Raw genomic sequence first — 57,671 nt, forward strand, 5'->3', positions numbered from 1 at the left:
GCAGGTTGATGAGTACCGGGTGCTGGAACTCGAGGCCCTGGGCGACATGGGCGGCCAGATCGGAGAGGAAATCCACGATCTTGGGGTCGTTGTTCTGTTTGCGGATGATCCGGGTGACCAGCCGCTCGGCGTCGAGGTGGTGGCTCATCAGCTTGAGCAGCTCGCCGACCATTTCGCAGAACTCGAAACCCGAGCCCGGTTGCAGGCGCAGCCAGATGGGCTTGAAAGGGTTGTTGAGATTCTCGGTATAACAGAGATCGAACAGGTCGCCATCCTTGCCATTCGAAGAGGCGATCAGGGTCTGGCAGACATTCTCGTAATCTGCACCGGGGAAACCGTTGAGGATCATGACCGGGCAGTCACCATCAAAACTGGCCAGCCGTTTGATACCCGAAATCGCTCTGGGTTGCAGGGCGGCAAACGGAATGGGGTCGAGTTCGCCCAGTGTGGGGAACTGCTCAATCGAGAAAGCGGGTTTTAATTGTTCTGATGTTAATTCAGCCACTTAAGACATCCGGTCGGGGATAGGATCAATTGCCACCATTATACACAGTTCGGTTGAGGGTGACAGAATACCAAGATACTTAATTTAACATAATATACATTATGCGCAGTGTCGTGTTTTATGAGTCCCAGGGCATGGTCAATCAAGGATTGCCTTTAGGTCCAACATCTTGGTTATGAGTGCAGCTTTATTGTTCACCACTGGTTATCAATCATATTCGGTTCTGGTCGAGCAAGTGGTCCAGCGGCTTGCGGCTGGCACTCTCGTGACGTTCCCGGTTGCCGGTGTGTAGGTACTTGGAGGTGGTGTCGATGCTGTCATGTCCCGCATCGGCTTGTACGTGGGATAAAGGCCTGCCGTGCAGATTGATGTCATGGGTGATACCGGTATGGCGAATGGAGTGCGGCGTCAGGGTTCGCATTTCAGCGGCATCCTGATCAAAACCGTCTTGTTCGGCGAGGCTTGCGGCCTGTTCAAATACCGCCATTACCAAGTCTCGTAGCTGGCGGATACCCAGATTGGCATTGAGTTCGCCTTGTTCGCGGCCATGGGCCGCCGCCTTGTGGCGTACGAACAGCGGGGTCTGCTCCCCGGGGGCCGGCAGTGGCGAAAGTCCAAGAAAGGTACGATAGCGAGCCAGGGCTTCGAGCAGAGCCTGAGAAACGGCCACGGTGCGACGTTTACCGCCTTTGCTGCGGGGAATGTCATAACCCCAGACGCCCGTTTTGGCGTCACGTCGAAACTGGCCCATGACGGGGCTGAAACCCGGCCTGGCCGCCACCTCGGAAATCCGCAGATAACAGGCATACATCAGACAGATGAGAAAGCGGCTGCGCTCATGTTGTGCCGGGCATTCGGCAGCGAGCTGTTTGGCGGCTTGCATCACATAGGACCATTGCAGTTCGGTGAAGGATTGCGCGTCTTCACCAGCCTCCTGGGGTCCCGCACGTTTAACCCGCTGCAGCAGGAGAGCCGGATTGCGATCCATGTACTCCTCCTGGATGAGAAACTGGAAGAAGGCGGACAAAATGGCGAGCTTTGTCTTCATCGCCTGCTCACTCAGTCGATACGGCAGCTCCCGGCCCAGTTCCCGCTTGCCAAGAAACGGACGCCACAGGGGGTTTGGCAACCGTTCCCCCCACTCCTTGTCGAGCACGAACTGGGCGACGTTGCGATAGGCAATCAGTCCGGACGGTGGCGCCTGGCAATAGTCGAGATAGCGCATCATGATGCGCCTGGTGAGATCCCTGGGGCTGATGGCCACCTCGCAAAAACACCAGTGCAAAAAAGTGGTCAGCTCACTGCGATAGGTCTTGTAGTTGTTTTCGCTGTGGCGCTGCTCCAGCAGCCAGTCGACGGCCAGCTCATACACGATCCCCGCGTCGGGGACCTTGCCAAGACTCAGGGTGGCGAGGTACTGGTTGACCTGGGGATTGCCCGCCTCAAGGTGGTCCACGCTATCGAACAGTGGCATGGCGGGTGGAAGTGCTGGATGAGTCATGATGGTGTGTGATGTCGGTTGAATGTTTTGAACGGGGCCGCACCCCCCTGATGCCGATAAATGGGGTTATCGGCATCAGGGGTTGCAGTGCGCCTTGGGGGCAACGACCTGAGGCATCTTGCTGTGATACCCCATGATGACGAGCAATCGGCATATTCAATAAATATGCGGTGTGGTTGGAAAATTCTCGGGGAAAAGAGTCGTGACAATGACTTAAGTTGCACTTTTCATGAATGAGAGAGCGGCTTCTGCCTCACATCCCCTTCCCCGCCCTTTTGTCTCAAGCCACGCTCTTCAGGGGCTTTCCCTTTGGCAGTTCAGTATCCTGCTTGTCTTCTTTGGGGGAATTCCCCTGCCCTTTTCCACCGCGCAATACCTGCTGCAACTGATCCCGCTGCTCGGCCAGATAAAAGGCCAGACTCTCCTGCTGTTCCGGTGCAAGCGCGACCGGCGCGCCCGCCAGCAGTGTCATCAGCTCATCGGCGGTGTCCAGCAGTTTGTCATAGGCATCCGCCTCTTTCTTGCTGGCAAAGGTCATCTTCTCCACTCCCCCACGTACCACAACATACTTGATCTCAACGGCCATCGCGGCGCCCTCCTGATGATTGTGATTGCAAGTATATGTACGTATATACAGTATTGCAAATACCCTCAGCATGTCGGCTGCATCGCCAGCCCCTGCTTGGCTGGCGGCGGCCAGTTCACAGCGGAAAACACGTCTTTTCAAAGGGGGCTGTGCAGCGCGGCAAGACAGGGCTGGCGTTTTAAGGTAAATTTCATCAATTCCTTCAACAGGTTGAATCGTATGTCGGATCCGCACTCGGTGATTGTCTGTCCGGCCTGTGACTTGCTGATCGAACGCAAGTTGCTGCCACTGCGCCGTCACGCCCATTGCCCCCGCTGTCATCAGCATCTGTATGGGCGCTATGCCTTTCGCCCTTCCCAGTTGATGGCGCTGACCATCACCGGATTCCTGTTGCTGCCTTCCGCGTTTTTTGAGCCTTTGATCTATCTTCGTCTGGCGGGCGTGAACTCGGACGCCAACCTGATCAAGGGAATTATGATGCTGTATGCCGAGAGCGAGCTCTGGGTGGCAACACTGGTGCTCTGGTGCGCCGTGCTGGCGCCGACGGGGCTGCTGCTCGGGATCTTTGCCCTCGCCTCCGGCCTGGCCAAGCGCTGGCATCTGCTGGCGTGGACCCTCAAAGCGGTCGAGGTATTTCGCCACTGGGCCATGCTGGAGGTGTACATCGTCAGCCTGCTGGTCGCCCTGTTCAAGCTTATCGACATCGCCGACGTGCGCCTGGGAGGCGGTCTGCTGAGCCTGGGTTGTCTGATGCTGCTCAACATGACGCTGCTGATCCTCTTTGATCCTGCCCCTTACTGGGAGCGGATTCCGCTGCAACATGCCTCCCGGGAGCCGGACCATGTCCCCGATCAGCGCCCGTGAACTGGGGCTTTGCCGCTGCCATACCTGCGGGTTGCTGGTGCGCCATCAACACGGCATGAGCTGCCCTCGTTGTCACACCCCCTTGCAGATGCGCATCCCCCATTCCCTCGCCTGGTCATGGGGCCTGTTGGCGCTGGCCACCTTCATGTTGTTGCCTGCGAATCTGCTGCCCATCACCCACTTCTACAACAAGGGATTATTGCAGTCCGATACCATTTTCAGCGGTATCATGGCGCTCTATCGCAGCAAGATGTCCGGCATCGCCACCATAGTACTGACGGCTAGCATCATCGTGCCCATCGGCAAGATCCTGGGCCTTGGCTGGATCTGCTGGCAGTTGCAGCGCAGCAAGCCCGTGCGCCGCAAACGCCAGCTCGTCATGTACCGCATCATCGATTTCATCGGACGCTGGTCCATGCTGGACCTGTTCGTCATCTCGCTGATGGTGGCCCTGGTGGATCGCGGCGTGCTGCTCAACGTGCGTGCCGGCCCCGGGGCGACGGCGTTCGCCGGCGTAGTGGTGCTCACCATGATGTCGGCCAGGATGCTCGATACCCGCCTGTTGTGGGACAAGGCGGCCCGTTAATGTTTTTTGTGTCGAACGTGCTGTGCATCACAGCCAATGTAAGGAGTCGGTATGGTCGGGGCTGAGCCCGTCATTGAGAAGCACCGCTGGTTATCCCCGGTCTGGTTGCTGCCCTTCATCGCCCTCTTGCTGGCGGGAGGCTTTCTCTACCAGCAGTGGACGAGCAGTGGTCAACTCATTCGCATCAACTTTGCCCAGGGCAACGGTATCTTGCCGGGCAAGACCCAGTTGCGCTATCAGGGGGTCGCCATCGGCGTGGTCCAGGAGCTGGAACTGGCACAGGATGGTCGCAAGATTGCGGTGCTGGCCAAGGTGGACAGCCGTGCCCGCTCCCTCATACGCAAGGGCTCCGACTTTTGGCTGGTGAGTCCCAAGGCGTCACTGACCGAGATCTCCGGCCTGGACACCCTGGTGTCCGGCAACTACATCAACCTGCAACCCGGACGGGAGAACAACCCGCTGGAGGATGAGTTCGATGCCCTGGATGGCCCTCCCCCCGGTTATCAGGCCCAGGGGCGAACCCTGCACTTGACAGCCGATTCTCTGGGGTCGGTGGGCATCGGCGCCAAGATCTATTTCCGCGGGCTGGAGGTGGGCAGTGTCATCAACACCCGTCTTGGGGAAGAGAACCAGAACGTGATCCTGGATCTGGTCATCGAGCCGCGCTTCGAGCACCTCGTCAAGGCGGATACCCGCTTCTGGAACATCAGCGGCATCAAGGGCTCCTTCAGCCTGGCTGGCGTCAGCGTGGAGGCGGGCAGTCTCACCTCCATCCTGAGCGGCGGCATTGCGTTTGACTCCCCCAAGGATTCTCCCGTGGCGCAAAAGGGGGTCAACTTCATCCTCTACAAGGGGCTGGCCGAGGCCGCCCGGGGTGAGCGCATCACCATCCAGGCGGGGACTCTGCCCATCAAGGAAGGGATGCCCATCCTCTATGAGGGCATCGAGATTGGACGAGTCGACCCTATTCGCCTCACCGAGCAAGGGCGGAGCGTGACGGCCCTCATCAACCCCGAACAGGCGTTCCGGGTGACCGGCAAGAGTCGCCTGGTGTGGGAGACGGTCTCTCTCTCCCCTGCCGGGATCAAGCATGCGGATCGCCTGCTGGCCGGGCCCGCCATTCGTCTGGACTATGAACCCGGTAAACGGGTCAACACCATGACCCTGGAGAGCCAGGCACAGCGCGGCGGCATCAAGCTGACCCTGCAGGCAGAGGATCTCGCCGGTTTGAGCGAAGGGGCTCCGCTCTGGTTCAAGGGGTTGCAGATAGGTCAGCTCGGGGCACTGACCCTGGATGTCGGCGGCAATGCCAGTGTCGAGTTGCTGGTGAACGAGCGTTATCGCCATCTGCTGCAACGGGCTCGCTTCTATCGCGCCGCCCCCTTGCAGGTGGAGGCGGACCTCAGCGGTATCAAGGTGGAGACCAGCCCGGCCAGTGCCTGGTTGGCGGGGGGCATCAAGCTGGTACAGGCTGCGAAGGGTGACAGGATTGACCGCCTCTACCCCAGCCAGGAGCTGGCCCTGCTTGGGAGCCGCCATGCCAAAGCGGTCAGCTGGACGCTGCGTGCCGCTCAGGCTGATGGTATCGGTGTGGGCTCCCCCGTCCTCTACCTAGGACTGGAAGCGGGCAAGGTCAAGGCGCTGGATGCCGATGATCGCGGGGTGGCCATCACCCTGGAGATCGATGCCATCTATGCTCCTTTGCTCAAGCAGCAACCCCAGTTCTGGAAGAAGGCCGCCATCGACGGCAAGATCCGGCTCGACGGCGTGCAGGTCAAGATGGGGAACCTCGCCACCCTGCTGCGTGGTGCCATCGAATTCGACAAGCTGGGGACAGGTCGCAGCAGTCATCAGCTCTTTGACAGCAAGGAGCAGGCAAGCTCCCAGGTGCGCACCCTCACGCTCACGGCGGATCACAACCCGGGTCTCGGGGTTGGCAGCCCCATCCGCTATCGCGGAGTGGACATCGGCAAGGTAGAGCAGGTGGAACTGGACCCGACCCTGGGCCAGGTGAGCTTCAAGGCCGAGCTGAATGAGCAATATGCCGCGCGTTTCCTGCAATCCGGGGCACGCTATGCCCTGGTGCAGGCCAAGGTCGGGCTGGGGGGGGTTGCCCACCTCGATACCCTGATCAAGGGGGCCTTTGTGGAGGCGACGCCGGGCCGGGGGGCTGGCAAGGAGACCTTCCCCTTGAGTCAGAGTGGCCCCGCCGGTCTTGCCCTGACCCTCAAGAGCCCCTCCGTCGATGGCATCAGCGTGGGCAGCCCCCTGCTGTTTCGCAAGATGGTGGTGGGCAGCGTCACCGGCGTGACCCTGGCCCGGGATGGCAGCGAGGTACTGATCGATGTGAATGTGGATGGACAGTACGCCCATCTGATACGCGCCAATAGCCGCTTCTGGAATGTCTCCGGGGTCAAGGCCGATATCGGGCTGACCGGTGGCACCATCGAGGTCGAAACGGTGCAAAGCCTGCTGGCAGGCGGGATTGCCTTCAATACGCCGGAGCGGGAAATGGGCGCGACCGTCAAGGCGGGCCATCGTTATCCGCTTCATGCCAAGGCAGAGAAAGAGTGGCTGGAGTGGAGCCCCCGCATCTTGCCCTGAGTTATTCCCCTGTTCGTCAAAAACCGGCCTTGTGCCGGTTTTTTTATGGCCTCATGGACTCCCCCATCAAGAAGGGCCGCGCACTGTGGTAAGATGTCGCCCCTTATTTTGGGTCAGCGAGATTGCGCCGTGCACGACAACACCTACCTCCCCGATCACTTCCTGCGTCACATTGCGGAGTTCATGCCATCCCATCTCTCCATGGAGGCATTCGTGGCGAGTTGCCGGCAGCCGCTGCGGCGCAGCATCAGGGTCAACACCCTCAAGATCACGGTATCCGAGTTTGTCGCCCGTATGGCGCCGCTTGGTTGGCAGCTGGATCCCGTGCCCTGGTGTGCAGCCGGCTTCTGGCTCACCCGCAGCGATGAGAGCGTTCCCCTTGGCAACACGGCCGAGCATTTGTGCGGCCTCTTCTATATCCAGGAAGCGAGCTCCATGTTGCCGGTGATGGCGCTCTTTGCCAGTGAGCAAACCCGAGGGGATGGCATGTTGCTGGACGCGGCCGCCGCCCCTGGCTCCAAGACTACCCAGATCGCGGCGCTGATGGAAAACCGCGGCATGCTGATCGCCAACGAGTTTTCCAGCAGCAGGTTGAAAGTGCTGAGCGCCAATATCCAGCGCTGCGGTGTGACCAACGTCGGCATGACCCATTTCGATGCCAAGGTCTTTGGCCAATGGCTGCCTGAAACCTTCGACGCCATCCTGCTCGACGCCCCCTGCTCCGGCGAGGGGACGGTGCGAAAAGATGAAGACGCGCTGCGCAACTGGAGTCTCGAGAGCATCGACGAGATTGCCGCGGTGCAGCGTGGCCTGCTGGAGAGCGCTTTTCACGCCCTCAAACCCGGCGGCGTACTGGTCTACTCCACCTGCACCCTGAGCCTGCAAGAGAATCAGGCCGTCTGTCAGTCGTTGCAGGAGAAGTTCGGTGATGCCTTCAGCTTTGACTCGTTGGCCGATCTCTTTCCGGGAGCGGAGAAAGCCTGTACACCGGAGGGATACTTGCACGTTTGGCCCCAGATCTTCGACAGTGAAGGATTTTTCGTCGCCCGGTTGCGCAAGCATCACTCCGTGCCCAACACCATGTTCAAACCGGGCAAGCTCGGCAAGTTCCCCTTCTCGCCGCTGCCAGAGAAAGAGGCTGGCCCCATGCTGCGGGAGATTGAAGGGAATTTTGGCATCGTGCCCCATGGCCAACTGTTTGGCCGCAATGACGAGATCTGGCTCTTCCCTCACGCCTTCGAGCAGGTACAGGGGAAGCTGCGCTTCGATCGCATCGGCATCAAGCTGGCTGAGACCTTCAAGAAGGGATATCGATTGACCCATGAATGGGCTCTGGCTTACGGCCATGAGGCGAGTAAGGGATGCGTCGAGCTGGATGCCTCCAATGCCCGTGAATTCATGATGGGACGAGATGTCTGGCCAGAGCAGGATGCCGGGACTGGGGAAGTGATCGTTCGTTACCAGGGGCACCCGCTCGGCATGGGGAAATGGGTGGGGAGTCGCATCAAGAATGCCCTGCCCCGGGAGCTGGTACGGGATAACAACCTGTTCAATGCGTGAGAGTGGGGTCGCTCGAGCAAAAATAGCGCCTGTTCGAGTCTGAAAAACCCCCACTCTGGTTGAACTTTTATCCGGTTCTTGAAATGCCTAGAGCCTTGTCTAAGCTTAAGGCTATCTGCATACCAGTTAGCGCACGGCTCTGCAAGGAGCCAATTCCCCTATGCCAGGTACAAGGAATTCGTACCTGGCTTTTTTTGTCTTCCTTTTTCAATCACGCCGGTTCGATACCATCGTCTATTCGAGTATGTCTGCCGACTCGGGGATATCGCTCTGCTGCGCGTTGGTCGTTTGTTGCAGTTCGTGCTGATAGAGCAGATCGATTGCCTGCTCGATGATGGAGGCCTGACTGTCTTCCAGTTGTTGCCCCAGCATGGCCAACCTCTCTGCATGACGATTGCTTATCCAGCATTGCAACCGGCTGTGGGTTTCCTGCTTGCGCTTCACGTGCTGGCGCTGCCGTTCGGCATTCTCTTGCGCAGCGCTTTTCTTCAATTCCTGGCTATCGTGACCTTCCGACATGTCTACATCGTGAATGTTATCTCTCATTTTTCATTGGCATCTTCTACGAAAGTAAATCGGATTACGACTCTCCCACCGTTATGATGTCTGTGGAGGACGACATGAATATATCACCAGATCAACAGGATATCATTTAACATAAAAAATGGAGAGGCGCGGTTCTCTATAACAACCCATCCAGGGCGTGATCGGAGAACTTGTGGGCATCGTCGAAATATTCCTGCAAGGTGCGCATGTCCTTGTGTCGGGTCACCTCGATGATCTTGTTCATCGGCTTGCCCGCCGTCACCGCCGAGGTGATGAACCCCCGCCGCAAACTGTGGCCACTGACGTGGAGATCGTCGATGGCCTGGCCGGTTCGCCGCTTGATCATCAAGTTGATACCTTGCGGCCCCAGGGGATCTGCCATCAGCTGGCCCCAGCGATTCATCCGGCGAAACAGGGGGCCCTCAGCAATTCGGCTTTTTTTCAGCCATTGTTGCAGTGCAGAGACCGGGCAATACCGGGTACCTGGAATGAGTGCTATCTCCGATTCATGGAGCTGATGTTTGCTTGGTTTGAGACGAAGGCGTATCCCCTGCCCCACAAACTGCACGTCATTCACCTCGATCCTGGCCGCTTCCGACCGACGCAAGGCACCACTAAACATCAGGAGCAACAGGGTGTAATCCCGAAGTCCCGCCAGGTTGCTGGTATCTATCTCGTCCAGCACGCAGGCCAATGGTTTCAGGGTCAGCGCCCCCGTTTTGCGTTTGCGGTTATCACCGAGCCGTACTATGCCCCGCATCATCTCCTTTATCTCCGCATGCTCGGTCGGCATGGGGTGGATCCCCTTCTGCTTGAAGGCATAGCGAATGCCGGCAAGCCGTCTTACCAGGGTGGCCGGTTTGCGAGGTTCCCCGTTGCGAAGCTCCCCCTTCCCTTCTTCTTTGTCCAGCCAGACCCAGTTGGCCAGGATGCCGTCGGCCTGATCCGCCAGAAAATTCATGATGTCGTGGTGTGTCGTCTGCAAGGGATCCAGCCCGTGGAGCTGGCACCAGGAGACAAAGATACGGGTATCTGCCTGATAGGCATTGAGGGTGGAGTCGGCTTTGGCGCTACGCAGAAAGCGTCTTGCCCGGCTGTTCAGCTGAGGATCGAAGACGCTTTGCAAGGATTGCTGAACTGGGTTTTGAAGGCGTGGGTAGTTCACTTAACTCTATGATTTAAAGCGGAGTTTCGATGGATCTTACAGGATCTTCCAGATCTATCAAGTATCGATAATGAATATTATCGATACTTGTGAAGAGTGCTTTTAACCCATTTCAGCCCCCTCATCTATTCCTCAAGCATTCTGTCATCCCTGCTCCGTTTTATCAGGTGCTGGCAATTTGAACTCGTCAGCATCCACCACACAAAGTGAGAGATAACAACTTGGCATGATTGTTTTGGGATGGATCGTGATAGTGCAGATTGTCACAGACAACGCCCCGCTATGCGGGGCGTTGTCTGTTATCGCTTTGCCAACTTGAACAATTCGAAGAAATTATGGCTGGTGGCCTCTGCCAATTCAGCGAGCGGTATCTGGCGAAGATCCGCGATAAATTGGGCGACGTCGCGAACAAAGGCCGGCTCATTCTCCCTCCCCCGGTGGGGAACCGGTGCCAGATAGGGAGAGTCGGTTTCAACCAGCAGTCGCTCCAGGGGCAACGCCTTGACCACGGCCTGCAGGGCTGAGGCGTTCTTGAAGGTGGCTATCCCCGAGATGGAAATATAGAACCCCATGGCCATCGCGGCCTCGGCCATCTCGAGGGACTCGGTGAAGCAGTGCAGCACTCCGCCCACCTGTTCGGCCCCCTCCTCTCGCATGATCCTCAAGGTGTCTTCCTGGGCATCCCGGGTGTGGATGATGAGCGGTTTGTTCAGTGCCCGGGCTACACGAATATGTTCGCGGAAAGAGGCTTGCTGTACATCCTTGTTTTCCGGTGAATAGAAGTAGTCGAGCCCGGTTTCGCCGACGGCCACCACTCTCTCATCGGCCGCCTGAGTCATCAGCAAGTCAGCATCCACCCCGGGATCCTGATTGAGCGGGTGGACACCACAGGAGGCAAACACCTGGGGATAGGGAGCGATGGCCTCCATCATGGTCGGGAACTGGGCCTGGGTCACACTCACGCAGAGAAAATATCCCACGCTCTGCTGCGCCGCCTTGGCCAGGACATCGGCCATGTCGGTCTGCTTGGAGCCATAACTCAAGCGATCGAGATGGCAATGGGAATCAACGAGTAACATAGACAACCTTGTTTATAACCAGCGATTGAGCCAGTTCATCAAATGGATGGTGGGATTGGAAAGCTGTCCAGGCTGACAAGCCTCTTTCAGCACAACCAGCTGCTGTTCAGCTTCCAGGAGCCGTTCGCTGGAATGTCTCTCAGCCAGTTGCTGGCTGAGTGATGCAAGATCCGGCATCGCCAGTTGATGATGACCGCAGCCAGCCTGAAGCTTGAGGGCATCGCACAGGAAGAGCTGCAACCAGTGCAGCCGGACCTGATTATCCTCGGCCAACTGGGCGCAGACATTCGCCGCACGGGTGGGGGCCGATGTCAGCGAGACAAATCCGTCGAGCAATGCCCGTCTGGCATCATCTTGCTGTGCTTCGATATAGCTCAGCACCCGCAGCGGCGCACCCTGGCAGATCCGCACCTGGGCCTGGGTAGCCTGATGGCCCTGCTCGGTGAGCCAGGCAAGGGTCTCACCTTCAGAGGGGAGCTGGCAGACATGTTTGTGACAACGGCTCAAGATGGTGGGGAGCAGGCGAGATACCCGGGATGCGATGAGCAGCAACAGACTGTCGCCAGCCGGCTCTTCCAGCGTCTTCAGCAAAGCATTGGCGGCAGACTCCGTCATGCGCTCCGCCTCCTGAATGATCACCACCTTGCCGCGACCGAGCTGGGACGTGCTCTGGAGGCGGCTGCAAATCTCCCGGATGGCTTCGACACCTATGGTCTTGCCCTCGGGCCCCAGGGTGCCAAGATCCGGGTGATGCCCCTTCTCAAACAGTTGGCAGGAGTGGCACTGACCGCAGGGCTCACCTCGTTGTGGATACTGACACAGGTGCAGTCGCGCCAGTCGCTCTGCAAGCTGCTCCTTGCCAAGGCCGGGATCGCCTAGCAGCAACCAGGCGTGGCCGAGCCGTCCGGCCCGGGCCGTCTCGCTCAAGGCATGCCAATCCGGGATCAGCCAGGGATACATAGCCCCTCGCTTGCCAGATAATGCTCAAGGGCTGCCTCGATGGCGGCTTTGACTTGCGCCGGGGGCAACCCGGCATCGATGACCTGGATGGAATCATCGGCGGCCGCCAACTCGAGGTAACGCAGGCGGGTACGTTCAAAGAAGCCGATCTGCTCCAGCTCAATCCTGTCCAGCTCGCCGCGATGGCGGGCCCGCTGCAGGCCGATGGCAGGATCAATGTCGAGATAAAGGGTCAGATCCGGCTTGAAATCCCCGAGGACCGCCCGTTTGATGGCGCCGATGAGGTTCGCATCGATGCCGCGGCCACCCCCCTGATAGGCCTGGGAGGAGAGATCGTGGCGATCGCCCACTACCCAGATGCCGTCTGCCAGGGCAGGCTTGATCCGGGTCTCCACCAGTTGTACCCGGGAGGCGTACATCAACAGCAGCTCGGCCTCGACGGTCAGGCGCTCGTCGTGTACTTCCTTGACGATGGCCCGCATGCGTTCCGCCAGCGGCGTGCCGCCCGGCTCCCGGGTGCACTCGATCCGCGCAACTCCGTGGGCTTGCAGATAGTCGGTCACATAGCGCACCGCAGAGCTCTTCCCTGCCCCTTCCAATCCTTCAATCACGATAAATTTAGACATTAGGGTTTCTTCAATATGTATTCACGCACCGCCCGATTGTGTTCATCGAGGGTCTTGGAGAAGTAGTGGGCACCGCCCCCCTTGGCAACGAAGTAGAGATAGTCGGTCGATTTGGGGTTGAGCGCCGCTTCGATGGAGGCCTTGCCCGGCATGGCGATAGGCGTCGGAGGCAGACCGTCGATCACATAGGTGTTGTAGGGGTTCACGTCGGTCAGATCGCTGCGGCGAATGTTGCCATCGTACCTCTCCTTCACCCCGTAGATGACGGTAGGGTCGGTCTGCAACTTCATGCCAAGGCGTAGACGGTTGACGAACACAGAGGCAATCTGGGCCCGTTCATCCGGTTGGCCCGTCTCTTTTTCGATGATGGAGGCCATGATGAGCGCCTCATAGGGTGTCTTGTAGGGCAGATTGGCCTGACGCTTCTCCCAGGAAGCCTCCAAGAACGTTTTCATGTCCTGATAGGCGCGGCGCAGGATGGAAAGATCGCTGGCATGAGTGGTATAGGCGTAGGTTTCCGGCAGGAACCACCCCTCCAGCTTGCCATTTTCGATGCCGAGTTCCTGAGCCAGTTCGGTTTCGCTCTGCTCCAGAGTCAGGCGCTCCAGATAGGGAGCGCTGGAAAGTTGCTTCAGCCAATCCTCAAAACGGGACCCTTCGACAAAGGTCAGGCTGAAGTGAAACTCCTTGCCGGAAGCAAAGAGAGAGAGAGTCTCCTTGAGCGGCGCCCCTTCCTTGATTTCATAGGTGCCGGACTTGATGGCCACCAGTTCGGGATGACCGCGCAACCAGAGACGCACCGCCCAGGGGCTGGTTTCCCCCTCCCCCAGTTCGGCAATCAGGCGCGCCGCATGGGCGCCTTTTTCGACGGTAAAGAGGCGGGTTGGCCCCTTGTTGGTGAGCGTCTCCACCTGTTGCCACTTGTGATACACGTACCCTCCGGCAACGGCGACAGAGAGTGCCGCCCCCGCGAGCAGGGTGTAAAGCCGATTAAACTTCAATGACCAAGCGCTCCTGTAAACGGCGAATCAATACCGGACTGGGATAGTGCATATCCCCGATGCGGGTGACCGGGACAATCCCCATCAGGGTATTGGTCAGCCAGACCTCTTCCGCCTGCCAGAGTGACTCCAATGGAGCCTCTACGACACGCAGTTCAATGCCCATCTGTTTAAGCATCGTCATCACGCGCTTGCGCATGATGCCATCGATCCCGGCGCGGGTGAGATCCGGTGTGAACACCGTCCTGCCACGACGCCAAAACAGATTCGCGCTGACCCCTTCTACCAGAAATCCCCGGCTGTTCAAGACTATACCTTCGACCCCGCCACGCGCAGCAAGTTCGCGCTTCAGCATCACTTGTTCGAGGCGCCCCAGCGTCTTGAGACCGGCGAGCATGGGACTGTCCCCAAGCTGCTGCTGGCATACCAGGGCATTGATGCCGGTTTGCTGCCAATCATGATAATGCTCAGGATAAGGTGCCAAAGAGACGATGCGAGTGGGCGTGTCACAGCCTGCGCCGTCATATCCCCGCCCACCGGCGCCCCGAGTCAGCATTATCTTGACGACAGCCTGTGTCTGCCCAGAAGCCAGCTGCGCCGCCTCGTCGGCAAGCAGGTCCCAGGAGTGCTCGCCAAAACCAAGCCGGGCGTTGGCATGTTGCAGCCGGGCCTGATGGTCCTGCCACCAGAGTACCTTCCCTTCCCTCACCAGCATGGTGGTGAAATGACCATCACCGTATGCCAGTCCACGATCCCTGGCTGACAGTGTTTCTGTGGGTATTCCATTAATCAGCAAGGGGATCCCTCCGATAAAAAAGGCCCGATACTGCCGTATCGGGCCTTATCATTCGCCCAGAGCGAATTATACGCGTTTGAAGATCAGGGAGCCATTGGTGCCGCCAAAACCGAAGGAATTGGAGAGGGCATATTCGAAGCTGCCGGCCTTGGCAACATGCGGCACCAGATCCAGGTCGCACTCATCATCCGGCTTGTCCAGGTTGATGGTGGGAGGCACCATCTGGTCACGCAGAGAGAGCACGGTGATGATCGCCTCGATGGCGCCAGCCGCACCCAACAGGTGGCCTGTCATGGACTTGGTGGAGCTGACCATCAGGGCGCTGGCATGGTCACCAAACACCTTCTTCATGCCGCGCAGCTCTGCCACATCCCCAAGGGGGGTGGAGGTACCGTGGGCATTGATGTAACCGATCTGCTCGGGTGCGATGCCAGCATCCTTGATGGCGTTCTTCATGGCGCGTGCGCCACCATCGCCGTCCGAGGGAGGGGCCGTCATGTGATAGGCATCCCCGCTCATGCCAAAGCCGACCAACTCGGCATAGATCTTGGCGCCGCGGGCCTTGGCATGTTCGTACTCTTCCAGCACCAATACGCCGGCACCGTCGCCCAGCACGAAACCGTCGCGATCCTTGTCCCAGGGGCGGCTCGCCTTCTGCGGTTCGTCATTACGGGTGGAGAGCGCCTTGGCAGCGGCAAAGCCGCCCATGCCCATGGGGGTGGAGGCTTTCTCGGCACCACCGGCAACCATCACGTCCGCATCGCCATAGGCGATCATCCGGCCAGCCATGCCGATGGCATGGGTACCCGTGGTACAGGCGGTAGTCACGGCGATGTTCGGGCCCTGCATGCCTTTCATGATGGAAAGATGACCGGACACCATATTGATGATGGTGGACGGAACGAAGAAAGGGCTCAGCTTGCGGGGGCCGCCATTGATGAGGCTGCTGTGGTTCTGCTCAATCAGACCCAGACCGCCGATACCGGAGCCGATGGCAACGCCTACCCGCTCCGCGTTCTCTTCGTTGATGATCAGGCCGGAATCTTCCAGGGCCTGAACACCCGCCGCCACGCCATACTGGATGAAGAGATCCATCTTGCGGGCTTCTTTGCGGTTGATGCCGAACTCTTCGGGGTCGAAATCCTTGACCAAGCCTGCGAAACGGGTTGCGAACTCGCTTGCATCAAAGTGGTCGATGAGGGAAATGCCGCTCTGCCCGTTGAGCAGGGCTTGCCAGCTGGATTCGGCAGTGTTGCCTACCGGGGAAAGCATCCCCAAGCCGGTCACCACGACTCTGCGTTTTGACACTGAGGTAGTCTCCGAGAGGTGTTTTGAAAGGGGTAAACATAAAAGAAGCGGCCCTTGGGCCGCTTCTTTCAGAACAGGAACTTATTCCTGATTAGCGGTGATGTAGTCGATAGCCGCTTGAACAGTGGTGATCTTCTCGGCTTCTTCATCAGGAATTTCGGTATCGAATTCTTCTTCCAGCGCCATTACCAGTTCAACGGTATCCAAAGAGTCAGCGCCCAGGTCGTCGACGAAGGAGGCAGCGTTCTTCACGTCTTCTTCTTTAACACCCAGTTGTTCGATGATGATTTTCTTTACGCGTTCTTCGATGTTGCTCATGACCTGAATTTTCCTTTAAAAATACGCTATTGCGTCTGGTTGGGGTAGTGTATTCAATTGACGTGAGTTTGCAAGTGACTTGCCGCTGGTCAAACCACGAAATTCGCCAAACTTCGGCGTATTATCGCAAATTTGAACAGAACTCACGACAAATTGATTACACCATGTACATCCCGCCATTAACATGCAGGGTTTCGCCGGTAATATAGGCGGCATCATCCGATGCCAAGAATACCACAGCGGCAGCAATTTCTTTCGGATCGCCCAAACGGGCGGCAGGCACCTGATTCATGATGCCGGCGCGCTGCTCTTCATTGAGCGCCTTGGTCATGTCGGTCTCGATGAAACCGGGAGCAACCGCATTCACCGTGATGCCACGGGATGCCACTTCACGGGCCAGCGACTTGGTAAAGCCAACCAGACCAGCCTTGGCAGCAGCATAGTTGACCTGACCGGCGTTGCCCATGGTGCCGACCACGGAACCGATGCTGATGATGCGACCGTTACGCTTCTTCATCATGGCACGCAATACCGGCTTGCTCAGACGGTACAGGGAGGTGAGATTGGTGTCGATGATCTCGTTCCACTCGTCATCCTTCATCCGCATCAGCAGGTTGTCGCGGGTGATGCCGGCGTTGTTGATCAGGATGTCGATGTCGCCAAAACGCGCCTTGATGGCGGCGAAGACGGTTTCGATAGATTCCTGACTGGTCACGTTCAGTGCCATGCCGCAGCCTTGTTCACCCAGGTAAGCACTGATCGCCTCGGCACCGCTCTCGCTGGTCGCGGTCCCCACGACTTTGGCGCCACGAGCAGCAAACATCTCCGCAATCGCACGACCAATGCCACGGCTGGCGCCAGTGACCAACACAACCTTATCGGTAAAACTCATGACTTGCTCCTGTTTACTTGATCTGGGCCAGCGCCTGCTCGAACGAGGCGGCGTCGTTGGCGTGAATACCTTCCACTCGCGCATCGATACGCTTGGCCAGGCCGGTCAATACCTTGCCCGGGCCCATCTCGATCTCGAGGGTAACACCGTCGTTTGCCATGCGCTCTACCGTTTCAGTCCAGCGAACCGGGCTGAACAGCTGACGCACCAAGGCTTGCTTGATGGCGGCAGGATCCTGCTCACAAGAGACGTCGACATTATTGATGACGGCGATGGCGGGAACCTTGATCTCGATCCCATCCAGGGCGGCGGCCAGCTTTTCTGCGGCCGGTTTCATCAGGGCGCAGTGGGAGGGCACGGAGACCGGCAGCGGCAGGGCACGCTTGGCGCCTGACTCTTTCATCAGCACGTTGGCACGTTCGACCGCCTCTTTGTGGCCGGCGATGACCACCTGGCCCGGAGAGTTGAAGTTGACCGGAGAGACCACCTGCCCCTGGGCCGCTTTCTCACAGTTGGCAGCGATGCTTTCGTTGTCCAGACCGATGATGGCAGCCATGGCGCCAGTGCCTTCCGGTACGGCTTCCTGCATGGCCAGGCCACGCAGCTCGACCAGTTTGACTGCATCAGCAAACGCCAGCGCGCCGCTGCACACCAGGGCGGAGTATTCCCCCAGGCTGTGGCCGGCCATCACGGCAGGGGTTGCCCCGCCTTGCTGTTGCCACAGGCGCCACAGCGCGACCGAGGCGGTCAACAGCGCGGGCTGGGTACGCCAGGTCTTGTTCAGATCCTCGGCCGGGCCTGCCATCACCAGGGCAAACAGGTCATAACCCAGCACCTGGCTCGCCTCGGCGAAGGTCTCTTTAATCACGGCGTGTTGCTCGGCCAGCTCGGCCAGCATGCCGACGCTCTGGGAGCCTTGTCCCGGGAAGGCAATGGCAAATCGGGTCATCATTGATTCCTTTAAGGTAAGACGAATTCGGTAAGCGGGCGCCCGAGGACCGGGCACCGCTCGGTATCAGAGGCGAACCAGCGCAGAGCCCCAGGCAAAACCGCCGCCGAAGGCTTCCAGCAGGACCAGCTGGCCGGGTTTGATACGACCATCGCGCACCCCTTCATCGAAGGCGATGGGCACGGAGGCCGCGGAGGTATTGCCATGACGATCCAGGGTCAGGATCACCTTGTCGAGCCCCATGCCGAGTTTCTTCGCGGTGGCATTGATGATGCGGAAGTTGGCTTGATGGGGCACCAGCCAGTCCAGCTCGCTCGGCTCGACGTTGGCCGCAGCCAGGGTTTCGGTCACGATCTCGCTAAGGCGTGTCACCGCCACCTTGAAGACATCGTTGCCCTTCATGTACATGTAGGCTTCGAGCTCAGCACCCGGCATGCCGCGACGGGGCTGCGGCAGTTTGAGCAGCTCGCCATAACGGCCATCGGCATGCAGATGGGTGGAGAGGATGCCCGGCGTGTCGCTGGCACCGATGACCACGGCCCCTGCCCCATCCCCGAACAGGATGATGGTGCCGCGATCCTCGGGATCGCACATGCGTGACAGCACGTCCGCACCGACAACCAGCACGTGGCGAGCAGCGCCGGATTTGACGAACTGATCGGCGATGGCGAGAGCATATGTAAAGCCGGCACAAGCGGCGGCTACGTCAAACGCCGGGATCCCCGGTACGTCAAGCAGCCCCTGCAGTTCACAGGCAGCAGCTGGGAAGGCATTCTCTGCGCTGGTAGTGGCCAGCACTATCATGTCCAGATCGGCGGCAGTCAGACCTGCCGCATCAAGCGCACGCAAGGCCGCCTGATGAGAAAGGGTCGCGACGGTTTCGTCGGCTCCGGCGATACGGCGTTCACGGATCCCGGTGCGTTCCACGATCCATTCGTCACTGGTTTCAACCATCTGTTCAAGATCGGCGTTGGTACGAACCGAACTCGGCAGATAACTGCCAGTACCCAGAATTTTGCTATGCATAGAGTTTTATAAATCCCTGTCGGAAAAGACAGATTCAAGGCGATCTGCAATTTGCAATGGAAGTTGATGTCTGGCTTCTTGTGCGGCCAGCAGAATCGCATGACACAGAGCGCGGCGCTCGGCCCGCCCATGGCTTTTTACCACAATGCCGCGCAATCCTAACAGACTCGCGCCATTATACTGGTCGGGGTTCAGGTAAGAGAAACGCCGTTTGAACATAAATCCGGCGAGTCGACCAAGAAAACTGCGTTTTTTGCGCGGATATCCGGCCAGTTCGGCCATCATCCGCACCACCCCCTCCGCGGTCTTGAGCGCCACGTTGCCCACGAAACCGTCGCAGACGATCACGTCGCACTCGCCGCTGAAGATCCTGTCCCCCTCAATGAAACCGACAAAATTCAGGGCGGAGCATTGGCGCAGCAACTCGGCGCTGTGGCGCACCAGGTCGTTGCCCTTGATCTCCTCCTCCCCCACGTTGAGCAGTGCCACTCTGGGTGAAGGTATCCCCTCCACCTTCTCTGCGACTACGGCGCCCATCACGGCAAATTGCAGCAGGGTGTCGGCATCGCAGCTCACGTTCGCACCCAGATCCAGCATCACGGTCCGTTTTCCACCCAATGTGGGCAGCGCCTTGATGAGGGCTGGCCGGTCAACACCGGGCAAGGATTTGAGCACGCACTTGGCCATGGCCATCAAGGCACCGGTGTTGCCGGCACTGACACAGGCATCGGCAGCGCCGCTTTTGACCAGATCCAGGGTCACGCGCATGGAGGAGTCTTTCAGGGTACGCAGCGCCACGATAGGCTTTTCGCCCATGCCCACGACCTGGGAGGCATGCACGAGACGAACGCGAGGGTGGTTGAGCAAGCCATGTTGCTGCAGAAGAGGGGCGGTCTGGTGTTGATCACCGACCAGAACAAGTTTTAGCTGGGGTAGAAGAGACAGTGCCTGCACGGCGGCAGGCACTGTTTCCGAGGGGCCGATATCTCCCCCCATTATGTCTAGCGCGACAGTTTGCGTAGACAAAGGCAATCCTTAAGCGATTACCTTTTTACCGCGGTAGAAACCATCGGCAGTCACGTGGTGACGACGATGAATTTCGCCACTGGTCTGATCAACAGTCAGGGCAGCGGTGGTCAGCGCATCGTGGGAACGACGCATGCCACGCTTGGCGCGGGTTTTACGGTTCTGTTGTACGGCCATGGTAGGCTAACTCCTAAAATTCACTTACGTTTGAGCGCTTCAAGAACTGCAAAGGGATTCGGCCGCTCATCAGCAGGTTCGATTTCACCCCAGGTCATCTCCATGTTTCCTCTGGGACACACATCCACCGGATGCATGGCTACCTGAGGCAACGAGAGGATGAGTTCATCCTCCAGGATTTGATGAAGATCTATCTCGCCGTTTTCGTCCAACTCAATGGGCTCATAAGCTTCCGGCAGTTCTTCCTCGTTTGTTCTTTCGAACAGCGGAGTGTAAATAAAACTAGCTTCACAAAGGTGTTCAAACGTCTCACCACAACGCTGGCAAACCAGGTCGACCTTGGCATGGGCAGTGCCTTTCATAACGGTCAACTTCTGGACATCTTTGCCAAAGTGCAGTGTGACATCCACATCACTTCGCAAGCCTTCGGTTGATTCCTCCAGCCTGGGCATCTGCGACTTTTCCACTATCCCGACATAATCGAGTAGCTTCAAGGCATTACGGACTGGATCAACCTTAACGGGCAACTTCACCTTTTGCATAGGGCGCGAATATTATAGGTCCAACAAGGGATAGTCAAAGGAAAAAGTCCTTACCGCCGATGATTTTACCTTCACAGGCCCCTGCAAGAGGAACTTGTGCTCATCGGTGGCCGATTATGCCATATCGTGCAGGATCTGGCACAGGATCCTGTTCCCCTCCCCTGTCTGTCCACCGGATGTGCTCCTTGGTGTCTCATCAGGTGGCAGAACAGCGCGGGTCGCTCCCCAGCAGGCCTGGTGTCGCAGCCACTCTGGGCTCGGCTTCCATCAGTCGGCGTATGGCTTTGAAACTGCCCACGGCAGCCTTGATGGCAATGGGATTGACCAGCCAGCCCGGCAAGTTGTTGCCCGGATTGGTATAGGTTTCGAGCCGAACGAGTGTGCTGCCATCCCGTTGGGGTAGCGCCTCCCACCGTCCGGCGCTTTCCTGGATCCGGAACAGCCCTGCATGCAATGGCAGGGCATTCGGCTCTGCCCACACCTCGAGAGTCAGGCCGCAATCGATGCGTCGACTCAGATGGGAGCGGGTGATGAGCTCCCTGTCTTGCACCGGCCAGGGAGATGCCAAGCGGGTATAGACCAGATCATCGTCGGGACCCGATCTGGCCAGCACCCTGACTTCACGACTCTGGGGCAACCACTCTTCATGGCGCGCCGTGTTGCGCAGCACCGTGATCAGCGCGCCAGGATCGGCATTCACCCGCATCTCCAGACGTAAGGCCTGAAAAGAGGTCGGAGGATGTGGCTGAGTCCACAGCATCACCCCTTCATCCCCCTGGCGAAGTTGCCATGTCCCTGCCCAGCTGGCGAAGGAGATCAGTGCCATGACCAAGGCCGCATATCGTGTCATCACGCTCAATTCCGATCTCTTGTGTTTGCGCTGTGGTTCCCTCAGCATGCATGCTTCCCGCTAATTAGGCGAGTCCCGCTCTAGACATATCCTGTTTGCGTGGCCCCATCTGCACAGATAGAATCAACCAATTGATTTATAAATGGATATCATCAAAACATGCAGCCTTCCTTGATCCTCGCGTCCACCTCGTCCTACCGCAAAACCTTGCTGGAAAAACTCGGTCAGCCATTTCACTGTGCTGCGCCTCAAGTCGATGAGACGGCGCGACACGGGGAGACCGCAGAAGCCCTGGTCAGCAGATTGGCGTTTGCCAAGGCGAATGCCGTTGCCGCTGACCGTGATCAAGGATTGATCATCGGTTCAGATCAGGTGTGCGTCTGTGACGGGCAGATCCTCGGCAAGCCCGGCACGGTGGAGAAGGCGGTCGAGCAGTTGCTGCGGGCACAAGGCAAGCGCGTCATCTTTTACACCGGGCTCTGTGTGATCAATGCTGCGAATGGCCATGCCGAGCAGCTCGTCGAGCCTTTCACCGTGCATTTTCGCTCGCTCGACGAAGCAGCCATCCGTCGCTATGTGGAGGCCGAACGTCCTCTGGATTGTGCCGGCAGCTTCAAATGCGAGGGAATGGGCATCGTCTTGTTCAAGGCGCTGGAGGGGCGCGATCCCAACGCCCTTGTCGGTCTTCCCCTGATAGGCTTGGTTGATCTCCTGGGTCGCCACGGCCTGGCTCTGCCATAACAAGAACTCTGCCATGAAAAACGGGAGCCTTGGCTCCCGTTTTTCATGGTTGTCAGCGTGGCAGCTTGACGAGAAACGCCTCAAGCTCCGGTGACAATGGCGCTTCCACCTGCATCTCCCGCTCATCCACCGGATGAGTAAAGGTGAGCTTCCAGGCGTGCAGGAACAGACGCTTTAGCCCCTGCCCTCGCATTTTTTCATCAAACCCGGTCTCACCATATTTGTCATCGCAGGCGATGGGATGGCCGGCGTGCTGGGTGTGGACACGGATCTGGTGAGTACGGCCAGTGATGGGGCTGCACTCGACCAGGGTGGCCTCGGCAAACTGACGGGCAATCCGGAACCGGGTCTCGGAGGGTTTGCCATCGCTGCTGACCCGCACCACCCGCTCACCGGATTGCAGATCATTTTTGCGAAGTGGCGCATTGACCACCTTGACGTGGGGTTGCCACTGGCCGCGCACCAGCGCCAGATACTGCTTGCGCATGGTTTTGACCCGCAGCTGCTCGTGCAGGCTCCGCAGGGCACTGCGCTTCTTGGCAACCAGCAGTACGCCGGAGGTGTCACGATCCAGCCGGTGCACCAGTTCGAGGAAGCGGGCTTCGGGGCGCAGGGCACGCAGCCCTTCGATGACGCCAAAACTGAGGCCGCTGCCGCCGTGAACTGCCATGCCGGACGGCTTGTTGAGCACTATCATGGCGTCGTCTTCAAACAGGATCTGACTCTCCAGACGCTGGATGCTGCCGAGGTTGGCAGAAGGCAACTCATTCTTCTCGGCCACACGCACGGGGGGCACCCGCACCTCGTCACCGGCACAAAGCTTGTATTCCGGTTTGATGCGCTTCTTGTTGACCCGCACCTCCCCTTTTCGAAGGATGCGATAGATCAGGCTCTTGGGGACGCCCTTTAACTGAGTCTTGAGAAAATTGTCGATGCGCTGCCCGTCATGCTCAGCTTCGATGGTGAGCAGCTGCACTTGTTGATGTATCTGTGTCATGGCGCGGATTTTAACACCGCAGACAGCCCTTGGCTCCATGCTTTGTTAAAAAATGGCGTCTTGCTATAAAAGTGGTTTAAATGGGATAATAAACAAGGTTTTGTCATTGTGTTCAAGCCTTGTACTAAGTGGCCAAAGTGTATGCCACCCAATCCCGAAACACCGTGTATACAAGAACATGACGGTTCCCGGGTGCGAGGTACAACGCATGGAGAACACAAACAGAGCCGACGTAAATTGTCTCCACATCGGTATCCTTAATTCACGCCCTCTCGAGAAGGCTGAACCAGAGTGCCCTTAGTTTGCGCCTCATGCATACCCCAACCGGGAGGTTGCCCCAGCATGCTGAAGACCCGAGGCCGGCGCCGGCAGGACCCAGTGGAGGAATCAAAATGACAAAATAATGAGAACTCAATGAAAAGAATGCTAATCAACGCGACTCAGGAAGAGGAGTTGCGCGTAGCGCTGGTTGACGGACAACAGCTCTACGATTTGGATATTGAAAGTCCGGGGCACGAGCAGAAAAAAGCGAACATTTACAAGGGCAAGATCACCCGCGTAGAACCCAGTCTCGAAGCTGCTTTTGTCGACTATGGCGCCGAGCGCCACGGTTTCCTGCCATTGAAGGAAATCGCCCGCAATTACTTCCCCTCCGGTTACTCCTATCAGGGTCGTCCCAACATCAAAGAAGTGGTCCGCGAAGGCCAGGAAGTCATTGTCCAGATCGATAAGGAAGAGCGTGGCACCAAGGGTGCAGCCCTCACCACCTTCATCAGTCTGGCCGGCAGCTACCTGGTGCTGATGCCGAACAACCCCCGTGCCGGCGGCATTTCCCGTCGCATCGAGGGTGACGAGCGGACCGAGCTGAAGGAAGCCCTGAGCGGTCTGACCGTGCCGGACGGCATGGGCCTCATCGTGCGTACCGCCGGTGTGGGCAAGTCCCCGGAAGAGCTGGAGTGGGATCTGAACGTTCTGCTCAACCACTGGGACTCCATCCACAAGGCGTCACAGAATCGCTCCGCTCCCGTGCTGATCCACCAGGAAAGCAACGTCATCGTGCGCGCCATCCGTGACTACCTGCGTCGCGATGTGGGCGAGATCCTGATCGACAACCCGGTCATCTTCGAGCGCGCCAAGTCGCATATCGAGCTGGTCCGTCCCGATTTTCTCAATCGCGTGAAGCTGTACAAGGGCGATGTCGCCCTGTTCAACCACTTCCAGATCGAGAGCCAGATCGAATCGGCCTTCCAGCGCGAAGTGCGCCTGCCCTCCGGCGGCAGCATCGTCATCGACCCGACCGAAGCACTGACCTCCATCGATATCAACTCCTCCCGCGCCACCAAGGGCGGAGATATCGAAGAGACCGCCCTGCAGACCAACCTGGAAGCAGCAGACGAGATTGCCCGCCAGCTGCGCCTGCGTGACCTGGGTGGCCTGATTGTCATCGACTTCATCGACATGACCCCGGTTCGCCATCAGCGCGAAGTGGAAAACCGTCTGCGTGAAGCGGTGCATCAGGATCGTGCCCGTATCCAGCTGGGCCGTATCTCCCGTTTCGGTCTGCTGGAGATGTCTCGCCAGCGTCTGCGTCCCTCCCTCAACGAGTCCAGCAGCCATATCTGCCCCCGTTGCCAGGGTCAGGGGGTCATCCGTGACAACGAATCCCTCGCCCTGTCCATCCTGCGTCTCATCGAAGAAGAGGCCATGAAGGACAACACCGAGCAGGTTCATGCCCAGGTGCCGGTCGATGTGGCCGCCTATCTGCTCAACGAGAAGCGTACCTCCATCGCCAATCTGGAACAGCGCAATGATGTGCGTGTCTACATCATTCCGAACCAGCATCTGGAAACCCCGCACTACGAAGTGACCCGCATCCGTCAGAACGAGATCCCGGAAGCGGCCAGCTACGAGCTCAAAACCGAGATTGCCAAGCCGGTCTATCAGCCGCGCCAGGCTCAGGTAGTCGAGCGCGAACAGCCGCTGCTGCAAGGGTTTGCCCCGGCTCCCCAGCCGGTTGCGCCCACCGCCCCGGCTCCTGTTGCGACTCCCGCTCCGGTTGCAGAACAAGTCGGCTTCTTTGGCAAGCTGGCCAAGGCCTTCTCCGGCCTGTTCGGTGCCTCCTCCGATGCGGCTCCGGCCGAGGTGAAGGCGCCTGCCGACAAACCGGCCGCCCAGCGCGAAGCTCGCAAGGATGACGGGCACCGTCACCAGCGCGATGAATCCCGCAGCCGTGGTCAACGTGGCCGTCGCGATGACAACCGCGGCAGTCGCAATGCCGAGGCCGGCGAGAAGCGTGAAGGCGCAGCCAGCCGCGAGAGCAGTGATCGCAATCGTCGCCCGCGCAAAGAGCGTGAGCCTCGTCAAGAGCGGGAACCGCGCCAGGAACGGGAACCCCGTGGCGAAGTGCGCACCGAACAGCGCATGGAGCGTGAGCCTCGCGAACCCCGCCAGGAGCGCGAACCTCGTGCCCCGCGTCCGGCTCGTGAACCTCGCGCGCCCCGCGAACCCCGTGCAGAGGTGAGCGTCGAGGCGGTTGATACCGTTGATACTGCTGTCGCCAGCGCTGAACCGCGTCAGGAAAAAGAGCAAAAAGTGGCCGAGCGCCGCGAACGTCGCCAACTGCGCAAGCAGATCCGTGTCGATGTCGCCGCAACCGACACCCCTGCCCTGCCGACTGACGAGCAAATCACCGATGTCGCCGACGTGCAAGCTGCCGCTGAGCAGCAAGAAGAGCAAGGCGAAGGTCAGCGTCGTTCCCGCCGTACCCCGCGCAATCAGCGCATCGAAGGGCAACGTCGCAAGCGCATCAACGAAGATGCTCGTGGCCAGCGTGAAGACGAAGCACAAGGTGAAGTGCAGCTGACTACCGCGGCCCAGGCCGATGCGGCTCAGGTGAAGGTGGAAGAACCGGTTGTGCCTGTCATCACCATTCCGAGCGCAGAAGCGGTTGCTGCCGCCCTGCAGGCCTCCGCCGCACTGACCGAACACGTGGTGGCTGAAGCCGTTGCTGAGGAAGCGGCAGAGCAAGCACTGGCAGCCCAGGCTGTGGACGCGCCCTCCACTGACGAAGTTGAGCAGGTTGCGCAAGCAGACGCTGAACCCGTCGCCGAAGTGGCAGTTGTCGAACCCGAGATGGTCGAACCTATCGTCGACACCGCCTCTCATGACGAACCTGTCGCCGTGATCGACGCTGTCGAGCAGACCCAGCAAGTTGAGGCCATCCCAGAAGAGGTTGCACCGGTTGCTGAAGCGGCACCTGTCGTGATCGCTGAGGAGACGGCCACCGCCGAGGCGGAGGTCGTCGAGATGCCGGCTGCTGTGGTGCAAACCGAGCCAGCAACCAGCCCCGAAGTGAAGGTCAGCAAGGGTGCCGGTGTATTGGCCCGTGCCCGCAAGGCTTATGCCCCCATGGCAACGCCGGCTGCGGCTCCTGCCCCGACACCCCGTGAACCCGTGGAGTACGCTCCCCTGGTACGCAGCGAAGTCGTGACCTCCGGTCGCCACGGTGGCAGCACCGCTGCCAGCAACGTGGCAACCAGCCCGGCCGGTCGCCCCTGAGCAGACTCGTTAGTCTGAATAAAGAGCCACACATCGTGTGGCTCTTTTTTTGTCTCTTTTTTGGAGCTGACATCGCCTTGCTCTCCCCCCCTGCCCGTTCGATATCCGCCGCTTTTCCGATGTTCAGCGACCACACACACCCAGTCCAAAAATACGTGAATAACACACCAGACAGAGGATTCATCTCTGTCAAAGCATCACGACATGCTCTGCTTTGTCGACAGAGTCCGTGCATTGACAGCATATGATGCTATTGGCAAACAGTCTGGCAGCGTTCCCCTTTGGTAGCACAGTCGGTGTGTTCAGTGGTGGCTGAGACAGCCCAGGTTGAACGGGAATGCCAGACATAGGGCAACCTGTGGCACTCTTCACTCTCATCATTTCTGGTGAGGATCATAGACCCGTTGAACGTCCTCCCTTCAGCTTCACGTGCAAGCGTCAGCTCGTAACAAGGATGCTGCCCTCACTGTGTACAACAGGGTGATTCAGGGATGTAGAGAAACAAACGAGGCGATAGATATTGCTGTTTAACTTCTTGTCTGATGGCATACAACTATCACTCATTGAACTATTGCCGTATGACGTGATATTCACCAGGCAACAAAAAAGGGCCCGAAGGCCCTTGTTTCATTTCCAATGACTGTCGCGCTTACCCGCCAAAGAGATGGTTGTTCAGCAGGAACAGGCCGCCGGAGAGCAGCATGGTGAGCGGCAATGTCAGCACCCAGGCAAGCAGAATGGTCTTGATGGTCTGGCTCTGCAGGCCGGACTTGTTGGCCACCATGGTCCCCGCCACCGCAGAGGAGAGAATGTGGGTGGTGGACACCGGCATCCCGGTCAGACTCGCAATCCCGATGGACGCGGCGGCCGTGATCTGGGCTGCAATGCCCTGGCTGTAGGTCATGCCGGTGGAACCGATCTTCTCCCCTACCGTGTAGACGATACGACGCCAGCCCACCATGGTGCCGCAACCGAGCGCCAGGGCGATGGACACGATGACCCAGGTCGGCGCATATTCGGCCGTGGCGGTCAGATCCTTGCGCCATTTGGCGAGATCGGTCAGCTCCTTGGCCGGCAGCGGCAATTTGGAGACCTTGCGGGCAGTGTCGTCGATGCACAGCAGCAGACGACGCACCTCGCGGCGATCCACCAGGTTCATCTCCTCGTAGGTGCGCACCTGGCCCAGACGCTTGTCGAGGGTCGCCATGGCCTGCAGGGCCTCCCCTGCCGCACAGTGGCTCATCAGCTCTTCCTGGGCTTTGGCAGGCACACTGAAGTTCACCAGATGGGAAACCTGATCCTGGTTACGCTGGTAGATCTCCATGATGCGCTGGTTGGCATCCTGGGTTCTGTCCAGATCATAGGAGCGGCTGTTCATGTCCAGCGCAAAATAGGCAGGCGCCATGCAGATCAGCACCAGCATCACCAGACCGATGCCTTTCTGGCCATCGTTGGAACCGTGCACGAAGCTCACTCCCATTGCGGAGCAAATCAGAGTGACACGGGCCCAGAACGGTGGATGCTTCTTGCCGTCCACCAGCAGGCGCTCTTCCGGGGTCTTGTGGATCTTGCTGCCAAGCCATACGCGCTTCATGGCGAACAGCAGCAAGGCGGCAATGATGAAGCCCACGGTGGGAGAGATGATGAGAGAGAGCATGATGTCGATGGCTTTGCCGACGTTGATACCCTCTTTCAGGGGTTGATGGCTGATCAGGGCATAGGCGCCGCCTACCCCCAGGATGGAACCGATCAGGGTGTGGGAGCTGGATGCCGGAATGCCGAAGTACCAGGTTCCCAGGTTCCAGACGATGGCCGAGAACAGCAGGGAGAACACCATGATCAGACCCTGGGTGGAGTCCATGCCAAGCAGCAGATCGATGGGCAGCAGGTGAACGATGGCATAGGCCACCCCCAATCCACCCAGCATGACACCGGCGAAATTGAACAGACCGGAAGCCACCACCGCCATATGAGCCGGCATCGCCTTGGTATAGATAACCGTTGCTACCGCGTTGGCGGTATCGTGAAAGCCGTTGATGAATTCATAGGCCAGCACAAAAAAAACGGCCAATACCAAACCGATTGACCACCACAAACCCAAACCACTAAACATTTCAAACATAAAAACGAACCTGTTTATGAGTTGCGGCGGATTATGCCAGAAGGCTCGATGCGCCATACCCGTTGTTGAAATATTTCAGCAAAAAAAAAAAAGGGCATTCCGTCAGAAAATGTCTTAGGGCCTGTAGGAACGGGGCTTGTCGAGGATTAATTTAAGTCCATTCCATTGCTGTGGATAGGCGCCAATCAAAGCCGGAGCATGGCTCAATGTCCCGAAAAAGGCTGCCTTCAACCCGCTCGGCACGCCCGTTTCCTTTTGTCAGATAAAAAAAGAGGGTGCCTTGGCACCCTCCTCGATAGACAAGCCGCACAGTGCGGGAATCAATCCTGGTTGATCCGGCTGGCCACAGCCCCTTGCTGACTCTTGTATTTGGCATTTTCCCGTTTGTTGTACGGGCGAGCCGCGGTACCTGACAGCATCTCGAAGTTCAGGGCACCGATCTTCATCTTGGGACGCAGGGCCAGAGGCAACTTGCCGCCGTTGTAAAACTCCAGCACGATGCGACCGGACCAGCCCGGATCGATGCGGTGGGCGGTGACGTGCACCATGAGGCCCAGGCGAGCCAGGGAGGAGCGACCATCCAGCCAGCCGACGATATCGGCGGGCAAGGTAACCGATTCATAGGTCACCGCCAGCGCCAGCTGACCCGGGTGCAGATAGAAGGCTTCACCGTCCGGCACGTGGATCTCCTCGCTCATCACCCGCTCGATGGCATCGGCCATCTCGATACTGGTACCGCCAAGGTCGATATAAGGCGCGGTATGATCGCGAAACACCCGAAACTCGTTGCCCAGCAGCACATCGACGCTGACGCCGCTGATCCGCTCAACACCGGGCCGCGGCTCGATGACGATCTTGCCTTCATCCAGGTGCCGTTCGATATCGGTATCACAAAGACGCATTCTGCGACTCTCCTGACAAAAGATTCATTAAAAAAAGCCGGGCATCACCCGGCTTGTTTTCTCTCAACCAATCAACATATGGCGGATACGCGCCTTGAGCATGTCGATGGCGATGCGGTTCTTGCCGCCACGGGGCACGATCACGTCGGCATACTGCTTGGACGGGTCGATGAACTGCATGAACATGGGACGCACAGTCTTCTGATACTGCTTGAGCACGGAGTCCATGGTACGACCGCGCTCCTGCACATCGCGCACCAGACGGCGCAGCAAACAGATGTCGAGCGGGGTATCCATGAAGATGGAGGCATCCATCAGTTCGCGCAGGCGGCTGTCGGTCAACAGCAGTATCCCTTCGAGGATGATGACACGGCGCGGTGCAAAGGTGGTGACCTCGGTCATGCGCGTGTGCTCGGTATAGGAGTACTGGGGGATGTTGACCGCCTCCCCTTGCGTCAGCTGGGTCAGATGCTGCACCAGCAGATCGTGATCCAGGGCATTGGGGTGGTCATAGTTGGTCTTGACCCGCTCTTCCATGGTCAGGTGGGTCTGATCACGGTAGTAGCAATCCTCGGTGATCACACCAATCTGACCCGCTCCCAGCTCGGCCACCAGCTCTTCATAGATGGTTTGGGCGATAAGACTCTTGCCGGACGCGGATGCACCAGCAATACCGATGATCACGCAGGAATGTTGAGTATCAGACATTGAAAATACCTAAAGAGAAGAGCACTGGGGATTGTTTAAACCGATCCATTATATGAAAAAGGGGTGGCCATGCCCACCCCAAATCCGTCCCCCTTGGCCGAACGCCGATTATTCGTCCAGCGCCACCGTGTAGAGCGGGGTCGCAATCGGTTTTGCGCTGAAATAGAGCTCGGCCCCTACCCGACGAGCCAGTTTCAGGTAAGTCTGTGACAGCTCGCCATCCGGCGCACCGAGCACGGTGGGGCAGCCGTCATCCATGTGCTGGCGAATGTCGATATGCAGCGGCAACTGACCAAGCAGCGCCACGTGATACTGCTCCGCCATCTTCTGGCCACCGCCGGTACCGAACAACGGCTCGTGATGCCCGCAGGCACTGCAGACGTGGTAACTCATGTTCTCGACGATGCCAAGCACAGGCACATTGACCTTGTTGAACATGGCGATCCCCTTGCGGGCATCTGCCAGTGCCACATCCTGGGGCGTCGTGACGATCACCGCCGCCGTGGTGGGCACCTGCTGGGCCAGCGTCAGCTGGATATCGCCGGTGCCCGGGGGCATGTCCACCACCAGGTAGTCCACCTCGCCCCAGCGGGTCTCGTGCAGGATCTGCCCGAGTGCCTTGCTCGCCATGGGACCGCGCCAGATGGTGGCATCCTGCTCGGCCACCAGATAACCGATGCTGTTGCTCTTGATGCCGCAGGCCATCACCGGCTCCATCAACTTGCCATCAAAGCTGACAGGGCGCTCCTTGAGGGTCCCCGTCATAGTCGGGATGGAGGGGCCATAGATGTCCGCATCGAGCAGGGCGACCCGCGCCCCCTCTTTTTGCAGTGCCAGCGCCAGGTTGACCGCGGTAGTGGACTTGCCCACCCCTCCCTTGCCGGAGGCAACCACCAGGATATTGCGGATCCCCTGTACCGCCGCCAGTTGCTGCGCGCGGGGCATGCTGGCCACGTCTATCTCCCCCGTCCAATCGATGCGGGTCGCGCCGGTGACGCTGCGCAACCGGGCATCGAACTCCTCTTTGATCTGTTCAAACAGGGACTGGCCGGCAAAGGGCAGCACCAGCGTGATGGCCAGGGTCTGTTCGTGCCGCTCGACGGAACGCACAAAACCGGCCGCGACCAGATCCTTGCCCCATCCTGCCGGCTTAAATTCGGCCAGGATCTGTTTTACTGAATCAATCACCATTAACTCCCCATTATTTTGTCGTTATGCTGAGGTGAACGGTTACCGCACAAAAATCAGTGGCTTGCCGACGTCATCGTGATGCCGCCAGTCAGGGCACCGGGGGCCACAACCCTAGGCAGGCCGCCCCCAATTCGGGTAACATGCACGGCACTGTATCATCCCAACAGGCACATAAAGAACGTATTATGGCAACTGATCCTCGTAGAATGCTGGTAACCTGCGCCCTCCCCTATGCCAACGGCTCCATCCATCTCGGCCACATGCTGGAACACATCCAGGCCGATATCTGGGTTCGTTATCAGCGAATGCGTGGCCATCAGGTGCATTTCGTCTGTGCCGACGATGCCCACGGTACGCCCATCATGCTCAAGGCGCAGCAGATGGGGATCTCGCCGGAAGAGATGATTGCCGCCGTCTCCCAGGAGCACCAGGGGGATTTTGCCGGTTTCAACATCAGCTTCGACAACTACCACTCCACCCACAGCGACGAGAACCGCGAACTGGCGGGCGTGATCTATGGCCGCCTCAAAGAGTCCGGCAAGATCAAGATCCGCACCATCTCCCAGCTGTTCGATCCGGAAAAATCCATGTTCCTGCCGGATCGCTTCGTCAAGGGCACCTGCCCCAAGTGCAAGTCCCTCGATCAGTACGGTGACAACTGCGACGCGTGCGGCGCCACCTACAGCCCGACCGAGCTGATTGATCCGAAATCCGCCGTCTCCGGTGCGACCCCGGTGATGAAGGACTCAGAACACTACTTCTTCGACCTGCCCCAGTTCGAAGCCTGGCTCGCCGACTGGGTACGCGGCTCCGGCGCCATCCAGGAAGAGATGGCCAACAAGATGCAAGAGTGGTTCGAAAGCGGCTTGCAGCAGTGGGACATCACCCGTGACGCCCCCTACTTCGGCTTCGAAATTCCCGGTGCCCCCGGCAAGTACTTCTATGTCTGGCTGGACGCCCCCATCGGCTACATGGCGTCGTTCAAGAACCTGTGCAACAAGCGCGGCGACATCGACTTCGACAGCTACTGGAAAGCGGACTCCGACGCCGAGCTCTATCACTTCATCGGCAAGGACATCGCCTACTTCCACTGCCTGTTCTGGCCGGCCATGCTGGAAGGCGCGAACTTCCGCAAGCCGACCAAGGTCAACGTGCACGGCTATGTGACCGTCAACGGCGCCAAGATGTCCAAGTCCAAGGGCACCTTCATCAAGGCGTCCACCTATCTCAAGCACCTGGATCCGGAGTGCCTGCGTTACTACTACGCCGCCAAGCTCAACAGCCGCATCGACGATCTGGACTTGAACCTCGAAGACTTCGTCTCCCGCGTCAACGCCGACGTGGTCAACAAGCTGGTCAACCTGGCCTCTCGCAACGCCGGCTTTATCGCCAAGCGTTTTGACGGCAAGCTGGCCGCCACCTGCGCCGAGCCCGCACTCTACGCCGAGTTTGCCAACGCCAGCACCAGCATCGCCGAAGCCTATGAAGCGCGCGAATTCAGCCGCGCCATCCGCGAGATCATGGCCCTGGCCGACAAGGCCAACCGCTATGTGGACGACAAGGCTCCCTGGGTCATCGCCAAGCAGGAAGGGGCGGATGCCGAGCTGCAAGCCGTCTGCTCCGTCGGCATCAACCTGTTCCGCGTGCTGATGGCCTATTTGAAGCCCGTCATGCCGCAACTGGCCGAGCGCGCCGAAGCCTTCCTTGGCGAAACCCTGACCTGGGACGGCATCGCCGCCCCTCTGGTCGACCACGGCGTCGCTCCCTTCAAGGCGCTCTTCTCCCGCATCGAGTCCGCCAAGGTGGATGCCATGGTGGAAGCGTCCAAGGAAGATCTCGCCAAGGAGCAGAGCAAGAAGCCGGCAGGCCCCCTGGTGGACGATCCCATCAGCGAGACCATCACCTACGACGACTTTGCCAAGATTGACCTGCGGGTGGCGCTGATCAAGAAAGCCGAAGCGGTGCCGGAAGCCGAGAAGCTGCTGAAGTTGCAACTGGATATCGGCGGCGAAACCCGTCAGGTCTTTGCCGGTATCAAGTCCGCCTACAACCCGGAAGATCTGGAAGGCAAGCTGACCGTGATGGTGGCCAACCTGGCCCCGCGCAAGATGCGCTTTGGCATGTCCGAAGGCATGGTGCTGGCGGCAGGTCCGGGCGGCAAGGATCTCTGGATCCTCGAGCCCCAGGAAGGTGCCCAGCCGGGCATGCGCGTGAAGTAATACTCCCCTTCCCGGACAGTCCCAATGAAAAGAGAGGCCAATGGCCTCTCTTTTTTTACCTTGTGGGGTGCTTACTGCCCGCTCTGCAGCAATGCCATGCGAAGGGCGACCAGTTCCGCCTGATGGCAATCCAGTTGCAGTAGTTGGCAGCGGATCTCTGTTTTCAGGGCTCGCCGTTGCTGGCCTCGCCCCGTTTCGCCCCCAAGGCGTCTTAGCCATTGGCGCCTGTCCTGCAATTGCCCAAGCCGCTCCTGCCAGCTCACCAGCATGGACAACCAGGCCGGATCCCCTCCCCCCTGTGCCGTCAGCAGCTCCATCCCGTAGCGCGCCTGTTTCAGCACCAGACGCAGCCGGTGCCAGCACCGAAGTTTCGCCCTGATGCCCACAGGAAGGGAGGTGGTCTTCGCCAGTGCATCCGACAGTGACAGCGCCAGATGCAGCCGAAACAGCGGCAAGAGATCGACACCGACGGGTACCTCTTCCAGTCGGGCCAGCCAACGGGCCAGCGGGCCGGTCAACAGGGGGACCCGTGGCAAGCGGCTCTGCCGAAGCGAGCCACCATGATGCTGCGCATAGACCTGGGCATCGCGCAGGGCGGAGAGCGTACCGACGGCACGGGTCAATCGCCGCTCCAGCTCGGGCTCATGAATGAGGGGTCGCCACAGGGCGAGCAGCGCCAGCAGGCGACGGGCCGCTATCCGGTAGGCATGCACCTCTTCCATCCCCTTGTGCTGGCGCAGTGCCTGGGCCGCCCCCCGATATTGCCCAACGAGCCGGTTGGCCTGCGCAATCCCGCTCTCCCCCATGAACCCTCCCGGCTAGTTGGTATGAAAACCGGTTCCGGTGGGTGGCAACGCCTGGGTGCACTCCATTCGGGTGACGGTGGCGGTTCGGGGCCCGTGCTCAAGCCAGCCCAGCATCATCTGTACCTTCTGTTCGGGACCGGCAATCAGGATTTCCACCGAACCATCTTCCAGGTTGTAGGCATGCCCCCGCAGCCCCAGTTGCAGCGCCCGCTCCCGGGTGAAGTAGCGAAACCCCACCCCCTGAACCTGACCCCACACCCGCACGACAAACGATTGCTCTCCCATTTATCACACCTTTCCCTTAAGTAATTTTTCCCCGGGGCGATAATGAGCGCGACACTCTCTTCCCCTTGCAGGACGCAATACCATTATGAAAGAAGTAAAGTTTCGGTGGGTTGACCGTTATCTCATTCACCTCACGATCAGCGAGAAATTTCTCATCACCTTCTGGTGCCCCCTGGTGTTCATCGCCTTCCTCACCTGGTATCTGCTGGCCGACGGCCATGATCAGGCGATGCAGCTCAGAGTGGATCAGCTAAAAGGGCGGGTCGAGACCACAGCCCAGCTGGTGAGCCAGCAGCCGACCCTTACCCTGCCCGCGGATCTCGTACTCACGCCTGGCGCCGCCACCGGCCTTAGCCAGCAGGGGGACATCTTTCGCTATGGCGCCAGCGCAGGTCAGGCGGGCGTCGTCTCCGGCACCCTGGATACGAGTCACTACGCCCTCTGGGATGGCCAGGGCACTACCCTGACCATCATCGCGGTGCTGGCCGCCCTGCTGGCCCTCATCACCCACTATCTGATGACCTTTGTCTCGGGGGCCCTCTACTCCACCAACAAGGCATTGCAGACGGTAGCGAACGGCGATCTCACCTTCCGGCTCAATTTCTTCCCGGTACGGGACGAGTTCTCCATTCTGGCGGGCAGCATCGACACCTTCACCGACCGCCAGCACAAGATAGTGCAACTGGTGGAAGAGTCCGCCGATGCCCTTACCCTGGCCGCCGACGAGTTTCGCGAGCATGCCAGCGACGGCGAGCAGCTTGCCCGTGCCCAGCGCCAGCACATGGACTCCCTGGCCGCTGCCATGGAGCAGATGTCCGCCGCCATCCGGGAAGTGGCCCGCAACGCCAACGACACCCTGCTGCAAACCCGCCAGTCCAGCGACGAGGCGACTCACGGGGCACAGCGGGTGGCACGCACCATCACCGCCATCCGCACCCTGGCGGACGAGATTGGCAATGCCTCGGGCGCGGTCGAGCGGCTGACTCACAACGCCAATCGCATCAACGAAGTGGTCAACGTCATCAACGCCATCTCCCAGCAAACCAACCTGCTGGCCCTCAACGCTGCCATCGAGGCCGCCCGGGCTGGTGAACAGGGACGCGGCTTTGCGGTGGTGGCCGACGAGGTGCGCACCCTCGCCAGCCGCACCCAGCAGGCCACGGTGGAAATCCAGCAGATGATCGAGGAGCTCCAGGCCGGTACCGAGGCGCTGAACGACATCATGGAGAAGACGGTGGGGCGCGCCGCCGACAGCCAGCAGCTCATCACCGAGGTGGGCATGGACATCGAGCGGCTCAGCAACCACAGCGATGCGGTCCTGGAGATGAGCACCCAGATCGCCACCTCCAGCGAAGAGCAGAGTTCGGTGGCCGAGGAGATCACCCGCAACCTCGACAAGGTGCGCCACGAGGCGAGCCGGGTGGAGGAGTCCGCCAGCGCGGCGGTCGCCGGCACCACCGGCCTCAAGGGAACCGCCAGCGAACTCGGTCAGGCGCTCACCGGCCTGCGGATCTGACCACTCCGGCAGGCCATCGTCCAGATGGCCTGCCATGTCTGGGCCAGGCGCTTGGGACGCGCTAAACAGCCCGTTCGACCCTGACCGCGTGTGGATGCACGGATCCCGGTAGACGCGGCTTGCGTGCCTACCCTCACAGCCCCTACTATATGCCCCCTTCTTTTCTACCATCGGCAACTACCCATGAGCGCTTCCATCTATCTCGTCAAAGGCCGCGAAAAATCCCTGCTGCGTCGCCACCCCTGGATCTTCTCCAAGGGCATTGAGCGGGTGCAGGGCAACCCCGTTGACGGCGATACCGTCGAGATCTTCACCCATGACGGCAAATGGCTCGCCCGTGGCGCCTGGTCCGGCAGCTCCCAGATCCGTGCCCGGGTCTGGACCTTCGACAAGGATGAGAGCGTCGATCTCGACTTCTTCATCCGTCGCCTCAAATATGCGCAGGAGTCCCGTGACGGGCTCATCAAGCGTCAGGGCCTCACCGGCTATCGCCTCTGCGCCGCCGAATCCGACGGTCTGCCGGGCCTCACCATCGACCGCTACGCCGACTTCCTGGTGTGCCAGATCCTCTCCGCCGGTGCCGAGTTCCAGCGCGAGCTGATCACGCAAGCCCTGCGTACCCTCTACCCCGAGTGCAGCATCTATGAGCGCTCCGACGTGGCCGTGCGCAAGAAGGAAGGGCTGAAGGAGCGCACCGGCGTCATCCATGGCGAGACCCCGACCGACCCCGTGGTCATCGAGGAGAATGGCGGCGTCAAGATCCTGGTAGATATTCGCAACGGTCACAAGACGGGTTTCTATCTGGATCAGCGGGATAACCGCCTTGCCGCAGCGAAATACACTGAAGGCAAGCGGGTGCTCAACTGCTTCTGCTACACCGGCGGTTTCGGGGTCTATGCCCTCCAGGGCGGTGCCAAGGAGGTAGTCAACGTCGATCTCTCCCAGAATGCGCTGGACATCGCCCGCCAGAACGCCGAACTGAACGGTCTCGATACCAGCAACACCCAGTTCGTGCGTCACGACGTCTTCAAGCTCTTGCGCGAATATCGCGAGAAGGGCGAGAAGTTCGATGTCATCGTGCTGGATCCGCCCAAGTTTGCCGAGAGCAAGGCCCAGCTGCTGGGCGCCTGCCGCGGCTACAAGGACATCAACATGCTGGCCTTCCAGCTGCTGGCACCGGGTGGCGTGCTCTTGACCTACTCCTGCTCCGGCCTGATGGAGCAGAGCCTGTTCCAGAAGATAGTGGCCGATGCGGCCCTCGATGCCGGCCGCGACGCCCAGATCCTGGAGCTCCTCTCCCAGGCATCCGATCACCCCATCGGCACCGCCTATCCGGAAGGCTTCTACCTCAAGGGGCTGGTGGTACGCGCCCGTTAAGCCGATCAGACCTGCGCTGCCCCCCTTGTCCCCGGTTCCAGTTCCGGGTCCGGCAAGCCATCAAGAAGCCCGCGATCGTAGCGGGCTTTTTTTATGCGGCCGCCAAAGAGACAACCTCCCCCCCGACTTTGCCACCAACAGCGATTGCTGCCCCCATCCCTCCTCTTCGACTGACGACAGCCATCCTCAATCAAAGGTTGCCGCATCGTTAACCCGATTCTCATCTCTCTTTCACTACACAACCCACCAGCAGAGACATGCCCGGCATTTGTTTTATGCAAAAGCATGAAATATTACGCATCAACATTAAAAAATCCTCGGGGAAATATCAGCCATAAACGCATACCCACTCATTTGAATGAATATTGCTGTTTTCCCCTGCAATGGATCACGCCATGCCCCTGTCCGCCTCGCACATTGCCTGGGGCGACAATACTCGCCCACCACAAGTCATCCCGCTCAATCACGCGCTCGCGCGCCCAGCGGGAAGTAGTGTCGAAATGGCCTCGCCTCCTCTACCACCCGCACGATGGAGGGATGATTGAGCAGACGGGCGCGATAGGCACGCAGACGGCCATAGCCAGCCGGGATCTCGTGGGCCCAGTCGGCGTAGAAGAGCGAGGGGGCGGCGGCGCAATCGGCCAGGGTGAACGCCTCCCCCGCCGCCCAGGTGCGCCCGGCGAGGTGCTGATCCAGCCAGGGGTAGATCTTGTCCAGCATCTCCCGGGCCTCCGCTACGCCATAGCGGTCGCGATCCGCGACCGGGCGCAGCGCATCCAGCACCACTTTTTGCATCGGCGTCATCACATAGTTGTCGAAGACGCGATCCAGCATATGCACCTCCAGACCCGCATCGCCGGGCGGGATCAGGCTGACGGGACCCGGATGGTGCGCCTGCAGATGGGCGACGATGGTGCTGCTCTCGAGGATGCAGCGACCGTCATCCAGCAACACCGGGAAGCGCTTGAGTGGCCAAAGGGTGGCAAGTTCGGCGTTCGCCGCCGGCTCTTCGAGATTCCGATACTCGAACGGGGTGGCATTCTCGTAAAGGGCGATCAGCACTTTCTGGCTGTAGGACGAAAAGGGGTGGGCATAGAGTTTCATGGGGATGTTCCTGACGCTCAGAGGGATGACTTCCCTAGTCTAGATCCCCTCTCTATTTTCGATGCGTCCCTATCCCATGCTGGTTTTGGGATGATAAACGCCCATTCATGACGGCAATCACACTCGTATGACTCTCTTTTAGGTAGGGTGATCCCGCCTGCGGCCGCCAAGCCGGGGCAACCGACTCATCAGGGTTGATGAGCGGCACCACAACAAAAATTGATGTCAGGCCAAGCTGAACATCATCAAGGTTCCCGTCATGAATCAATCATTGCCGCTGTTGACGCCGCTGCGGGGCATCGCTGCCCTGATGGTGGTGTTGTTCCATGCCCGCTTGCTGCTCTTTCCCCAGTGGATGGAGTCGATCGCAGGCCACACCCAACTCATCGAGAACGGCTACCTCTGGGTCGATCTCTTCTTTATTTTGAGCGGGCTGGTGCTGGCCCACGTCTACGGGGAGGCCTTCGCCCGCACGCCCCGCACCATCGGTTATGGCCGCTTCCTCTGGCTGCGGCTGACCCGGGTGTATCCCCTCTACCTGGTGACCCTGCTGCTGCTGGTAGGCTGGGAGCTCTACAAGGCCCACCACGGGATTGGCTTCTACGCCGGCCCCCTGTTCAAGATGTGGGAGTGGGAAGGAATGCCTCCGTTCGGCTCACCCTTTACCCCCGCCGAGGCGCTGCCAAGCAGCCTGTTGCTGCTGCAGGTGGTGACCGATCACGGATTGACCTGGAACTTCGCCGCCTGGTCCCTCAGCGTGGAGTGGATGAGCTATCTGCTGTTTCCGCTGCTCATTTCCCTCGCCGTCACCCGCAGCCGCTGGAGCAACCTCGCCCCCTTGCTGGCCCTGACGGTGCTGGCCTTTATCGTGCACAGCCGGGGTACCCTGGATGTCACCAGCGGCGCGCTGGCCATCGGGCGCGGGGTGAGTGAATTCGTGCTCGGCCTCTGGCTGCTGCCCAAGGTGAAGGCTGCCCGCCAGTGGCCCATGATGCAGCGGGATCTGCCGCTGCTGCTCGCCTTTTTGCTCCCCTTCGCGCTGATGCAGTTCACCATGACGCCGCAGCTGACCCTGCTGCTGATCAGCGCCTACGTGTTGCTGATCTGGATTGCCGCCTGCCAGGGCGATCGCCAGAGCCCGCTGCTGCGCCTCCTGGACAACCGCTTCACCAACTGGCTGGGGGATCTCTCCTACTCCATCTACCTGCTCCACGCCCTGGTGCTGCTCACCGGCTGCGAGCTTGTCCACTCTCTGGCGCCGGGGCTCACCGCGTGGTGGTACGCCCAGACCAACCCCTTGCTGGGGGTGCTGGCCACCCTGTTGATGCTCGCCGTGCTGATCGGGCTCTCGGCGCTGAGCTACACCCTGCTGGAGCGGCCGCTGCAACGGCGACTGCGCCGGCTAGGCAAGGCTCCCCAACCAGTGATGGAGCAAGCTGGCTAGTTTCCGTCGCCACATGCTGCCCCGATGCAAGACCGGCACGCCGTCGGGGCGGCTCAAAGTGAGACTAGCCTGACCAAGGCGAAGAGTACGGCTCTTTTTGAACCCGACAATCCCCTGCGCTTTGTGTGAATTCCAGTTCGAATCAAGAGGGCCGTCTGTGGCATAATGGCCCGTCCTGTGGTCCTCGGCGGGGCTTCGCCGGCGCATCCTTGCCCTCCTCCCGTCCTGCCAGGCAGCCTGACATCACTGTGTTCACAGGCCGCCAGGGCCACCCTATTTTTGCGCGCACATTTGACGGTGCCACAGCAGTTATTTATACACGCAAGTCTGCCCACACAAGGGGAAAGCATGTCTTCCATTCGTCTGACCCAATACAGCCACGGCGCTGGCTGTGGCTGCAAAATCTCCCCCAAGGTGCTCGACACCATCTTGAAGAGCCAGATCCCGGGCTTTGACGACCCCACCCTGGTGGTCGGCAACAGCAGCAAAGATGACGCCGCCGTGGTGGACATCGGCAACGGCCAGGGCATCGTCTCCACCACCGACTTCTTCATGCCCATCGTCGACGATCCCTTCACCTTCGGTCGCATCGCCGCCACCAATGCCATCAGCGACATCTATGCCATGGGCGGCAAGCCCATCGTCGCCATCGCCATCCTCGGCTGGCCCATCAACACGCTGGCGCCGGAAGTGGCCCAGCAGGTGATCGACGGCGGCCGCCAGGTGTGTCACGAGGCGGGCATTTCTCTGGCAGGCGGTCACAGCATCGACGCCCCAGAGCCCATCTTCGGCCTGGCGGTGACCGGTATCGTGCCTCTCGACGCCATCAAGCAGAATGACACCGCCCAGGTGGGCGACACCCTCTATCTGACCAAGCCCCTTGGCATCGGTATCCTCACCACAGCCCAGAAGAAGGGCAAGCTCAAGCCCGAGCATGAGCAACTGGCCCCGGATGCCATGTGCACCCTCAACAAGATTGGCCAGCGCTTCGCCGCCTTACCCGGCGTGCACGCCATGACCGACGTGACCGGTTTTGGGCTGGCAGGCCACCTGCTGGAGATGTGCGAAGGTTCCGGCGTCAGTGCCCGTCTGGACTTCAAGGCGCTGCCGCTGCTGGACGAGGTGGATTACTACCTGAGTGAGGGCTGCGTACCGGGCGGTACCCTGCGCAACTTCGACTCCTATGGTGACAAGCTGGGCGCCATGGATGATCGCACCCGCAACATCCTGTGCGACCCGCAGACCAGCGGCGGCCTGCTGGTAGCCGTCGGTAAAGAAAGTGAAGCCGAGCTCCTTGCCATTGCCGCACAGGCAGGGCTGACCCTCTCTCCCATCGGCCAGTTGCAGGCCCGCACCGCCAACCAGTTCATCGAGGTTGTCCAATGAGTGCCCTGTCACTGGCCACGGATTACGCCCGGATCTTTCTGGATGAGGTTCCACTCATCGATCTGCGCGCCCCCGTCGAGTTCAAGGAAGGGGCCTTTCCCACCGCCGTCAGCCTGCCGCTGATGACGGACGAGGAGCGCGCCCGGGTCGGTACCTGTTACAAGCAGGAGGGACAGGCCGCAGCCATCGCCCTGGGCCATCAACTGGTGGGAGGCGCGGTGCGCGCCGCGCGCATGGAAGGCTGGCTGGCCAGGTTGCGCCAGCAACCCGACGCCCTGCTCTACTGTTTTCGCGGCGGCCTGCGCTCCCAGACAGTGCAGCAGTGGCTGGCCGAGGCCGGCATCACCCGCCCCCGGATCGCGGGTGGCTACAAGGCGCTGCGCCACTTTCTCATCGACACCCAGGCGAAGGCCAGTGCAGAGTGCGGCTGGACCGTGCTGACCGGCATGACCGGCTCCGGCAAGACCCACATGCTGGCGCACATCACCCAGGCGGTGGATCTGGAAGGGCACGCCCGTCACAGGGGGTCGTCGTTTGGCCAACTGCCGGGTGGGCAACCCGGCAACATCGACTTCGAAAATCGGCTTGCCATCGAGCTGCTTCAGCGTCGCAACCGGGGAGAGTCACAGTTTGTCCTGGAAGACGAGAGCCGTCTCATCGGTCGCTGCGCCCTGCCACTCAACCTCTATGAGGCCATGTGCCGGGCTCCTCTGGTGGTGGTGGAGGTGCCGCAGGAGGCACGGGCCGAGCAGATCCGCACCGATTACGTGCAGGATCTCTGGCTGCGCTATCTGGAGTTCCATGGGCCAGATGCAGGCTGGCCCCTCTTTGCCGGCTACCTCACCGACGCCATGGCCAGGCTCAAGCGCCGACTCGGTGACAAGGATTATCGCGAACTCGATGGGCTGTTGCAGGCCGCCCTCAGGGAACAGGCCCAGAGCGGGGACACCCGCGCCCATCTGGTCTGGATCAGGCTGCTGCTGACTCGCTACTATGACCCCATGTACCGCTATCAGCTGGACAACAAGCGCGAGCGGATCCTGTTTCGTGGTGACAAGGAGGCCTGCCTCGCCTTCTTCGCCAAACGCTCCCCCCTTCAGACCCCTCAGGAGAGTCCCACATGTTGAAGTTCGAGGTGATCCCGGTCACCCAGTTCGCCCAGAATTGTTCTCTTATCTGGTGTGACGAGACCCGCCAGGCTGCCCTCGTCGATCCCGGCGGCGAGGCGGACAAGCTGCTGGCCGCCATTGCCAAACGGGGGCTGACCCTCACCCATATCCTGCTGACTCACGGCCATCTGGATCACGTGGGCGCCGCCGCCGATCTGCGCGAGAGAACCGGTGTCGCCATTACCGGCCCCCACAAGGAGGATGCCTTCTGGCTCGATATCCTGCCCCAGCAGAGCCAGATGTTCGGCTTTGCCCATACTCCGGCCTTTACACCGGATAGCTGGCTCGAACAGGGTGACAAGGTACAGGTTGGCAAATGCGAGCTGGAGGTCTATTTCTGCCCGGGCCACACTCCGGGCCACATCGTGCTGCTCTGCCAGGCAGAACGCCTCGCATGGGTGGGGGATGTGCTCTTTGCCGGCAGCATAGGCCGCACCGATTTCCCGCGCGGGGATCACGGGACGCTGATCAAGTCGATCACCGAGACCCTGCTGCCGCTCGGGGATGAGATCGTCTTTATTCCGGGCCATGGCCCGAGCTCCACCTTTGGTCACGAACGGGCCAGCAATCCCTATCTGACACAGCCCATCTGGTAATCCCCCCGCTCCTCGCGGGCATCCCATTGAGCCTTGAGGCGCAAGATCTCCGGCATGATCTCGAGAAAACGGGAGAGCAGCCGGGGATCGAAGTGCTGGCCTGCACCATCGCGCATGGTAGCCAGCACCCGGTCCAGGGGCCAGGGCTCCTTGTAGGGACGACGCACGCTCAGGGCGTCAAAGACGTCAGCGATGGCCACTATCCGCGACGCCTCGGGGATCCCCTCACCGGTCTCGCCAGCGGGGTAGCCCGAGCCGTCCCATTTCTCGTGGTGGTGCAGGGCAATCTCCGCCGCCATGCGAAAAATGGGGGCATCGGATCGCCTCAAGATCTCGTAACCGATGCGTGGATGACTTCGCATGATGACCCACTCCTCCTCGGTGAGGGGGCCGGGCTTCTTGAGGATGTGATCGGGGATACCAATCTTGCCCATGTCGTGCATGGGGGCCGCAAGCTCCAGCAGATCCGACTGCTCCGGGCTCCAGCCCGCCGCATCAGCCAGGGCCCGGGCGTATGCGGCCATGCGCCAGATATGCACCCCCGTGTCGGTGTCGTTGTAGTGGCCCGCCTCGCTCAGCATGACGATGGCGGTGCGATAGCTGCACTCGAGCTGATCGAGGCGCACCAGGGAGAGATGATTGCGCACCCGGGCACGCACCGTGCTCGGACAGACCGGCTTGTAGATATAATCCACTCCGCCCGCCTCGAACCCCTGGCTCTCGCTGTCTGCGTTGTCGCTCGCGGTGATAAAGAGCACCGGGATCCCGGCGTGAGCCGGATCGGCCTTGAGCCGGCGGCACACTTCGTAACCATCCATGTCGGGCATGCGCACGTCCAGCAGGATAAGTGCAGGCTCGTGACGCCCCACGGCGGCCAACCCCTCCTCTCCCCCTTTGGCAAAGAAGAGGTTGTACTCCTCTTTGAGGATTTGCCGCAGCAACCCGAGGTTGCTCGGCTCGTCGTCGATGATCAGCACGCGCGGTCGACTCATGGCGCAGGTTCCTCCCGATCCTCCAGATAATCCTCCAGCTTGCGGGTGGCGAACGGGATATCGAACAGCTCCAGGGCTGCACTTATTTCGCTCACCAGCTCGCAAGGCAAGTGACTCCTTGCCTGGCTCAGCGCCGGCTCAATCAGATCCAGATCCTCGCTCACCAGGGCCTGATGCAGGGCGTGCAGGCAGACCTCCCGCGCTTCCCCCTGGGCCAGCGGGGAACTGACCGCGCCCGGCTCGCGCCCGGCATAGGTATCGATGGAGTGTTGTGCCCGCTCCAGGGCCTCGAGGAAGGGTGCGATAAGCTGGCTGGTATCGCTCCCCTGCTCGATGGCCTCGTTCAACTCGGCACTGATACGCGCCACATCGGTGAGCGACAGGCTGCCCGCCACCCCCTTGAGCTTGTGGGTCAGGCTCGCGGCCGCATCGGTCTCGTGCTGGGCGATGTAACCCGGCAACACGGTACCGACCGTCATGTAGTCATCGCGAAAACGCCGCAGGTATTTAAGATAGACCGAGGCTTCACCCCAGTTGCGCAGTCCGGTATCGATATCGATGCCGGCCACCGGCTCGTGGGGGAGTCGCTCGTCGTTCACGGTGAGCGGCAGGACTACGTCCGGCAGATAACGCAGCAAGGTCGCGATGAGCTGCTCCACATCGAGCGGCTTGGCTATGAAGTCGTTCATGCCAGAGGCCAGCGCCGCCTCCCGCTGATCCTTGAATACCCCTGCGGTGAGTGCCAGCACGGGAGTCTCCTCCCGCCCCGGCAGCAGGCGCAGGCGACGGGTCGCCTCGTAGCCATCCATCACCGGCATCTGCACATCCATGAGCACCAGATCAATGCGCCGTGCCGGATCTGCCAGGCAGGCCAGGGCTCGCTCCCCATCGATGGCGGTCATCACCTCGGCCCCCTCCCGTTGCAACAAGCGGGTCGCCACCTCCAGGTTGATGTCGCTGTCATCCACCAGCAGTATGTGCACGCCCGGCAGGCGCAGACGGCGCTGGCCACTCTCAAGGGGCTCCACATGCTCGCGCTTCTCGTGGATGAGACGCGCCACCGCGTTGTAGAGACTGGAGCCGGTGACCGGTTTGTGCAGCACCAGATCCACCTGATCCGAGCCGGGGCGGTGCATCAGTTCATCCTGGGAATAGGCGGTCGCCATGATGATGATGGGTGAACGCTCCTGCTGCTCGAAGGCGCGGCGAATGGCCAGGCAGGTCTCGAGCCCGTCCATGCCCGGCATGATCCAGTCGAGCAGGATCACGTCGAAACGCTCCCCCTGGCGCAGCAGATGGTGCAGCGCCTGCTCACCGGACTCCACCACCCGCGACTGCCATCCGAGGGAACCCACCGTCATCGACAGGGCGTCGCGGGTCACCTGATTGTCGTCGGCGATGAGCAGCGAGATGTGCTGCAGGCGCTCGTTCAAGGCCTCGGGCCGCTCCACCTGCTCCAGCCGGACGCGGAACCAGAATTCGCTCCCCTTGCCAAGCTCGCTGGTGACGCCGATATCCCCCCCCATCAGGTTCACCAGGCGGCGACTGATGGTCAGACCAAGCCCGGTGCCCCCGAAGCGGCGACTGGTGGAGGAGTCTGCCTGGGAGAATGCATTGAAAATGTTGGCCTGCTGCTCGGGGGGAATGCCGATCCCGGTGTCGCGCACCCGAAACAGCAAGGTGGCCATGCCGTCTTGCTCTGATTCCAGCACAACCTTGACCTCCACCTCGCCGCGTTCGGTAAACTTGATGGCATTGCCGGTCAGGTTGAGCAGCACCTGCTCGAGGCGCAGGGCGTCCCCAATCAGATGGGAAACCGGCTCGGGGGCACTGCTCACCACCAGTTCGAGGTGCTTCTGGCCAACGCAGGTGGACATGATGGCCGCCACGTGATCGAGCACCTCTTCGAGACTGAATGGCACCCGCTCAAGCTCGAGCCGACCCGACTCAATCTTGGAGAAATCAAGGATGTCGTTGATGATCCCGAGCAGCGCCTGCCCGGCCTGGTGGATTTTGCGCACCAGGGCATGCTGACCATCGTCGAGCCCTCCCTGTTCGAGCAGGTAGGTCAGCCCCATGATGGCGTTCATGGGGGTGCGGATCTCGTGGCTCATGTTGGCGATGAAATCACCTTTGACCTGTGCCAACCTGGCCGCTTCCTGCTGGGCCAGTTGCTCCTTGTGCCTGCTGCGCACCAGTGCAGCCACACCGGCACCAAACAACAGCAGCAGCACGGCGCTGGCGGCCAAGATGATCCCCCAGATATGAGTGCGAATGGCCTGCAGCTCGCTGTGCGGCACCAGGGACGCGGCTTTCCAGATCAGCTGATCATGATTCTGTGCCGGGTACAGGGTGGTCCAGCTCCAGAGTCCGTCGGCAGACTCCATCTGGCCGTTTGATGCGTCCCAGAACGCCTGCCAGGCCTGGGGAGAAGTCTGCTTCAGAGTCAGATCCGGGCGCTCGAGCATGAAGCCCCACTCCCGGGATGGGTCCGGGCTGCGCAGCCAGTATCCGTCCTGGTTGAACAACATAATGTGATCGGCTGCCTTGCCGCGGTTGTCGGCAAACTCCTTGAGCATACGGGCAGCCTGAACGTTGATTAGCAGCAGACCAAGATCACGTCCCCCAAGGCGCAGACGCTTGGCAATGCGGATCATGGGGTTGAAGGGGCGATCGATCACCCCGTGTTCAACGTTGAGATCGAGCGGCGAGACGTAGACCCGCTCCCAGGGCAGCGCCATAGCATCGCGAAAGTAGTAACGCTCCCCCTTGTTCTGCAACTGGTCGTCCGTCACACGCCACAGACGCTGGCCCTGGCGATCGATGCGCACCCGCTCCATGCCATCCGGGGCAAGCCAACGCACCTGGGCATAGTCGGGATTGCGGTTCAGCAGGATGGTGAACTGGACGGCCAGGGTGTCACGGTCATTGCGAGCCGCCGCTTCGAGCAGGATGGGTTCTTCCGACATGCTGCGCACATGGCGCAGCGGCACCGCCAGCTCGCCGTCAAGGCGGCCGCTGGCAAGCGCCAGGAAGGTGCTCTCATCGCTGCGAACGCGATAGAGCTCGCGCTCGATCAGTGCATTGCCCAGCAGATAGCCACCTGCCAGGACCAACAGCAGAATAGGTGAAAACAGCAGGATATATGTCCGTACGATTCCTTTCATAACGGTCAACATCGCCCCGAAAAATGGACTTGCCCGAGTACTTTTTGAACATCAGAGCACCACAACACGTGTCCTGCTGTCAATCATGCCTTCAAGTAAAGACCAATAGTGCTGTTTGAGTATTTTATTTTCCCGGAAAAAATGCTGTAAAAACAAAGAGGCCACCCGATTGGGTGGCCTCTTCACAGGAAAGTTCGTTGTCGATTAGACGCGAACGAAATCCAGGTGAACCAGCTTGTAGCGAACCGGGTGACGCTGGATAGCCTTCACGTTCACTTTGACTTCTTCACCGTTGATGACCAGGGTCAGCTCGGAGGAGTAGAACTCCGGCTTCTCTTGGGCCAGGATCAGCTTCTTGTGGTCCAGGGTAACGGACACGGCTTCTTTGCCTGCACCGTAAACGATGGCAGGAACCAGGTCAGCATGACGCAGGCGGCGGCTCGCACCTTTCCCCAGGTCAGAACGGACTTCAGCTTGGAATACGAAAGACATAGTGATTATCTCTTTTAAGATGAATGTATGGTGTTGACTGCGACCGGTCAGCACCTCGCAAAACGAGCGCGAATACTAGCACGGGCCCGGAGGGGATACAAGGAAAGAACCCGCGGCACTCCTCTCTAGGCAAAAAGGCACTCCACCACGCCTCTCGCCATCCCCTAACGCCCCTGCTCCAGACGGGCAAACTGCTGCTGTCGCTGGGCCGGGCTCAGGGCATCGAATTGCGCCAGAGTCTGCGCTTTCGGGCAATAGAGGCGCTGCCCGGCCTGTACCTGGATCCCTTTGGCCATCCTGTCACGATTTTCCTGCACCAGCGCCAGCAGATAACTGTAAGTATCCGAGCCGCCGGCCTCCTTTGACTGAAGCTGGCTTGCAATGCGCCACAGGGTTTCTCCCGCCGCCACCTGATGACAAACCCGCGATGCCTCCCCTGCCGCCGTGGCGGAAAGAGTCAGGGTCGCCTGCTCAGGGGCAGAATCTGCGGTGGCCATGGGCTGTGCATCTCCCTGCCTTGCCAAGGCCTGTGTAGGGACCAGCCCCCCAAGCCGTGCGAGCAAGGGCTCCCCCAGAGGCATCCGCGCCTTCTTCTCCCGAGGCAGGGAGAACTCGGCGACAAAGGCGACAGCGCCCTGGACTTCGAACGAGGGGGCCGAGGAGGCGGCTTGCTGTACTGATTGGTGGGGCGCCATGCCATAGGCCATCTCATCGATGCGCTTTAGCCTGGCCAGGTAAGCCTTGGAGAGCTGGGCCTCCCCTTCGAACAGATCGAAGGGGGGCACCAGCCGGGCAGGAAAGAGGATCTGCCAGCGGCCATTCTTCTTTCTCTGTTCAAGTGGGGGAAACTGATTGCCCCGCCAGGCCGCAAAAATGGGCGGCACGGGGCGCAGCACCGGATAGAACTCCGGGTTGAGCTGCACCCAGGTTTGTTCCGCAATGGGTTGATACCCGCTGATGTTGACCAGTGCCACCCCCAACCAGATCCCCAGCATATGACGGCCTCCCTTCCCTTTGGCGTCTCGTTGCTTTCACACTATGGCTCAGAAAACAGATAGATAGCAGCTTAGCACTGGGCAATGGCGCTCTGCACCCGTTTATCCGAGATAGGGTATGGCGTCCCCAGTTGCTGGGCGAAGAAGGAAACTCGCAGCTCCTCGATCATCCAGCGGATATTGGCCACCTCGGCCGGGATCAGCTGGGATTTGGGGATCTTGGCGAGCAGTGCCTTGTACTCCGACTCCACGCTGTGCACCTTGAGCATGTAGACCCGATCCCGGTTGGGATCGATGGCGAGCTTCTCGAGGCGTCGCTCGATGGCCCGCAGGTAGCGCAGCAAGTCAGGCAGCCGCTGCCAGCCGGTCTCGGTGACAAAGCCCTTGTGAATGAGGTTACCCAACTGCTGCTGGATGTCCGACATGGCAAAGGCGGTGTCGAGCTGCATCTTGCCCTTGAGCCGTTTCTTGATCTCATGGGAGAGGGTCAGCACGGCTTCCACCTGTTTGGCCACCTCCACCACCGCATCGTTGAGCTCGGCGCGGACATACTCCTTGAGCGCCTCGAAACCCGCCTCGTCCCAAGCCAGCCCGCCGTGCTGCTCAATCAGCTTGTCGCAGCCGCAGGCGATGCAGTCGTCAATCAGCTCGGCCACCTTGCCAAAGGGGTTGAAATAAAGTCCCAGCTTGGCCTTGTTGGGCAACTTCTCCTGCAGATACTTGATGGGAGATGGCACGTTGAGCAGCACCAGCCTGCGTTGGCCTGCCCACATCAGCTGCTGCTGCACCACTGGACTCTCCACCAGCTGGATGGCGACCGAATCCTTCTGATCCACCAGGGCCGGATAGGCTTTCACCTCGAACCCGCCCCGCTTCTGGCTGTACTCTTGCGGCAGCTCGCCAAAGCTCCACAGGGTGAGGCCAGACTGCTCGATGTCATCGTCCGCCACTTGCGACAGGGTCTCCTGCACCTTGCCGCGCAGGGACTCTTTCAATGCCTCCAGATCCTTGCCTTCCGCCACCTTCTTGTGCTTGTCGTCCACCACACGGAAGGTGAGTTTCAGGTGATCGGGCACCGCAGCCCAATCCCAGGATTCACGGGGCACGGTCACGCCGGTCATGCGGCGCAGCTGACGCTCCATCTCGTCCAAGAGCGGCCCCTGCTCGGGGTTGATACTGGCGAGCAACGCGTCGGCGTAGTTGGGCGCCGGCACGAAGTTCTTGCGCATCGGCTTTGGCATCGACTTGATAAGAGCGACGAGCAGCTCATGACGCAGCCCCGGGATCAACCACTCGAACCCCTTCACCTCCACTTGGTTGAGCAGCGGCAGCGGAATATGCAGGGTCACACCGTCCGCCGCCTCCCCCGGCTCGAACTGATAGGTCAACTTGAGCTTGAGGCGCCCCTGCTGCCAGAAGTTGGGGTAGTCGAGATCGCTGATGTGGGCCGCATCCCCCTTCATCAACATCTCTTTTTCGAAGTTGAGCAGCTCGGCGTCCTGCTTTTGCGCCTCTTTCCACCACTTGTCAAAGTGGCGGCTTGATATCACCTCCTCCGGCAGACGGGCATCGTAGAAGCGGAACAAGTCCTCATCATCCACCAGGATGTCGCGCCGGCGGGACTTGTGCTCCAGCGCCTCTACCTCGGCCAGGAGCTTGCGGTTATCGCTGAAGAAACGGTGGCGGGTCTCGAAATCCCCCTCCACTAGGGCGCGGCGGATAAACAGCTCGCGGCACAGCGCCGGATCGATGCGGCTGAAGTTGATGATGCGCTCGTTGACCAGGGTCAGGCCATAAAGCGTCACCTTCTCCTTGGCCATCACGGCGCCATTTTTCTTCGACCAGTGGGGGTCGCTGTGGTGCAGCTTGATGAGGTGCCCCGCCAGCGGCTCCACCCACTCGGGTTCAATCTTGGCGTTGATGCGGGCATAGAGGCGCGAGGTCTCCACCAGCTCGGCGGCCATCACCCACTTGGGGGGCTTCTTGAACAGACCGGAGGCCGGGAACAGGTGGAAACGGCCGTTGCGGGCCCCGAGGAATTCAGGCTTCTCCAGATCCTTGTTGCCGATGTGGCTCAAAAGACCGGTCAAGAGCGCACAGTGCACCGTCTTGAAGTCTGCCGGTTCCTGGTTGGCCTTGAAGCCCAGCTCCTTGACCGTCTGGCGCAGCTGGAAGTGAATGTCCTGCCATTCGCGCACCCGCAGATAGGAGAGAAACTCCTTCTGGCACATGCGGCGAAACGGGTTGCTGCCAAGGGCATCCTGCTGCTCTTTCAGATAGTTCCAGAGGTTAACAAAAGCGAGGAAGTCGGAATCCTTGTCTTCAAAACGTCTGTGCTGCTCGTCGGCGGCCTGCTTTTTCTCCATGGGCCGCTCGCGGGGATCCTGAATGCTGAGGGCGGCGGTGATCACCATCACCTCGCTCAGGCAACCGGTCTGCGCTGCGCTGATCACCATCTTCGCCAGACGCGGATCAAGGGGGATACGCGAGAGCTGGCGACCGGTCTCAGTCAGCTGCAGCTTGGCTTCGCGATCGCTGGTGGCGGGCAATTCCCTCACCGCCTCCAGCTCTTTCAAGAGAGTCAAACCGTCCTTGATATGGCGCGACTCCGGCGGCTCGACGAAGGGGAACGCCTCCATATTGCCAAGGCCGAGCGCCAGCATCTGCAGGATGACGGAGGCCAGATTGGTGCGCAGGATCTCGGGGTCGGTGAAGGCCGGACGGCTATTGAAATCCTCCTCCGAGTAGAGGCGGATACAGATACCATCCGCCACCCGGCCGCAACGCCCTTTACGCTGGTTGGCGCTGGCCTGGGAGACCGGCTCGATGGGCAGGCGCTGCACCTTGGTACGCCAGGAGTAGCGGCTGATACGGGCGGTGCCCGGATCGATGACGTATCGAATGCCCGGCACCGTCAGCGAGGTCTCCGCCACGTTGGTGGCGAGCACGATGCGCCGTCCGGCATGTTGCTGGAACACCTTGTTCTGCTCGGCGTTGGAGAGGCGGGCGTAGAGCGGCAGCACCTCGGTATCGCGCAGGTTGAGCTTGCGCAGGGCATCGGCGGTATCGCGGATCTCCCGCTCGCCGTTCATGAAGATGAGGATGTCCCCGAGCCCCTCGCGGGCCAGCTCTTCGACTGCATCGAAGATCCCCTGCAGCTCGTCGCGCTCTTCCAACCCCTCGCTCTTGTCACTGCTTTTTTTATCAACAAACAGTGGGCGGTAACGCACCTCCACCGGATAGGTGCGGCCAGAGACCTCGATCACCGGCGCCTTGTTGAAATGCCGGGAGAAACGCTGGGGGTCAATGGTGGCCGAGGTGATGATCACCTTGAGATCGGGGCGCTTTGGCAGCAGCTGTTTGAGATAACCCAGAATGAAGTCGATGTTGAGGCTGCGCTCGTGGGCCTCATCGATGATGATGGTGTCGTACTGGGTCAGCATCCGGTCGTTCTGGATCTCGGCCAGCAGGATACCGTCGGTCATCAGCTTGATGTGGGTCTGCTCACTCACCTGATCGGTAAAGCGCACCTTGTAACCCACGTAGTGGCCAAGCTCGGACTCCATCTCCTCGGCAATACGGGCTGCCACGGTACGGGCCGCCAGACGGCGCGGCTGGGTGTGGCCGATGAAGCCCTTGACCCCACGCCCGAGCGCCAGACAGATCTTGGGGATCTGGGTGGTTTTGCCCGAACCGGTTTCGCCGGCGATGATCACCACTTGATGCTCTTCAATGGCTTTGGCGATCTCCCCTTGCTTCTGGCTGACTGGCAGATTGTCCGGATAGGTGACCTTGGGCACGCCCGCCAGACGGGACTGATAGCGCGCCTGTGCCACATCCAGGTCAGCGGCGATGGTTTCGAGCACGGCAGCCTGCTTGGCTTCCGGCAGCTTCTTGACCCCGTGCAGTCGACTGGAGAGACGGCGGGCGTCGAGATTCATGCAGGCGGTAAGACGGCGGCGCAGCGCCTCGATAGAGAGAGACAAGGTACGAATTCCTTAAAAGAGTGCCCATCAAGGGCCATATCGATAGCTGGGGGAGATCCTAAAGAGCGAGGCTGGGCGGTGCAAGCCTTAAAGCGCCGCGCCAGCACATCAAGCCGGAGGCGTCATGACCGTCACGGATGAAAAGAGCAGGCCGGAGCCTGCTCTTTGAAAACAACCAGACAACACCATTCAGACTCTGGCCTGATGCACGAAACAGGTGCCAAGCTGGGCGTGGATGGCCTGCATCACATTGTGGCGGTTGATGACCCCTAGCAGGCGCCCCTCCTCCACCACAGGATAGATCTTGGGCTTTTGACCCATCATCATCTCCGCCAGATCCAGGATGCTGGTGTCGGGGCCGACTGCCAGCACCTCCTTGCGCATCACATCCCTGACCTGGGCCACCTGTTCACAGTGGTAGGCCTCTTTCAACATGACGGCGATGCAATCCTGCTCGGAGACCCAGCCAATCAGATGTCCCTGGCTGTCCACTACGGGGCCGCCCAACTGATGACTGTTGAGAAATTTTTCCACCGCCGCCTGTACCATCATCTCTGCGCTGAAGGTGATGGGCTTGGTCTGCATGTAGTCCTTTGCTTTGAGTGATTCCATGACGCTTTCCCCCAACGAGCCTCCCGAGGGGAGGCAAGAGCCGGGCACTATGTCCGGCTCACTCCAAGCATAGTCCGCATGGATCAGGAGATGGATTGCAGCAAGAGCAAGAGCTCGTTCTGGCTGTGGCAGTCGGTCTTCTTGAACACCCCTTTCAGGGTGGAGCGCACAGTTTCCACCTTGACACCGCGCAGCTCCGCGATGTCGTTGCTGCTGTAACCCTTGCTCATCAGCACCAGCAGCTCCTTCTCGCCAATGGTGAGGGGATAGAGGCTGGCCAGCGCTTCGATGTCGGGGTTGAAGGCGTGCTCGGGGTCACGCAGCACCACTTCCACATAGCGTTCAAAGCGGCTGAGTCCGCTCATCAGGGTGCATTGGACCAGCAGCGGGCGCAGGTTAGGCTGACGGGGAATGGACATATAGGCGCTGGCGCCGGGCAGCAAATAGGCAAAGCCATTGAGGATCTCCTTGAGCTGGCGTTGCTGCTCCTTATTCTGCAAAGAGAAAATGCCGTTGATGGCCCGCAATTCCACATTTTCATCGGCGATACGGTTGAAGGCCACATTGGAATAATGAATATGCCCCTTGTCGTCTATGATGGCGCTGGGCTTATTATGGTTTTTCACCAGCTGTTGCAACTGATAGTTCTGGGTTTCCAGGGCCAGCAAGTTCCAATAATGGTGGCTCCAGGCCGCCAGTCCGGAATAGATTTCAGAGAGCGAGGTGAGGTCGCGACTACTGAAATCATCTTGCGCTGCACCACGGTAACTGCACAGGCTGCTCAGCCCCCTCCCTTTCACCTGGCAGACGCCGCCGACGGCGAATTGGGCGCCGAAACTTGCCAGCAGACCCACCGAGCTTGAAATGCTGTTGGCGCTGACAATCCCCTTGCACCCTTTATCCAGGTAATGGTTGAACCACACATCCTGGCGATGATGTTGCAGGTAAAACTGCTGCTGGGCCTCGGTCAGACCGCTGGAAAAAAGCTTTATTCCGTCGCTCTTGTCATCATCCCGCAATAAAAACAGGGATGAACTACAGGAAACGTCGGCGCGAAATTGGTCCACGACGAGCTTAATGTCAGAATCATTAATACCGCACTCGTATAACTGGCTGATATAGGGCGATATCCTTTCTTTCTCTAATGCCTTCACACCCGAACTCCTAATTCTTATTTTTATTGAAGAGGCATCTTACTCTGCAATGGGATAGTCGAAAAGTAGTCAAATGAACAAAGGGTTTATGATTTATTCATAAATAGTCATGAATATAGGCTCATGAATGAATATGGCCAAAAAGGGTAAATAGCCGCTCATGTTTTTCCTGGCGCTGGTCGCTTACCTCCCTGTTTTACCTCTTGATGTCTCACCACCCACTCGCCATCCCGGCCCCTCTTCCCCCCAAGATCACGCTTTTCAACATTGGGGTCATCTGCATCCACACCGATTCACATGTTGCATTTTGGTGACTTTGGTGTTTCCATTTTGAGCGCCGGACGATATTGTATATACAAATCATCCCCTCAATGGAATTGAACCATGCGGATCACAAGGAGAGAAAATGGAACCTGAACACACGCTCACTGCACCGGCAGGATCAGGGGCCGGCATCAAGCTGCTGTTGGCCAGCCTGCTTGGCATCGCCATCTTTTTTGTTCCCTTCGAGCTTGGCGGGCGCAGCACCATAGTGGTGGATCACCTGGCCGGCTTTCTGATTGCCCAGCGCCCCCTTGCCCTGATCCTCATTCTCTTGCTCATCGCCTATGGCGCCATCACCCCCTTGCTGGATGGCCGCTGGCGCGCCCGTCCCATCGACAGGGTATTGAGCCTGTTCAAGCTGCTCGGACTGGCCCTGGCCATTTTGTATGTCACAGACTGGGGCCCTGCCTGGTTGATGACCCCGGACCGCCTCCCCTTCCTGTTCGACAAACTGGCCATGTCTGTGGGCCTCATCGTGCCTATCGGCGCCATGGCCCTGACCTTCCTGCTCGGTTTCGGCCTGCTGGAATTCATCGGGGTGCTGATGCAACCCGTGATGCGCCCCCTGTGGCGCACGCCGGGTCACTCCGCCATCGATGCGGTCGCCTCTTTCGTCGGCAGCTACTCGGTGGGCCTGCTCATCACCAACCGGGTCTTCCTCGCGGGCAAGTACACGGTGCGAGAAGCCGTCATCATCGCCACCGGCTTCTCCACCGTCTCGGCCGCCTTCATGATCATCGTAGCCAAGACCCTCAACCTGATGGGACACTGGAACTTCTACTTCTGGTCCACCCTGGTGATCACTTTCGTCATCACCGCCATCCTGGCGCGTGTTCCTCCCATCAGTCGCCTGGCTCACCATGGGGAGACCGACGAGCCTCTACCGGCTGGCATGAGCCGCTGGCAGGCGGCCCTCACCTGCGGCCTGACCCAGTCCCACCAGGCAGATCCCCTGCTGCGGCAATTGAAGGACAACCTCAGGGACGGTCTTCACATGGCCGCTGCCGTGGTGCCCACCATACTGTCCGTCGGTCTGCTGGGCCTGCTGCTGGCAAAGCACACCCCTCTGTTCGATCTGCTGGGCTGGCTGCTCTGGCCACTGACCTGGCTGCTGGATCTCGGCGAGCCGCTCGCCACCGCCAAGGCCCTCTCGGCCGGTCTGGCCGAGATGTTCCTGCCCGCCATCCTGCTCAAGGATGCCGACCTGCTGGTGCGCTATGTCGCGGCCGTGGTTTCGGTCAGCTCGGTGCTCTTCTTCTCTGCCTCCATCCCCTGCATCCTGGCCACCCGGATCCCGGTGAGCGTGGGACAGCTGGTGGTGATCTGGCTGCTGCGCACCCTGCTTGGCATCCTGCTGGCCGCCTTGTGCGGCAGGCTGGCGCTGGCCCTCGGCTGGCTCGGTTGACCAGGGCTCATAAAAAAACAAAGCGCCATCAGGCGCTTTGTTTTTATCAGGATTGTCTCAGGGGGCGATGACGGCGAACCGGCCGCTGTTGAAATCATCTATCGCCTGATGGATCTCTGCCTCGCTGTTCATGACAAAGGGGCCATAACCCACGATGGGTTCATCGATGGGCTCGCCACTCAGCAGCAACAAGCTGGCCTCGCCTTCCGCCTCCAACATGAACTCCTCCCCGTTGGGATCGAGCAGCACCAGTTGTGCTTCGCCCGCGCGCTCCTGACCGTTGATAATGAGAGAGCCCTTGAGTACCACCAAGGCGCTGTTCCATCCCGCTACCGCCGGCAGCACCACGCTGGCCCCGCCCTTGAGCCGCAGATCCCAGATGTTCATGGGCGAGAAGGTGCGGGCAGGCCCCTCTACCTCGCCTTGTTGCAACCCGGCATCGTTCCCGGCGATGATGCGCACCCGCACATCGCCCTCCTTGAGGCTCAGTTGCGGGATGCTGTCGCTGGTGATGCCCTGATAACCGGGCGTCGACATCTTGTGTTTGGCGGGCAGGTTGACCCAGAGCTGCACCATGTTGAGGGTGCCACCACGACGGGTAAACCCCTGGGAGTGGAATTCGTCGTGCATGATGCCGGCGGCGGCCGTCATCCACTGCACGTCTCCCGGACCGATGATCCCCCCCTGGCCGGTCGAGTCTCGATGGGCGACCTCCCCTTCATAGACGATGGTGACCGTCTCGAAGCCACGGTGCGGGTGCTCCCCCACGCCCCTGGCATGATCGGCGGGCTCGAAATGTGCCGGGCCAGCCCTGTCCAGCAGCAGGAAGGGGCTCAAGGCGCGGCCATGGGTCTGATACGAGAACAGCGAGCGAACCGGGAATCCGTCGCCGACCCAGTGTTGTCGAGGGGCGCTGTAAATACCGATGACTCTTTTCATGATGCTCTCCTGGGTGA

49 protein-coding genes (1 of these 49 only partly in view) are annotated in these 57,671 nt (G+C 59.9%); 14 read left to right on the forward strand and 35 right to left on the reverse strand.

Going from position 1 to position 57,671, the window contains the following annotated elements; all coding sequences use genetic code 11:
• From AB5Y59_RS14335 to AB5Y59_RS14345, 3 genes are all read right to left on the reverse strand, one after another.
• Positions 1-505: the 5' end (the start) of a Lon protease family protein gene (locus tag AB5Y59_RS14335; protein WP_045524875.1), read on the reverse strand. It extends 1,475 nt beyond the left edge of the window; 505 of the gene's 1,980 nt are visible here — the first part of the coding sequence; its start codon is at positions 503-505; its stop codon lies beyond the left edge, outside the window.
• Between the two features lie 211 nt (positions 506-716).
• Complete coding sequence (locus tag AB5Y59_RS14340) at positions 717-2,006, reverse strand: tyrosine-type recombinase/integrase (protein WP_368212202.1); 1,290 nt, start codon at positions 2,004-2,006, stop codon at positions 717-719.
• 280 nt (positions 2,007-2,286) lie between these two features.
• Positions 2,287-2,592, reverse strand: a complete 306-nt coding sequence (locus AB5Y59_RS14345; RefSeq protein WP_128271377.1) for a YebG family protein — start codon at positions 2,590-2,592, stop codon at positions 2,287-2,289.
• 219 nt (positions 2,593-2,811) lie between these two features.
• Between AB5Y59_RS14345 and AB5Y59_RS14350 the strand changes: the two genes are divergently transcribed.
• From AB5Y59_RS14350 to rsmF, 4 genes are all read left to right on the forward strand, one after another.
• Positions 2,812-3,456, forward strand: a complete 645-nt coding sequence (locus AB5Y59_RS14350; protein ID WP_010674754.1) for a paraquat-inducible protein A — start codon at positions 2,812-2,814, stop codon at positions 3,454-3,456.
• Positions 3,434-4,042 carry a paraquat-inducible protein A gene (locus AB5Y59_RS14355; protein WP_010674753.1) on the forward strand — a complete coding sequence of 203 codons (609 nt, stop codon included), beginning with the start codon at positions 3,434-3,436 and terminating at the stop codon, positions 4,040-4,042. The genes AB5Y59_RS14350 and AB5Y59_RS14355 overlap by 23 nt, the downstream gene beginning before the upstream one ends.
• 51 nt (positions 4,043-4,093) lie before the next feature.
• Positions 4,094-6,646 (forward strand): MlaD family protein, encoded by a 2,553-nt coding sequence (locus AB5Y59_RS14360; protein WP_368212203.1) that lies wholly within the window; start codon positions 4,094-4,096, stop codon positions 6,644-6,646.
• A 129-nt stretch (positions 6,647-6,775) separates the two neighbouring features.
• Entirely contained in the window at positions 6,776-8,206 is a 1,431-nt protein-coding gene (gene rsmF / locus AB5Y59_RS14365; RefSeq protein WP_041205785.1) for a 16S rRNA (cytosine(1407)-C(5))-methyltransferase RsmF, read from the forward strand.
• A 234-nt stretch (positions 8,207-8,440) separates the two neighbouring features.
• Here rsmF and AB5Y59_RS14370 read toward each other — a convergent pair whose 3' ends face one another.
• The 16 genes from AB5Y59_RS14370 to AB5Y59_RS14445 all read right to left on the reverse strand — a co-directional run bounded on the left by AB5Y59_RS14370 (position 8,441) and on the right by AB5Y59_RS14445 (position 21,467).
• A complete protein-coding gene (locus AB5Y59_RS14370) occupies positions 8,441-8,725 on the reverse strand; it encodes a RepB family protein (RefSeq protein WP_041201618.1) in 285 nt (94 codons plus the stop codon).
• Between the two features lie 163 nt (positions 8,726-8,888).
• Complete coding sequence (locus AB5Y59_RS14375; protein ID WP_041215162.1) at positions 8,889-9,917, reverse strand: site-specific integrase; 1,029 nt, start codon at positions 9,915-9,917, stop codon at positions 8,889-8,891.
• A 299-nt stretch (positions 9,918-10,216) separates the two neighbouring features.
• Positions 10,217-10,996 (reverse strand): TatD family hydrolase, encoded by a 780-nt coding sequence (locus AB5Y59_RS14380; RefSeq protein ID WP_201956758.1) that lies wholly within the window; start codon positions 10,994-10,996, stop codon positions 10,217-10,219.
• Positions 10,997-11,008: 12 nt separating this feature from the next.
• The gene (holB, locus tag AB5Y59_RS14385) at positions 11,009-11,956 is read right to left on the reverse strand and encodes a DNA polymerase III subunit delta' (protein ID WP_264818549.1); all 948 of its coding nucleotides are present in this window, start codon (positions 11,954-11,956) and stop codon (positions 11,009-11,011) included.
• Positions 11,941-12,582 (reverse strand): dTMP kinase, encoded by a 642-nt coding sequence (gene tmk, locus AB5Y59_RS14390; RefSeq protein ID WP_103260128.1) that lies wholly within the window; start codon positions 12,580-12,582, stop codon positions 11,941-11,943. Before tmk ends, holB begins: the two co-directional genes overlap by 16 nt.
• Positions 12,582-13,583, reverse strand: a complete 1,002-nt coding sequence (mltG, locus tag AB5Y59_RS14395; RefSeq protein ID WP_029314535.1) for an endolytic transglycosylase MltG — start codon at positions 13,581-13,583, stop codon at positions 12,582-12,584. Before mltG ends, tmk begins: the two co-directional genes overlap by 1 nt.
• Complete coding sequence (gene pabC / locus AB5Y59_RS14400; RefSeq protein ID WP_180344748.1) at positions 13,573-14,379, reverse strand: aminodeoxychorismate lyase; 807 nt, start codon at positions 14,377-14,379, stop codon at positions 13,573-13,575. The genes mltG and pabC overlap by 11 nt, the downstream gene beginning before the upstream one ends.
• A 66-nt stretch (positions 14,380-14,445) precedes the next feature.
• Complete coding sequence (fabF, locus tag AB5Y59_RS14405; RefSeq protein ID WP_010674743.1) at positions 14,446-15,687, reverse strand: beta-ketoacyl-ACP synthase II; 1,242 nt, start codon at positions 15,685-15,687, stop codon at positions 14,446-14,448.
• 81 nt (positions 15,688-15,768) lie between these two features.
• Positions 15,769-16,005 carry an acyl carrier protein gene (gene acpP / locus AB5Y59_RS14410; RefSeq protein WP_005300909.1) on the reverse strand — a complete coding sequence of 79 codons (237 nt, stop codon included), beginning with the start codon at positions 16,003-16,005 and terminating at the stop codon, positions 15,769-15,771.
• A gap of 157 nt (positions 16,006-16,162) precedes the next feature.
• On the reverse strand, positions 16,163-16,897 hold the full coding sequence (gene fabG, locus AB5Y59_RS14415; RefSeq protein ID WP_010674742.1) for a 3-oxoacyl-ACP reductase FabG: 735 nt from the start codon (positions 16,895-16,897) through the stop codon (positions 16,163-16,165).
• A gap of 13 nt (positions 16,898-16,910) precedes the next feature.
• A complete protein-coding gene (gene fabD, locus AB5Y59_RS14420; protein WP_042017641.1) occupies positions 16,911-17,846 on the reverse strand; it encodes an ACP S-malonyltransferase in 936 nt (311 codons plus the stop codon).
• A gap of 66 nt (positions 17,847-17,912) precedes the next feature.
• Complete coding sequence (locus tag AB5Y59_RS14425) at positions 17,913-18,872, reverse strand: beta-ketoacyl-ACP synthase III (protein WP_010674740.1); 960 nt, start codon at positions 18,870-18,872, stop codon at positions 17,913-17,915.
• 6 nt (positions 18,873-18,878) lie between these two features.
• Positions 18,879-19,898: a phosphate acyltransferase PlsX gene (plsX, locus tag AB5Y59_RS14430; RefSeq protein ID WP_041215168.1), complete on the reverse strand. Its 1,020-nt coding sequence runs from the start codon at positions 19,896-19,898 to the stop codon at positions 18,879-18,881.
• 9 nt (positions 19,899-19,907) lie between these two features.
• Positions 19,908-20,075 carry a 50S ribosomal protein L32 gene (rpmF, locus tag AB5Y59_RS14435; protein WP_005300935.1) on the reverse strand — a complete coding sequence of 56 codons (168 nt, stop codon included), beginning with the start codon at positions 20,073-20,075 and terminating at the stop codon, positions 19,908-19,910.
• A gap of 20 nt (positions 20,076-20,095) precedes the next feature.
• On the reverse strand, positions 20,096-20,617 hold the full coding sequence (gene yceD / locus AB5Y59_RS14440; RefSeq protein ID WP_029314532.1) for a 23S rRNA accumulation protein YceD: 522 nt from the start codon (positions 20,615-20,617) through the stop codon (positions 20,096-20,098).
• A 196-nt stretch (positions 20,618-20,813) separates the two neighbouring features.
• Complete coding sequence (locus tag AB5Y59_RS14445; protein WP_039041175.1) at positions 20,814-21,467, reverse strand: START domain-containing protein; 654 nt, start codon at positions 21,465-21,467, stop codon at positions 20,814-20,816.
• A gap of 159 nt (positions 21,468-21,626) precedes the next feature.
• Between AB5Y59_RS14445 and AB5Y59_RS14450 the strand changes: the two genes are divergently transcribed.
• Positions 21,627-22,208 (forward strand): nucleoside triphosphate pyrophosphatase, encoded by a 582-nt coding sequence (locus tag AB5Y59_RS14450; protein WP_041215169.1) that lies wholly within the window; start codon positions 21,627-21,629, stop codon positions 22,206-22,208.
• Positions 22,209-22,260: 52 nt separating this feature from the next.
• Here the strand turns inward: AB5Y59_RS14450 and rluC are convergent, their stop codons facing one another.
• Positions 22,261-23,205 (reverse strand): 23S rRNA pseudouridine(955/2504/2580) synthase RluC, encoded by a 945-nt coding sequence (gene rluC, locus AB5Y59_RS14455; RefSeq protein ID WP_368212206.1) that lies wholly within the window; start codon positions 23,203-23,205, stop codon positions 22,261-22,263.
• 414 nt (positions 23,206-23,619) lie between these two features.
• On the opposite strand from rluC, the gene rne reads away from it, so the two are divergent.
• Positions 23,620-26,763 carry a ribonuclease E gene (rne, locus tag AB5Y59_RS14460; protein WP_368212208.1) on the forward strand — a complete coding sequence of 1,048 codons (3,144 nt, stop codon included), beginning with the start codon at positions 23,620-23,622 and terminating at the stop codon, positions 26,761-26,763.
• A 649-nt stretch (positions 26,764-27,412) separates the two neighbouring features.
• Here the strand turns inward: rne and AB5Y59_RS14465 are convergent.
• From AB5Y59_RS14465 to apbC, 4 genes are all read right to left on the reverse strand, one after another.
• Entirely contained in the window at positions 27,413-28,885 is a 1,473-nt protein-coding gene (locus AB5Y59_RS14465) for an inorganic phosphate transporter (RefSeq protein WP_045524860.1), read from the reverse strand.
• Between the two features lie 320 nt (positions 28,886-29,205).
• Positions 29,206-29,787 carry a dCTP deaminase gene (gene dcd / locus AB5Y59_RS14470; protein WP_045524859.1) on the reverse strand — a complete coding sequence of 194 codons (582 nt, stop codon included), beginning with the start codon at positions 29,785-29,787 and terminating at the stop codon, positions 29,206-29,208.
• 63 nt (positions 29,788-29,850) lie between these two features.
• Positions 29,851-30,495 (reverse strand): uridine kinase, encoded by a 645-nt coding sequence (udk, locus tag AB5Y59_RS14475; protein ID WP_010674731.1) that lies wholly within the window; start codon positions 30,493-30,495, stop codon positions 29,851-29,853.
• 108 nt (positions 30,496-30,603) lie between these two features.
• A complete protein-coding gene (gene apbC / locus AB5Y59_RS14480; RefSeq protein WP_268453430.1) occupies positions 30,604-31,686 on the reverse strand; it encodes an iron-sulfur cluster carrier protein ApbC in 1,083 nt (360 codons plus the stop codon).
• Positions 31,687-31,871: 185 nt separating this feature from the next.
• On the opposite strand from apbC, the gene metG reads away from it, so the two are divergent.
• A complete protein-coding gene (metG, locus tag AB5Y59_RS14485) occupies positions 31,872-33,905 on the forward strand; it encodes a methionine--tRNA ligase (protein WP_268453427.1) in 2,034 nt (677 codons plus the stop codon).
• A gap of 71 nt (positions 33,906-33,976) precedes the next feature.
• On the opposite strand, the gene AB5Y59_RS14490 is transcribed toward metG, so the two are convergent.
• Both AB5Y59_RS14490 and AB5Y59_RS14495 read right to left on the reverse strand, forming a co-directional pair.
• Positions 33,977-34,711 carry a CHAD domain-containing protein gene (locus tag AB5Y59_RS14490; protein ID WP_139736316.1) on the reverse strand — a complete coding sequence of 245 codons (735 nt, stop codon included), beginning with the start codon at positions 34,709-34,711 and terminating at the stop codon, positions 33,977-33,979.
• A gap of 12 nt (positions 34,712-34,723) precedes the next feature.
• Entirely contained in the window at positions 34,724-34,996 is a 273-nt protein-coding gene (locus tag AB5Y59_RS14495; RefSeq protein WP_010674727.1) for an acylphosphatase, read from the reverse strand.
• 85 nt (positions 34,997-35,081) lie between these two features.
• Here AB5Y59_RS14495 and AB5Y59_RS14500 point away from each other — a divergent pair, with 85 nt between their 5' ends.
• Both AB5Y59_RS14500 and AB5Y59_RS14505 read left to right on the forward strand, forming a co-directional pair.
• Positions 35,082-36,512: a methyl-accepting chemotaxis protein gene (locus AB5Y59_RS14500; RefSeq protein ID WP_139736315.1), complete on the forward strand. Its 1,431-nt coding sequence runs from the start codon at positions 35,082-35,084 to the stop codon at positions 36,510-36,512.
• Between the two features lie 183 nt (positions 36,513-36,695).
• A complete protein-coding gene (locus tag AB5Y59_RS14505; protein WP_039039155.1) occupies positions 36,696-37,889 on the forward strand; it encodes a class I SAM-dependent methyltransferase in 1,194 nt (397 codons plus the stop codon).
• A 459-nt stretch (positions 37,890-38,348) separates the two neighbouring features.
• On the opposite strand, the gene AB5Y59_RS14510 is transcribed toward AB5Y59_RS14505, so the two are convergent.
• The gene (locus tag AB5Y59_RS14510; protein ID WP_368212212.1) at positions 38,349-38,993 is read right to left on the reverse strand and encodes a glutathione S-transferase family protein; all 645 of its coding nucleotides are present in this window, start codon (positions 38,991-38,993) and stop codon (positions 38,349-38,351) included.
• Positions 38,994-39,252: 259 nt separating this feature from the next.
• Here AB5Y59_RS14510 and AB5Y59_RS14515 point away from each other — a divergent pair, with 259 nt between their 5' ends.
• The 4 genes from AB5Y59_RS14515 (at position 39,253) to AB5Y59_RS14530 (ending at position 43,588) form a co-directional block, all read left to right on the forward strand.
• Positions 39,253-40,437, forward strand: a complete 1,185-nt coding sequence (locus AB5Y59_RS14515; protein WP_139736313.1) for an acyltransferase — start codon at positions 39,253-39,255, stop codon at positions 40,435-40,437.
• 348 nt (positions 40,438-40,785) lie between these two features.
• A complete protein-coding gene (gene selD, locus AB5Y59_RS14520) occupies positions 40,786-41,823 on the forward strand; it encodes a selenide, water dikinase SelD (RefSeq protein ID WP_268453539.1) in 1,038 nt (345 codons plus the stop codon).
• Positions 41,820-42,950, forward strand: coding sequence for a tRNA 2-selenouridine(34) synthase MnmH (mnmH, locus tag AB5Y59_RS14525; protein ID WP_268453537.1), 1,131 nt, complete (start codon positions 41,820-41,822; stop codon positions 42,948-42,950). The genes selD and mnmH overlap by 4 nt, the downstream gene beginning before the upstream one ends.
• Complete coding sequence (locus AB5Y59_RS14530; RefSeq protein WP_268453534.1) at positions 42,944-43,588, forward strand: MBL fold metallo-hydrolase; 645 nt, start codon at positions 42,944-42,946, stop codon at positions 43,586-43,588. The genes mnmH and AB5Y59_RS14530 overlap by 7 nt, the downstream gene beginning before the upstream one ends.
• Here the strand turns inward: AB5Y59_RS14530 and AB5Y59_RS14535 are convergent.
• The 7 genes from AB5Y59_RS14535 to AB5Y59_RS14565 form a co-directional block, all read right to left on the reverse strand.
• Entirely contained in the window at positions 43,564-44,580 is a 1,017-nt protein-coding gene (locus AB5Y59_RS14535) for an HD domain-containing phosphohydrolase (protein ID WP_039039149.1), read from the reverse strand. The two genes, AB5Y59_RS14530 and AB5Y59_RS14535, sit on opposite strands and share 25 nt — an antisense overlap.
• Positions 44,577-47,747 carry a response regulator gene (locus tag AB5Y59_RS14540; RefSeq protein WP_045524849.1) on the reverse strand — a complete coding sequence of 1,057 codons (3,171 nt, stop codon included), beginning with the start codon at positions 47,745-47,747 and terminating at the stop codon, positions 44,577-44,579. Before AB5Y59_RS14540 ends, AB5Y59_RS14535 begins: the two co-directional genes overlap by 4 nt.
• Positions 47,748-47,951: 204 nt before the next feature.
• Positions 47,952-48,239 (reverse strand): 50S ribosomal protein L25, encoded by a 288-nt coding sequence (rplY, locus tag AB5Y59_RS14545; protein WP_010674717.1) that lies wholly within the window; start codon positions 48,237-48,239, stop codon positions 47,952-47,954.
• A gap of 164 nt (positions 48,240-48,403) precedes the next feature.
• Complete coding sequence (locus AB5Y59_RS14550; protein ID WP_319859641.1) at positions 48,404-49,234, reverse strand: hypothetical protein; 831 nt, start codon at positions 49,232-49,234, stop codon at positions 48,404-48,406.
• Positions 49,235-49,305: 71 nt separating this feature from the next.
• A complete protein-coding gene (gene hrpA, locus AB5Y59_RS14555) occupies positions 49,306-53,220 on the reverse strand; it encodes an ATP-dependent RNA helicase HrpA (RefSeq protein WP_319859642.1) in 3,915 nt (1,304 codons plus the stop codon).
• Between the two features lie 189 nt (positions 53,221-53,409).
• The gene (locus AB5Y59_RS14560; RefSeq protein WP_010674714.1) at positions 53,410-53,832 is read right to left on the reverse strand and encodes a CBS domain-containing protein; all 423 of its coding nucleotides are present in this window, start codon (positions 53,830-53,832) and stop codon (positions 53,410-53,412) included.
• Positions 53,833-53,915: 83 nt separating this feature from the next.
• Complete coding sequence (locus AB5Y59_RS14565; RefSeq protein ID WP_368212216.1) at positions 53,916-54,986, reverse strand: helix-turn-helix transcriptional regulator; 1,071 nt, start codon at positions 54,984-54,986, stop codon at positions 53,916-53,918.
• A 406-nt stretch (positions 54,987-55,392) separates the two neighbouring features.
• Between AB5Y59_RS14565 and AB5Y59_RS14570 the strand changes: the two genes are divergently transcribed.
• Positions 55,393-56,715 (forward strand): YjiH family protein, encoded by a 1,323-nt coding sequence (locus AB5Y59_RS14570; RefSeq protein ID WP_124243834.1) that lies wholly within the window; start codon positions 55,393-55,395, stop codon positions 56,713-56,715.
• A gap of 57 nt (positions 56,716-56,772) precedes the next feature.
• Here the strand turns inward: AB5Y59_RS14570 and AB5Y59_RS14575 are convergent, their stop codons facing one another.
• Positions 56,773-57,654 (reverse strand): pirin family protein, encoded by an 882-nt coding sequence (locus AB5Y59_RS14575; protein ID WP_319859643.1) that lies wholly within the window; start codon positions 57,652-57,654, stop codon positions 56,773-56,775.
• Positions 57,655-57,671: the final 17 nt, after the last annotated feature.

The sequence above is a fragment of the Aeromonas sp. s10 genome, from assembly GCF_040907975.1.
Classification (GTDB): Bacteria; Pseudomonadota; Gammaproteobacteria; order Enterobacterales; family Aeromonadaceae; genus Aeromonas; species Aeromonas caviae.

Bases quoted from the DNA above. Each gene is read 5' to 3' on its own strand.
- AB5Y59_RS14340 (WP_368212202.1), bottom strand. From the start codon at position 2,006: ATGACTCATCCAGCACTTCCACCCGCCATGCCACTGTTCGATAGCGTG.
- AB5Y59_RS14345 (WP_128271377.1), bottom strand. From the start codon at position 2,592: ATGGCCGTTGAGATCAAGTATGTTGTGGTACGTGGGGGAGTGGAGAAG.
- AB5Y59_RS14350 (WP_010674754.1), top strand. From the start codon at position 2,812: ATGTCGGATCCGCACTCGGTGATTGTCTGTCCGGCCTGTGACTTGCTG.
- AB5Y59_RS14355 (WP_010674753.1), top strand. From the start codon at position 3,434: ATGTCCCCGATCAGCGCCCGTGAACTGGGGCTTTGCCGCTGCCATACC.
- AB5Y59_RS14360 (WP_368212203.1), top strand. From the start codon at position 4,094: ATGGTCGGGGCTGAGCCCGTCATTGAGAAGCACCGCTGGTTATCCCCG.
- AB5Y59_RS14370 (WP_041201618.1), bottom strand. From the start codon at position 8,725: ATGTCGGAAGGTCACGATAGCCAGGAATTGAAGAAAAGCGCTGCGCAA.
- AB5Y59_RS14380 (WP_201956758.1), bottom strand. From the start codon at position 10,996: ATGTTACTCGTTGATTCCCATTGCCATCTCGATCGCTTGAGTTATGGC.
- holB (WP_264818549.1), bottom strand. From the start codon at position 11,956: ATGTATCCCTGGCTGATCCCGGATTGGCATGCCTTGAGCGAGACGGCC.
- tmk (WP_103260128.1), bottom strand. From the start codon at position 12,582: ATGTCTAAATTTATCGTGATTGAAGGATTGGAAGGGGCAGGGAAGAGC.
- acpP (WP_005300909.1), bottom strand. From the start codon at position 16,005: ATGAGCAACATCGAAGAACGCGTAAAGAAAATCATCATCGAACAACTG.
- fabG (WP_010674742.1), bottom strand. From the start codon at position 16,897: ATGAGTTTTACCGATAAGGTTGTGTTGGTCACTGGCGCCAGCCGTGGC.
- fabD (WP_042017641.1), bottom strand. From the start codon at position 17,846: ATGACCCGATTTGCCATTGCCTTCCCGGGACAAGGCTCCCAGAGCGTC.
- AB5Y59_RS14425 (WP_010674740.1), bottom strand. From the start codon at position 18,872: ATGCATAGCAAAATTCTGGGTACTGGCAGTTATCTGCCGAGTTCGGTT.
- rpmF (WP_005300935.1), bottom strand. From the start codon at position 20,075: ATGGCCGTACAACAGAACCGTAAAACCCGCGCCAAGCGTGGCATGCGT.
- yceD (WP_029314532.1), bottom strand. From the start codon at position 20,617: ATGCAAAAGGTGAAGTTGCCCGTTAAGGTTGATCCAGTCCGTAATGCC.
- AB5Y59_RS14445 (WP_039041175.1), bottom strand. From the start codon at position 21,467: ATGACACGATATGCGGCCTTGGTCATGGCACTGATCTCCTTCGCCAGC.
- AB5Y59_RS14450 (WP_041215169.1), top strand. From the start codon at position 21,627: ATGCAGCCTTCCTTGATCCTCGCGTCCACCTCGTCCTACCGCAAAACC.
- rluC (WP_368212206.1), bottom strand. From the start codon at position 23,205: ATGACACAGATACATCAACAAGTGCAGCTGCTCACCATCGAAGCTGAG.
- rne (WP_368212208.1), top strand. From the start codon at position 23,620: ATGAAAAGAATGCTAATCAACGCGACTCAGGAAGAGGAGTTGCGCGTA.
- AB5Y59_RS14465 (WP_045524860.1), bottom strand. From the start codon at position 28,885: ATGTTTGAAATGTTTAGTGGTTTGGGTTTGTGGTGGTCAATCGGTTTG.
- dcd (WP_045524859.1), bottom strand. From the start codon at position 29,787: ATGCGTCTTTGTGATACCGATATCGAACGGCACCTGGATGAAGGCAAG.
- udk (WP_010674731.1), bottom strand. From the start codon at position 30,495: ATGTCTGATACTCAACATTCCTGCGTGATCATCGGTATTGCTGGTGCA.
- apbC (WP_268453430.1), bottom strand. From the start codon at position 31,686: ATGGTGATTGATTCAGTAAAACAGATCCTGGCCGAATTTAAGCCGGCA.
- metG (WP_268453427.1), top strand. From the start codon at position 31,872: ATGGCAACTGATCCTCGTAGAATGCTGGTAACCTGCGCCCTCCCCTAT.
- AB5Y59_RS14490 (WP_139736316.1), bottom strand. From the start codon at position 34,711: ATGGGGGAGAGCGGGATTGCGCAGGCCAACCGGCTCGTTGGGCAATAT.
- AB5Y59_RS14495 (WP_010674727.1), bottom strand. From the start codon at position 34,996: ATGGGAGAGCAATCGTTTGTCGTGCGGGTGTGGGGTCAGGTTCAGGGG.
- AB5Y59_RS14500 (WP_139736315.1), top strand. From the start codon at position 35,082: ATGAAAGAAGTAAAGTTTCGGTGGGTTGACCGTTATCTCATTCACCTC.
- AB5Y59_RS14505 (WP_039039155.1), top strand. From the start codon at position 36,696: ATGAGCGCTTCCATCTATCTCGTCAAAGGCCGCGAAAAATCCCTGCTG.
- AB5Y59_RS14510 (WP_368212212.1), bottom strand. From the start codon at position 38,993: ATGAAACTCTATGCCCACCCCTTTTCGTCCTACAGCCAGAAAGTGCTG.
- AB5Y59_RS14515 (WP_139736313.1), top strand. From the start codon at position 39,253: ATGAATCAATCATTGCCGCTGTTGACGCCGCTGCGGGGCATCGCTGCC.
- selD (WP_268453539.1), top strand. From the start codon at position 40,786: ATGTCTTCCATTCGTCTGACCCAATACAGCCACGGCGCTGGCTGTGGC.
- mnmH (WP_268453537.1), top strand. From the start codon at position 41,820: ATGAGTGCCCTGTCACTGGCCACGGATTACGCCCGGATCTTTCTGGAT.
- AB5Y59_RS14530 (WP_268453534.1), top strand. From the start codon at position 42,944: ATGTTGAAGTTCGAGGTGATCCCGGTCACCCAGTTCGCCCAGAATTGT.
- AB5Y59_RS14535 (WP_039039149.1), bottom strand. From the start codon at position 44,580: ATGAGTCGACCGCGCGTGCTGATCATCGACGACGAGCCGAGCAACCTC.
- AB5Y59_RS14540 (WP_045524849.1), bottom strand. From the start codon at position 47,747: ATGAAAGGAATCGTACGGACATATATCCTGCTGTTTTCACCTATTCTG.
- rplY (WP_010674717.1), bottom strand. From the start codon at position 48,239: ATGTCTTTCGTATTCCAAGCTGAAGTCCGTTCTGACCTGGGGAAAGGT.
- AB5Y59_RS14550 (WP_319859641.1), bottom strand. From the start codon at position 49,234: ATGCTGGGGATCTGGTTGGGGGTGGCACTGGTCAACATCAGCGGGTAT.
- AB5Y59_RS14560 (WP_010674714.1), bottom strand. From the start codon at position 53,832: ATGGAATCACTCAAAGCAAAGGACTACATGCAGACCAAGCCCATCACC.
- AB5Y59_RS14570 (WP_124243834.1), top strand. From the start codon at position 55,393: ATGGAACCTGAACACACGCTCACTGCACCGGCAGGATCAGGGGCCGGC.
- AB5Y59_RS14575 (WP_319859643.1), bottom strand. From the start codon at position 57,654: ATGAAAAGAGTCATCGGTATTTACAGCGCCCCTCGACAACACTGGGTC.